The sequence below is a fragment of the Paenibacillus chondroitinus NBRC 15376 genome (genome assembly GCF_004000765.1).
Classification (GTDB): domain Bacteria; phylum Bacillota; class Bacilli; order Paenibacillales; family NBRC-103111; genus Paenibacillus_E; species Paenibacillus_E chondroitinus.
The window spans coordinates 1-57,671 of record NZ_BILW01000012.1 but is presented as its reverse complement, the minus strand read 5'-3'; the positions used below and the strand labels follow the sequence as shown (position 1 = coordinate 57,671).

Here is a 57,671-nt window from a genome sequence, read left to right as displayed (position 1 = left end):
GCGAATTGGCGAATACGAAAAAGAGATGTACACCAAATTTCTGGTTAGTCCCAAACTCGTAACGGATGTATCTGAGCTAGGTTTGCCGATAGTGAAATTCACACTATTTAGTAACCCGGAGATCCTGGATCGTGTTCAACAGGAATGGGACGAACAGCAGCTGTATGGACAATTGCGGATGATTCGAAGTGGCGATTTATTCATCGATGTGATGAGCGCCAAGGCGAACAAAGGAAATGCGTTGAAGGCTTTAGCTGCCTCCTTGGAGATCGATCCGAGCGAAATTATGGCCATTGGCAATTATTATAATGATTTGGAAATGATGGAGTTTGCCGGACTTGGTATCGCAGTAGAAAATTCACCGAACGGGGTGAAGGAAGCCGCGGATGCGGTAACCGCATCGAATAATGATGAAGGTGTGCATAAAGCCCTAGTAAAATATTGTTTATAAGATAAATTTCCTATAAAATCCTCGATTTTTGGGGATTTTTGTCGTTTCAGGGGTTCTTCCGATTACCAGGCTATGGTAGAATGAGGGAAATAAACTAGACGACGGTGGTGTCATTATGGGGAAAGAACAGAGGAGTTTAAGTAGAAGCAAGAAATTGGTAGGGGCTATGGCCAGTACGGCGATGATTGCTGTGCCATTCTTGGCTGTGCCTGCTGCGGCGAATGTGGAAACGGAAATTCCGATTTTAAACCACGATAAGCTGCAGACGATTGTTATTCCTGAGGGCGGGAAAACATATATCAATTTGCACACGCTCTACTATGCGGGCAGGGAGTTCCAAATTAATAATACTTCCACACTCGCGACTGTAAACCAAAGCTTGTTGCGTTACGGCATTTTAGAAATAAACGCGAACCCGCTAGTAGCAAATTCTTCTCCGACAGGACTTGCCACCTTTACGGTAACAGTAACCCCTTATGAGAGTGAAGCGACTTTCGACGACACTTTTAATGTAATTATCGTACCAAGCTCCGGAAGCGGGACGGGGCCCAATTTTAATATTAAACATGTTGTTTCCGTGCTACAGAATTTCCCGTCTCAGTATTCAGAAAAATCAAAGATTGAAGAACTGATGGGACATATCGATCTTGCTTCACCAACAATCAAGAAAGACGATCCATATAGTCAACCTGGGAATCAAATTCCTGTGCCAAAACTGAATGTGACGCCGTTTGAGGCTTTTTCTGGTGTCGATGTGGATGTTAATTCTTATGGTGAAAGTCCGCTATCTTTTGATATTCATCAGTTTTACGAAGATCCCGACGATGAGTCGAATGAGTTCAATGAGAATTCATATTTACATGTTGTTTTCGCAACTTCAGGAAACGAGTACATACGAGTCAATAATACGGAGTATGGACAAACTCTGACTCCACTTCAAGCAACAAGTGAGCCCGTGTATCTGCCTGTAGTTGTTTATGACAACGAGGGTGGTGTTGTTTCAGGGACAGTTCCCATTGTCGTACGGCCTTCGGAACGATTTGATATAGAGGAACGTGCTTCTATCACCTTGGATATGCACAATTATTTCAATAACGTAGACAACAGTTCCTATATTGATATGGAAATTATGAATGTTAGCGAGGGATTTGGTAGTTTACCCAGCATAGACGGAACTCATGTTACGTTATCACCGCTTAACGGCATCTATAAATTTAAACATATGAAGGCAGATAGCGAGCAAGAATCCATCTGTTTTGTAGTGAAAGAGAATTACGATCTGTATGAAAATGAATTATCCAAGAGCTTTTTATATGAAAACAGCACCTTGGAATTTGACTTAAATCAAATGTTTCCGCAAGAAGCGGGAGCTTCTGTTCAATATTCCGTGTATCATGAGAATCCTACCATCACTTCGATTACATATGGAATTGATTTGACTGAAGGAAACAAGTTGTCTTTTACAGCGGACGAACATGCTGCAGATGGTGTTAATTACGAATTTAACAATTTCACGATCATTGCCAAGGATGTAGTCAATCATCATACCTATGTAGACCGAATCAATATTGCTCCGAGGAACCGAGATAACGCATACAATACTATATATCCAGACCAATTATTTGATTGGCAGAGTAAAGGGGAAGATGTGACAGTTTCCTCAACAAATTCGGATTATCATTTTACGATTCAACATGGATGCAGCGTATATGTTTATGGTGAAGATTTGCCTCCAAATACAAGTACGACGGTTATCCTTACCTTAGAGAATGGTAAAGTGGTATATAAAATCCCGTATACCTCCTATGGACCGACCTATTGAAGGTGAAACAAATGGAACCATCCGTCAGCCAACTTTTAAAACAGAAGAATTACAAAGAAGCGGAGCTCGCAGCCAAAGAGCACATTCGGGCTAATTCATTAGCGGCGCAAAACTGGGTATATCTTGGGGAAGCTCTCATGCATCAAGGTTATGGGAGCGCATCGACCAAAGCGTTTTATCGTGCTTGGCTGCTCGATCCTGAAGCAACTTGGGTGGTGCCGGTACTAGATGCACTCAAAGATATCCCTGCTGGAGATGAAAGGGTAGATATTGAGGGACTTCTTCATGTAAGAAAAGTAACGGTGTCTGCTGGAATAATCACGTACAACATGGAAAACACGATTGAGCGTTGTTTGGATTCGCTGCAAGGAGCAGTTGATGAGATTGTTCTGATTGATTGCTCTACGGACAGGACTGCTGAACTTGCTTCGCAATATCCGAATGTCACGATTATTCCTTTTGTTTGGGTGGATGATTTTGCCGCCGCGAGAAATGAAGGCCTTCGACACATGAAGTCGGATTGGGTATTTTGGATGGATGCGGATGAGCATTTGGTAAAAGAAGACGTGAATGCTATACGCGAAGCTGCTGGTCTTTATCACCAAACGGCAATTCCCGCCATATTATGCTTATGGCAAATCAACTCCATCCAAAATCATATCAATCATAATTTTTCACAAGCTCGTTTATTCCCTTTAGGAAAAGGCCTGAAGTACTGGGGAAGGGTTCATGAACAGGTGGGCACACATTCCGGCGTCTATAATCTCGAAGCACAACGGTTTAAGGTAAAAGTAAGAGTGCTGCATGATGGATATGAACCATCGATTATGAAGAACAAGCAGAAAATCGAACGGAACCTGAAGTTACTGTATAGGATGGTTCAGGAGGAGCCTGATGATCCCGCGGCTTGGTTTTATCTAGGACGTGATCTGCTCGGGGCAGGCAAAGAAACGGAAGCCATAGAAGCGCTTCTTGAGGCGGAACGCAGAGCATTAGCTCAACCCCTTTTTGGCAGGCTGCTTGACGTGTATAAATATTTGATGGAAATAAGTTATCATCGGAAAGAATGGGAACATGCGCTGATGTACAGTGCGAAGGCTTTAAGCCATCATCCCGACTTCCCGGATGCCCATTACATGATGGCTCAAATCCGTATAAAGCAAGCGGATCAGCTGTATACAGAAGCGGAAGCAGGGATGAGAAGAGCGAGAGAAGCCTTCCACTCTTTCCGTCATATGGTTTCGCCCGAACATGAAATAGGAGAATGGAAGGTGGATCTAGCCCTTGCAGAAATCGCGCAAAGAGCTGGAAAACCATCAGCTGCCAAGGCGATATATAAGCAAACATTGAAGCATTATCCGCAAACGGCTGGTTTAATAAGCAAGAAACTCGCGGCCATCGATGCCGAACGGAAGCGTTTAAATCAACAAAGCGAATAAAAAAAGGCTGTCCCCCCTCATGAAGATGAAGGGACAGCCTTTTTAGTTATTCAAAAATTAAAGAACAAATGCGCTAGTGATGATAACCAGCAAAATGAAAAGAACCAAGATTGCACCTACGCTATTGTATCCAGCAGACATGTCAGAACCCCTCCCTTTTGACTCTATAGGATAGCATATGAAGCAGAGGGCAGAAGTGTATAGACGTTTATCCTATATACTCATATTTTGGACGATATTGGGACAATCTACAGAAGAAATATTAGATCTGTAGAGGAGGCGAAGAAAGTCGTGGCCGATATGATGCTTAGACCCGACCTGAAAACAGCAGGCGGAGAAGTCTGCGATATGATGTACAATGGGGAGTTTGTCGGTACGTTAACGCTAGTCTACAGGGAATCGGATCGACTTAAAGGCTCGATTCATCTGGAGCGGCAGTCCATTGCACAAGAGGACAAAGAAAATGTATATGAATTTGTCCAGTCGTATATTCAGAATGTCATTGATGCACTGTCTATTACGGAGTGCGAAGTAGTAGTCAGCTATAGTGATTATGATTTTGTGATCGCAACCGACCATGCCATTGGACCAGTGATGGAGGAAGACGATAACCGAACAACTAATTACTATTTGGATGATGATGACGCTGATTATGAATGGGTGAACGATGAGGACACCAGATTTGATGATATCGAGGGAACGAACGGACCCGAAAGTTTGCACATGATTGAGCAGCGCAGGCAGCAATTGGGGTACGAGCTTGTTAATGTTGGAGAGTACAGAAACCGAGTAGAATATCATGTATACGATAAAGAATCGGAATTGGTTGCTGAAGTAATCACGCATGTGTACGGTTCAGATGTGATCGGGGAAGTCACCTGGCAATTTGATCCTTTTGATGAAGAAATGGACACGGTGACGGAATTGGTTGTAGCCGATTACGATGAGGATGAAACGGATACGTTCATTTTCAATATGATTTTTGATGGTGAAATGATTGACACTGTAGAGTTAACTCATATCGATTTATTGGAGCTAGTGGATGACATTAGGGAAGAATCGTTAATTCCGCCGAATCCAGAGGATTATACGATTATTTTGGCCAGGGATGACGGGGATACCTTGACGTATGAAATTTACCAGCAATCGTATGGCGGTCTGCCGATCGGGACGGCAACGGTGGATATTAGTTCCCGGCAGTTGACCGGTTTTATAGACTTCAGGGAGCCGGGGGATTCCGATGATCGAGAGCTGATTGCGGCCTTGTTGTTGGAAGAGTTGGATAAGGAAAAAGAGTACGAAACCTTCAATGTGTCCATGCTGTATCGGAATAAATTGATTGATGAAATTTGGTTTGAGACCGATCAATTGCATTGACCTTGGAGAAAAAAGAAAAGGCATGAACTCCCATTTTGCTAGGAGAGCCATGCCTTTTTTTTATTGGATTAGAATGTGTTGGAAACAGTAATTTGATCTAGGGACAAACGGCCGGATGGACGAGCTGGAGTAGCCGCCAAACCAACACTGATTAGCATAACAGGTACGTAACGAGCAGGAACGTTGAATGCTTCAACGAATTTCGCCGCGTCGTATCCGCCCATAGGACAAGTGTCATAACCCATTGCTTTAGCAGCAATCATAAGCTGCATAGCGGCAAGGGAAGCATTGCGAATCGCTTCGTCACGAGCAACTTGCGGGTATTGATAAACATTTTCGATTTGGGCAACAAGAGTGTCTTTCACTTCTTTCGGCAAATGACCAGCTTCAACGGCTGGACCGAAAACAAGCTCAGCATTTTTGTTCGCTTCAAGATCACCTAGAACGGCGATAACTACGGAGCTTTCTACGATTTGTTTTTGACCGTATGCAATTGGAAGCAATTTTTCTTTTTGAGCTTGATCGTCAATAACAACCAGCTTCCAGTGCTGAAGGTTCCATGCAGATGGAGCCTGGGAAGTGGAAGTAAGAAGCTGCTCAAGATCAGCCTTAGGCATTTGGTGCCCTGCTTGATATTGCTTAACGGAATGACGGTCTTCCAAAACTTTCAAAACAGCGGATTGTACTTGTGTGCTCATTGAAATGCCTCCAAATTAATTATTGTAAAATTATAGAAGTTATATTTAAAATTGTAACTCGAAAACAACAATTTACTGTAATCTTAAATGTTATAGTTAGAGTTGTCAAGGGGTCTTCCGTGATGTCGGAAAATGTTGGATAATGGAAGAAAGAAAGGGGTTGTCCCTCTTGAAAATGACGCAAAAAGAGTTGAGCCACCTTGTATTTCTATCGGAAGTTGTCCTGACAGGCAAGAAAAAAAGCCTCATGGAAGAAACACTGCAATGCCTGCTCTATATTGTAAAATCATTGGAAGAGGTTGATCTGCCGGAGACGGTTATCGATCAAATCGAATGTTTGATGGCAACGATTGAATCGGATTTGCGTGATGAAAACGAGCGGATGCAGGAAATCAGGGGCCACTTGGACTGGAAGCAAAAGCGAAGGCGGAATCCGCCAGATGTTGATAGATTGTGAGAAGTGCTCACTTCGTGATATAATGTAGAGTACTGTTTTTTTTATAATTAAGAGGTGATAGATATGAGCTTTGAAATCCCAAGAGATGTGCAAATGTTGGGACGTGACATCACAGAGAACCAATTAAAATATCATCACAAATCCGTTTTGATTTCTAAGGAATTTACGTTTGACAGTGCGCATCATTTGCATTGTTATGAGGGAAAATGTAAAAATCTGCACGGCCACACCTACAAACTGCAAGTTATTATGCGCGGTAAGGTGGATAGCCGGGGGATCGCAATAGATTTTGGGGATATTAAACGTATTGCAAAAGAACGCGTCATTGATCGCTTGGATCATAAATATTTGAATGAAGTGCTGCCCCCTATGAATACAACGGCTGAAAATATGGTTGTTTGGATGTATGAGGAGATTCACCAGGCGCTTCTGGATGAAAAGCTGTACCCAGCCATTAAGCTGGAAGAAATCCGGCTGTGGGAGACGCCGACCTCCTACGCGGCCATCACTCGCTCGATGATGGAGGAGGAAGAGTAATGCGAGATATCCGCATTCCGATGGTCGAGATCTTCGAGACGGTTGAAGGCGAAGGGACCCGTGCCGGGTTCCCAACGGTCTTCGTCCGTCTTTTTGGTTGCAACCTGCGCTGCACGTGGTGTGACACCAAGTACAGCTACCCGCCCGCGGAAGCGGAGAACGTCATGACCATTGCTGAAATTGTCAGCAAGGTCACTTCGTTCCGCTCCCGGCATATTTGCCTCACCGGCGGCGAGCCGCTCCTGTACGGCGAGAAGTCGCTCGCATTGATCGAAGCGCTCGCCGAGCTGGAGCAGGTCGACGACCTGCACATCGAGACGAACGGCGCGATCGATCTTGCGATGTTTGTAGAGCGTGTCGCCTCTCCGAAGGTGCGATACATTATGGACTTTAAGCTCCCTGACTCCGGTGAGATGGAGCAGATGATTGTCAGCAACTTCGGCTTGCTGCGCGAGCAGGATGAGCTGAAGTTCGTGATCGGCAGCGAGCACGACTTCCGCACCGCGGTGGACGTGCTGGAGAAGTATCCGACGAAGGCGCTGCCGATGTTCAGCCCGGTGTGGGAGACGATGCCGCCGCACAAACTCGTCCAGCATATGCTGGAAGCGGGACTTTCCAAAGTTAAGCTGAATATGCAGCTGCACAAGATTATTTGGGATCCGGCGATGCGCGGCGTTTAGCCGCGTGCCAGCCGTGGTATCCCTTTTTCAGTAGATAAAAGGACGACGAAGTCGTTTATCCTTGCGACAATAAGAAAAAATGAGGTGTCATGATGAGCACGAACAGCGATAAGAACAAAAGAGCCGTTGTTATTCTGAGCGGAGGCCTGGACAGTACCACTTGCATGGGAATTGCCAAAGAGGCGGGATACGACCTGTATCCGATTTCTTTTGACTATGGACAGCGCCACAAAATTGAAATTGAAAATGCGAAGCAAGTCGCGGAGCATTATGGCGTGAGCCAGCGCCACAAAATCATTAAGCTTGATTTCCTGCGTGATTTTGGCGGCAGCGCCTTAACGGACGATACCATTGATGTGCCGAACGTGATGAATGGAGAAGCGGAGGAATCCGAAATCCCGGTGACTTACGTGCCTGGACGTAATTTGCTCTTTCTCTCCATCGCAACGTCTTATGCGGAAGTAACAGGCTCCGTGGCGATCTACATCGGTGTGAATGCCCTCGATTACAGCGGTTACCCGGATTGCCGTCCGGAATTTATTCATAAGGTGGAAGAAGTCATAGCCCTGGCAACGAAAGTTGGTGTGGAAGGGAAAGGCATCACGATTGAAACGCCTCTGATTGATTGGACGAAAGCGAAAATCATCGAGGAAGGATTGAAAATCGGAGTTCCCTACGAGCTGACGACTTCTTGCTATAACGGAAAAGCTGAGGCCTGCGGCGTTTGCGACAGCTGCCGTCTGCGTTTGAAGGGCTTTGAAGAAGCAGGCTCGAAAGATCCGATTCCGTATCTGTAAGTAGTTCAAAAGCTGAATGAAAGGCAGGGCGATTCGTGACCAGAATCATGGTGGTGGATGATGATGCGGACATCAGGGAACTGATACGTGTCTATTTGGTTGGAGAAGGTTTGACGGTGACGCAGGCGAGCAATGGCGTTGAAGCACTCAGCTTGCTCGAAACGACCCCGGCGGATTTGGTCGTCCTGGATATTATGATGCCCCTGATGGACGGTTGGGAATTATGCCGCGAGCTCAGGGCGCGATACGAAGACTTGCCTCTGCTCATGGTAACGGCCAAAAGCGAGTCCGTACATAAGGTGAAAGGGTTCCAGCTTGGCACGGACGATTACCTCGTGAAACCTTTTGACCCTTTGGAACTGGTGATGCGGGTCAAAGCGTTGCTGAAACGCTATCGCATTAACGCTTCGCAGACCATCTCGGTCGGCAATGTCGTCATTGACCGAACGGCCTTTGAAGTTCGTTTGCCAGATCAACGACTGTCCCTCCCTTTGAAAGAATTTGAATTGCTTTATAAGCTGGCCAGCTATCCGGCGCAAATTTTCACGCGAACCCAATTGATTGAACAGATCTGGGGGATCGATTACGAAGGCGATGATCGAACGATTGATGTGCATGTCAAAAGGCTGCGGGAGCGGTTCGAGCCGCTGACCGAAGAGTTTCGGATTTCCACGATCCGAGGATTGGGGTATAGACTTGAGGTGAAAGCATGATCAAGTCGCTCTACCTCCGTGTGGTGCTGACTTTCTTGGCCGTTGTAGTCGTGAGTGTGTCTGTGGCTTTTCCGCTCGCAACGTTATTTTTCAGAAGTTTGATAACGAGCGAATTTCAGGATGAAATGCTCACCATAGGCAGTCAGATCGTTAAGCTTAGCGAAGATATGCAAGTGAGGCAGTTGGATACGTTCGTGACGGAGAGCAATCGGTTTAATGAAAATTATATTTTCACGCTTTTCAATGAACAGGGCCATCCGATGACAGCAGTTTCTTTAAATAAAAAAGGAGTTCCCCGTATCAGCGCCTCGGAAGTCGCTTATGTTTTGAACGGCAGCGTATTCAAAAGCTTGGATTACGGTTTGATCAAAGATCCGATTGGGGAGATGAAAGTTGGCATTCCTCTTGTGCTCGGTGGCAAGACATATGCTCTCTTCATTCATCCGAATTTATCTGAAACGACCCGTCGTCAAGTACAGACAGCGATCATTACGGTTCTTGTTATTGTGCTTGTCGTAGGCAGCCTGCTCATTCTCGTTGCTTCGCGATACCTGGTTAATCCGCTGAAGAAATTGACAGTTGCTACGCAGAGGCTTGCTCGTGGGAATTTCAACGTGCACGTTGCTGTAAAACAGAAGGACGAGCTGGGACAGCTGGCTGACAGCTTCAATCATATGGCTGGCGAGCTGAAGCAGCTTGAGCAGATGCGGCAGGATTTTGTTTCGAATGTATCGCATGAGTTTCAAACTCCGCTTACGTCGATCCGCGGCTTCTCTAAAGCATTGCGTGGGTCCGAAATCGATGAGTCAGAGCGTCTGCGTTATCTGGAAATCATTGAACGGGAAAGCGATCGGTTATCTCGGCTCAGTGATAATTTGCTGAAATTGGCTTCGCTCGAATCCGAGCATCACCCGTTTAACCCGACGACGTTTGACTTGGATGAACAGCTGCGAAGAATTGTTGTTTTCTATGAGCCATTATGGTCAGAGAAACAGCTTGATATGGACTTGTCATTGCCGCGCGTGAAAATTTCGGCGGATGCCGATCAATTGAACCAGGTTTGGATGAACTTGATCGGGAATGCGGTCAAATTTACACCTGTGGGCGGGCATATTTTTGTCAAACTTGTCCCTTTAAGAGATCGTGTTCAGATCTGGGTTCAGGACAATGGAATCGGGATTTCGGAGGAAGATCAAGGACGGATTTTCGAGAGGTTCTATAAAGTAGATCAAGCTAGGCAGCGCGATACGGGAAGCGGGCTCGGGCTTGCCATTGTAAGAAAAATTATCGACCTCCACCAAGGCACGATTGAAGTTCGGAGCGAAGAAGGAAAAGGGACTCAATTTTTAGTCACTTTGCCAATTTTAACCTATACCTTGAAGAAATCATGAACACTGAAGCTTGGAAAGTTTATTTCCAGGCTTTTTTGGCGTTTGTTCATATTGGGTTCATATTTGAAATGTATCTTATAGAAACAATCATTAGATGAGGGGAGTAAAGGAATGAATCGACTCACGTACTTTTCCATGAAAAATGTTTCGGCATTATTCATTATCATGATCATGCTTTTTGTAGGCGGCTTGTATTCTTCATCGCAGCTTAAAGTAGAGAACATGCCGAACGTTTCTTTTCCGGTAGTTGCTGTAACGACTACGTATACAGGTGCACCAAAGGATGTCATGGATGAAATTACATCACCCATTGAGAAGAAGTTGGCCAATATCGAAGATTTGGATTCGATGACGTCGACATCAAGTGATAACTTTTCCATGATTATTTTGATGTTCAAACAGAATGTAGACACAGATAAGAAGAAGCAAGCTGTACAGGATATGCTTGCTGAAGTTTCTCTTCCGGCTACGGCTGGAACACCGAAAGCTTCAACTTTTGGCGCGGCTTCCTTCCCTTCCAACTACTTAGTTGCTTATGCGGATAATGGAATCAGCCAAACGGAGCTTGATAAATCTTTTAAAGATAAAATCAAGCCAGCTCTTGAAGGAATTAAAGGGATTGACCATATGGACGTAATCGGCGCCAGAGACACCTCGCTGGATATTGAGCTTGATGCCGCCGCGCTTGATGTCTATGGTCTATCGCCAGGCATGGTGTCGAATGCGATTAATGCTGCTGCGACGAAAAGTCCGATTGGCAGTGTAGAAATCAGCGGCAATGACAAGATGACGCGTGTAACGGGCAACTTGACCAGCTTGTACGATTTGGAGCAGCTCGAAATTACAACGCCAAAAGGTGATATCGTAACGCTGGATCAGGTTGCAAATGTCAAAGCGATTACGGAATCTGATTTCATTGGTCGACTGGATAGCAAGCCGGCAATTGGGATGATTTTGTACAAAGCAGGCAGTGCGAACGCGGTTGATTTCTCCGATGAAATTCAGAAACAAATTAATGAATGGAAAACAACTTTGCCTAACGTTACTTTCAAGAATACGTACGATAGCGCAGACCAAATTAACGAATCCATTGCAGGACTAATTCGTGAAGGTATCGTAGGGGCTATTCTGGCATCCTTAATGATTCTGATTTTCCTTCGTAATGTTCGGATGACGCTTATTGTTCTGGTTTCGATTCCACTTTCCATTTTGATTACTTTACTATTAATGTCTACCCTAGGTTTAACGCTCAATACGATGACGCTCGGCGGTATTTTTATTGCCGTAGGCCGGGTCGTGGATGACTCGATTGTCGTTATTGAAAATATATATGCCTCCTTGCAGAAAGCACAGGAGCGTAATGAGTCCGTTATTGCTCTAGCAACGAAACAAGTTTCAATGGCCATTACGTCCTCGACACTTGCAACGGTTGGGGTATTCGCACCACTCGCTTTGGTTACGGGCGTTGTCGGCGGATTCTTTAGACCATTTGCCTTAACAATTGCTTGTGCGTTGCTTTCTTCCTTGATAGTTGCTTTAACGGTTATTCCGATGCTGGCTAAACTGCTTGTGCTTCGCAGTAAACCAAGCAAAGTGCATCATGATGAGTCGGCACCAACGAAGTTAACAACGTTCTATGAGAAAGTATTGACTTGGAGTTTGAAAAACAGAATCAAAACGCTGCTTATCTCAGCGCTGATGCTCGTTGTGACAATGGCTAGTACGATTCCATTCTTGTCCGTGGCCTTCTTGCCTGAATCAAGCGCCGCGACGACGATGTATTTCCAACTGAAATTGCCATATTCAACTTCTTTTGAAGCAACTGATGCAAAAACAAAGGAAATCGAAAAAGTCTTATTAGATACGAAAGACTCAAATGGTGAGCCAGTTTTCAAATTTGTAGAATCCTTAGTCGGTTATGCCGGCAATGACGATGAGCGTACACCGTATGCGTCACAAATTTTCGTACAAGTAAATGACAAAGTAGATGGCAATCAAGTAAAAGATGAAATGAAGGCTTATATTCTCTCTGAATTGCCAGCCGGCTCTGAAGTTGAGCCAAAATCGATGGAAGGTGACTTCGGCGTTTCATCGACGGACTTTGCCTATACGCTGCAAGGCGATGACCAACTTCAATTGGAGAAAGCAGCTAAAATGGTTAAAGACAAACTGCAAACTTTCCCTGAGCTTTCTGAGATTGAAGATAATTTAAGTGATGCCAAAACAGAAATAGAGATTGCTGTGGATCAGAATAAAGTAAGAGCTTATGGCTTAAGCGCCTCATCTGTTCGAGATACAGCACGCGCCTGGATTCAAAAGCAAAGTCTGGGAGATATGAAATTCGATAATATCACATATACCACAACGGTATCGTTAGACAAATCGGATAAAAACACGCTTGAAAAGCTGGGCAACATTCCATTAGCCGGATCAAATGGTTCAACGATTCTATTGAAGGAAGTAGCCAAAATTAACGAAACGAAGGGTGCTGCGTCCCTTGCACGTGAAGATCAGCAGCAGCTTGTCAAAGTATCCGCGAAAATTAATGATGCAAATAAAACCGGCGTAAGTGCTAAGCTTACCGCGGCATTAAAAGATGTTGAATTACCGGAAGGCGTAACACCGAAAGTGACGGGTGTTTCCGACGATGTTAATGAGAGCTTCGGTCAATTGTTTGTCGCGATGGGAGCAGCAGTTTTCGTAGTTTACCTGATCATGGTTCTAGCTTTTGGAAACGCAAGTGCACCATTTGCTATCTTGTTCTCTCTACCGCTTGCGGTTATCGGAGGGTTGCTCGGACTCGTTATTGCGCACGAGCCACTAACGGTTACTTCTATGATTGGTTTCCTCATGCTCATCGGTATCGTCGTCACGAATGCCATCGTCTTAATCGACCGTGCGCAGCAGCTGCGCCATGAAGGCTACACGGTTCGCCATGCTTTAATTGAAGCAGGGAAAGTGAGACTTCGTCCGATTATTATGACAGCTGGAGCTACGATTATGGCTTTGGTGCCGCTGGCCTTAGGTATTTCTGCAGAGGGCGGGCTGATCGGTAAAGGACTTGGTGTTGTCGTTATCGGTGGTCTGATTACCTCTACGGTTCTAACGCTAGTTGTCGTACCTATTGTGTACGAGTTGATTGAAAGCATTAAGAACCGAATGGGTCGTATGTTCAATCGTAAAAAAAATGACCAAAACACAACCACAAGTACGATAGAGGTATAAGGAGGCACATAGATGATTAACGATAGTTCGAGAAAACGTAAACTTAAATATCGCTCGATGGGCGTAATTGCGCTATTGACCGCAGCTGCGGTCTTAGCGTCCGCCTGTTCCGCGCCAGGAGCTAAAGGGGCTGCAACGGTTTCGTTAGCGCCAAAAGCGGTTAAAACCGAGGCTGTTAAGAAGCAAAAAATTAGCAATCCTATAGAGCAAGTTGCCGATGTAGCGGCAGGAACGACGCTGGATGTTGTTTCAAAAGCAAACGGTGAAGTGCTGAACGTGGTGAAAAAACGAGGAGAGTACGTGGAAAAAGGTGAAGTTCTCTTTGTTATCGATAATAAAGACGCCTTGTCCGCACAACGGAAAAGCGAGCTAGCTTTGAAAAGTGCGCAAGAATCTTTACAGCAAGCACGAGACAACAAAGTGAACAACCGCAAGGATTTGGCGGACAATGTGACAAGATCACAAACCGCTTTGACTAACGCACAGCAAGATTACAACAAAATGCGTAATGATTTTGATGCAGGAACGGCGGTTCAGCATCAAGTGGACCAAATGAAGCAAGCTTTGGACAGTGCGCAAATGAACTTGGAAGCAGCGCAAAGCAAGCTGTCGGCCTTTGACAATTCCGATTCGATCTCTTCCGCTCAAACGCAGGCAGAATCTGCCAGCTTAGCTTTAGAGGATGCGACTCGTTCCCTGGAGAATTATGAAGTTAAAGCACCGGGCAGTGGCGTACTAACGGACTTCAATGTGGTCGTTGGACAAACGATCTCCGCGGCTGCCGGTAAGGTCGGTCAAGTACAGCAAATTGATCCGATTAAAATCAAAACGGAGCTTACGGAAACCAATTACCAGCTTGTAAAAGGGAAACAAGAGCTGGTTTACTATAATCCAGATACACCGGACAAAAAAGGAACAGCAAAAATCAGCTATTTAGCTCCGATTATGAGCGCGGCAACCAAAACATACACGCTTGAGTTGGAAGTTCCAAACAGTGATCACCAGCTTCAGCCAGGTAGCAGATTCATGGTGCAGCTAACGACAGAAACCGAAGAACAAGTTGTTGCGATTCCAACGTTAAGCGTAATTCGTGAAGAATCAGATACGTTTGTCTTTGTTGAACAAGGCGATCAATATGTGAAACGTAAAGTGAAACTTGGACGTATCAGTGGAGAGTTCCAAGAAGTAATCGATGGCGTCAAAGATGGCGAGAAATTAGTCACTTCCGGACAGAACACTTTGAAGGACGGACAAAAGGTAGAGAGCGCTAGTGCTTCCCCAGCTGCGAGTGCGACACCGGCAGCGAAATAAACCAGCAGCGAAACTACACAAAGAGGAGTGTATACACATGAAAAAAAGACCATGGAAAAACAGTCTGACCGCGATTATGCTTGGCGCTATGATCGTGCAAGGCGGCACCGCCGTATGGGCAGCCGATGCTGCGCCAACAGCGCCAGTCAGCAGCCCTTCAGTCAATTATGGACTGACAAGTGACATCCGCGCAGCCGTGAAAAGTGTAGCCGTGACGCCAACGGCTACCGGTTCACAGCTTGCTGTCACTGTTCGCCTATACAATGGAGGCGTGACACAGAACCGGGTGCCAGAGCATGAGCTTCGCGTGCAGACTTCTAGCGGCGTGTCCTATACGCTGAAACCAAGCGGAACCAATAAAGAGTCCTTACAGCCGAAAGAAATCGGCGAGCTTGTTTATATGACAGCCGTTGATACGAAGGAGATCGGCACAATTGATCAGTTATCCTTCGTCAACGTTGACGTTTACTCATACCCGAAAGTGGAAACAACGCTGCTTGCTATGCCAACCACTTCCGTATGGTATGGTGCAACGGGAAGTGCGGCGTTGCAAAGTCTCTCCAACGTTGCTTGGGGCCAATCGTTCTCGATCCCAGGCGTTAATTCCGGATTAACCTATACAGCAATCGAAGCTTCCATGCAAAATACAACCGCAGGCCGTGTAGCTGTCGTTACTGTTCTTGCTAGCAACCCTGGCACAGGCCGCGAAACAGTGCCAGCATTCCGTATGGATGCGCAGTCTGAAACGAAGAACTACGAAGGAAAACGCGCGGAAGTAGAGCCAGTCACTTTGGAAGCCGGCGAGCAAAAATATATTCATTTTGCCATCCCGGTTGAAAATGGCGTGACCTTGTCTGACTTGGTTGTCTTGTCAACAGATAACTATGTTCCGAAAGGTGGAACTGATGCGGCGACATTAGCGACAGGTAAATTGGCTATTGTATGGCCGAAAGAGCAAGGGACTTCAACAGCAGTTCCTTATACGATCGGTCAACCGATCGCGTTCGATGCCTTGACGAAAGTGGTCGATAAATCGACACAAGTGTCTTTGATGGAGCTTCACCTGCATGAAAACCCAGGCGAGGGTTATAAAACTGCCGTAGCCAAGTTCAAACTAACGAACACGAGCACAACGCCAATCGCGTTGCCAGCATTCGCATCGGAATTGGTGAGCACACAAGGTTTAACGTACCAAGGAGCTCGCCAAGCCAATGTGACGCAAATGATGAACCCGGGTCTCAGCTACGTCGTAAGCTACTCTTACATCGTTCCGCAATCGGAAACAGGAACAAGCTTCTCCTTGAAGTTGCTTGATTCTGTTGCAGCTTCACCATACACAACAACAATTGCAGCACTGCAAACGGATTTGCAGCAGGAAGATACAGACTCAACGATTTCCTTGTATCCATTTGATCTTAAATTCAATGATGTGACAGTTAACTCGGTAACGACACCTCAATTGACTTACACGTACAAAGTACGTCTTGATCTGGGTATCGAGCAAAAAGAGAATGTCGTCGTAGACAATAACTTCTCCAAATTGAGATTCGAAATCGTCGATAACGCAGGTCGCGTCATTGGCTCCAAAGATGCGGCTTTCAATGGCGACAATAAATTGATTAGCGGCGTACAGACGTTGGATGCTTCGAATATTACAACGGATCAATTCAGCTATCCATTCACTGTGAATGTGTATGAAACCATTGAAACGGCTAATGGTACAGCAAAACGTTTGTTGAAAGTTATTAAATAAAATGGATTGTAAAAAAGCACCCAGGTTAATGGGTGCTTTTTTTTGATAAGCGCAGGTGGCCATGTTGGATGATATCCAATGAAAACACCAATAACGCATCTAAATTGTTCAGTTCATTGGACGAAATCCAATAGAGCCGCCATATTCAGCTCATTAGCGCCGCGATTTATCAATCTCATTGGATTTCATCCACTAAAATTGTAAATTGAGCCTTCAAATCACAGTGTTCATTGGAATTCGTCCAATGCAATGAGCCCTGTGATTTCTTTTTATAATGAGAGCAAATTAAACACGCGCCTTCACCGATTTCGCATAATCCGAGGGTGACATCCCCACTGTTTTCTTAAAGTCTCTGGAAAAATAATGAATGCTGGCATACCCGAGCATCGCGGCAATTTCCGTGAAATTGTACCGGCCTTCTCTGATATAGGTTTTGGCTTGTTCGATTTTCAGCGATTTGAACGCTTCTAAGACGCCGGTCTGCATTTGTGACTGGAAAAGCTCCTTCAATCGGCTTTTGCCCAAATGAAACGTCTGGCATAACTGATCTTGGGTGAAAGATTGCGACAGATTTTCTTTTAAATAGGCGAGAATTTGTTGAACGATCCGTTGTTCGGCTTTTTCTTTTTGCAGCGAGGACTGCTTAATCCTGGTGGCTGGATCTATCGTTGAAGCAGCCGATTTTTGATTGCGAATCAGCGTGATAAGCAGCGCTTCCAAATACGTTTTGATCAACTGCTCGCTGGCAAAAGGGGCTCCCGGATTCCGTTCCAGATGATGTACGGAAGGCTGATCAAAGGGAGGCAGAAAAGCTTGGAACCCCTCTTGGATGATGAGGGATAACATATTTCTTTCGCGGTCGCCCAGCGGTAAAATTTTATTTTCAAAATCAGACATCGCTTCCGACGCGCATTCGAAGGAAATGACGATAAGATTAGGCGGTTTATGCTCATGTTTTACGCTAACGGTATGGAATTCTTCCGGTTTATGAAAAATCATATGCCCTTGCTGAAGCGTGTGGATGTGATCATCGGCCCGAACCTCGACCTCACCTTTGTCGACATATAGAATTTCCCAAAAGTCGTGTTGTTCGCCGTCAAACACATATCCCTTTGCATACTCAAAATAGTGAAAGGAAATGAGATTTTGAATGGTTAGTGATTCTTGAAGCTGTATGCGTGGGAATTCCATGCTGTCCGTCCTTTCTTAGCGTCGTTGTGGTGATAGGACCCAGCCTTATTTTATCATATTCGTTTTGGCAAAAGTGCAAATAAATCGGCTTTTTGGATAAATCTTATCCGGCCCGCGTCTTTTATAATAAAGGTAAGAGACGGAGGCGATAACGATGAAAAAAGGGATAAATATTTGGTCTTTTCCAGGCTCCATGAAGGTGGAGGAATGTATAGCAGTCGCGAAGGATGCCGGGTTTGACGGTATCGAATTGGCTTTGAACGAAACAGGCGAGCTCAGTCTTGAAAGCAATGAAAGCGAAATCAAAGAATACCGCAAGATGGCTGACGATAAAGGCATTGAATTAACGAGCTTAGCCAGCGGTTTATATTGGACGTACCCTATAACGAGTGGACATGCCGGGACGCGTCAAAAAGCGAAGGATATTATCAAAAAGCAGCTGGAAAGCGCAGCGATTTTAGGCGTAGACACGATATTGGTTGTGCCTGGTGCGGTTGGCGTAGATTTCATTCCGGACTCTGAAGTGGTGCCATATGATCAAGCCTACGATCATGCACTGGAAGGGTTCAGTGAGTTGTCTGCGGTTGCGGAATCTCTGAATGTATCCATCGGCATTGAAAATGTTTGGAATAAATTCTTGTTGTCACCTTTGGAAATGAGAGATTTCATTGATAAAATCAATTCGCCATATGTTGGTTCCTATTTCGATGTAGGGAATGTTCTATATGCCGGTTACCCGGAGCACTGGGTTACAATTTTAAACAAGCGTATCAAAAAAGTTCATTTCAAAGATTATCGCCGCGCCGCGGGAGGCTTGCATGGATTTGTTGATTTACTTGCAGGCGATGTGAACTATCCGGAAGTCGTGAAGGCGCTGCAATCAATTGGCTACGAAGATTATGTGATCGCTGAGATGATTCCTGGCTATACGCATCACGGCCAGCAAATCATTTATAATACATCAGGTGCTATGGACGCAATTCTGGGGAGGAAATAAGCCATGTTGAAAATCGGATTAATCGGGTTAGGTTTTATGGGGAGAACACATTTGGAAAATTACATTCGCCTCGAAGCCGAAGGGGTTCCAATTAAAGTCGTGGCTTTATGCGATATTGATATCGAAAAGCTGGAAGGGAATGCGTCCGGTGGGAACATCGATACAGGTTCTTCCGGCATTGACTTCAGTGTTTACAATAAGTATACAAGCGTTGCTGATATGCTTGAAAAAGAGCAGCTGGACTGTGTAGATATGACACTGCCAACGTTTTTGCATCGAGAGATTTCCATTCAATGTTTGAATAAAGGCCTACACGTTCTATGTGAAAAGCCGATGGCGCTGAATGCCGAAGAGTGCAAAGACATGATTGAAGCTGCCGAGCAAAACGGGAAACAGCTGATGATCGGTCAATGCCTGCGCTTCTGGCCGGCCTACGAGTATTTGAAGCAAGCCGTTGCGAACGAAACGTATGGCAAGGTTCTCGCTGGGTACTTCTACCGCGGCGGCGGAACGCCGACTTGGGGACCATGGCTGCTGCAGAATGCGAAAAGCGGCGGGGCTCTTCTCGACATGCACGTGCATGACATCGATATGATTAATTGGTTGTTCGGTAAGCCGGAATCCGTCTCCACCTTGGCTCGTAACGTCGTGCCGGGCAGCGGGTATGATGTTGTTTCAACCAATTATTTGTACGAAGACGGCAAGGTCATCAATGCGCAAGCGGACTGGACGCTGCAAGGGGATTATGGCTTTGATATGCAGTTCCGCGTTAATTTCGAAAAAGGTAACATCATTTTCAACGCAGAGGGACTTAAAGTGAACGTGAACGACGGTCCTGGCTTCAAACCTGAAATTTCTGCGGAAATGGGCTACTACCAGGAACTCAAATATTTCGTTGAGACTTTGATTTCCGGACAAAACGTAGCAACAGCTACACCTTTCAGCACGATGGACAGCATTGTCATTGCAGAAGCTGAAATTGAATCGGCGGATAATCGCGGTGCATGGGTTCGTGTAAAATAGCTTCGAAACATAGAACAGCCTTGGACTTCCTCGAAAGAGAAAATCCAAGGTTGTTTTGTTGGATAAGAGTAGCATTTGACTGAAATCGCTTACGTATCCTAAACTAAAGGCATTTGAATATTGAGGAGCACAGAAGAAAATGATAGACACTCAGTCAACAGCAACATGGAAAAAGCTAAGTCTATTCGCCATCACGTGGCCGATCTTCATTGACTCCGTTCTACGGATGATGCTCGGTACCGCGGATGTGTTCATGCTCAGTCGGATCTCGGATGAAGTAACCGGAGCAGTCGGTTTAGCAAATGAAATCATCGTATTCTGCATCCTGATGTTTGGTTTCGTCGGAATCGGAACGAGTGTTGCAGTAGCCCAGAATTTAGGTGCAGGCAGGGCAAAGGAAGCGAGCCGTATTTCGGCATTGGCGATAACGATCAATTTATTATTCGGGATCGCAGTCAGTATCGTCTTGGTCGTATTTGGCGAATCGATCATGCAGCTAATGAACCTGGCTCCTGATCAGATTGCCATAGCTAAGAAATATTTGAACCTGATCAGTGCTTTTATATGGGTTGAAGCTCTGTCGTATGCAGTTTCCTCCGTACTTCGTTCCAATGGCCAGACAAGAGATGTGATGTACGTGACGCTAGGCGTGAACGTGGTCCATGTCGTTGGGAACATCCTGCTTATCTTCGGGAACCTCGGATTCCCAGAGTGGGGAGTAACGGGGGCAGCGGTCTCCACGGTCGTAAGCCGTTTACTTGGAGTTATCGTCCTTTTTGTGATTTTATATCGTCGAATTCCGTTCCCGATTCGTTTCAAGGATTATCTCTCGTTTGATAAACGTATTGTAAAGCAAATCTTGAGCATTGGACTCCCTGCTGCAGGGGAACACCTGTCATGGCAATCTCAATATTTGATGATTGTGAGTTTTGTAAATATTATCGGTCAAGTCGCGTTAAGCACTCATGTATATGTGATGAATATTACGAATTATTTTATGGCACTTGGTATGGCGATCGGTATGGGCACGGAGATTATCGTAGGTCATATGGTTGGAGCCGGAGAGTTTAAGGCAGCCTACCATAAACTCATTCGCAGTCTGAGAATGACCTTCTTACTGACCTTTGTGGTTGTTGGTATCGCATCTATCTTCCGCAAAGAGCTGCTTGGATTGTTTACGGATAATCCGGAGATTATTGCGATAGGATCGGGGATTTTACTGCTAAGCGTCATTCTGGAGCCTGGACGGACCTTTAATCTCGTTGTTATTAATTCACTCCGTGCGGCGGGTGATGCTAGATTTCCAGTTGCCATGGGTGTTCTCTCCATGTGGGGCGTTGCGGTGCCGCTTGCATACTGGCTCGGCATTCACATGCACATGGGACTTCTAGGCGTATGGATTGCCTTTGCTTGCGACGAATGGTTGCGAGGTTTGATTATGTATTTGCGGTGGAGAAGCCGCGTATGGGAAAGCAAGGCGCTGGTGAAACCTGCCGGCGGCGTAGCAGCCAACTCATAACCAAAAAGCACAGTCCCCTAAGGGATCCTGTGCTTTTTTGGCTTGGAAGGTTGACATACACATGGCTGCTGGTGGCTGGCTGGTGTAATACTATTCTATTCAAGTTTCTTCTAAATAACTGGATGTTTGAAGGATATGATAGAAAAAATGCTAGTGTCCCGTACACTGGGCGATTACTCTCTATAACCGGTATAAATGCGGATAGCATCTCTCAGAAATTGTGCGGTTCCTGGTTGTTTATCATCATAGTAAGCTTTAAATCTCTCATCATCCACATACATTTGGGCTAGACCGGCATGTGCCTCTTTGCTGTATTCGCTCCAGTAATAGGATAGCCATTGCTTGTGCAATTCCGCGGCTTTTTGGGCGGCCTCGCCGGCCGGATCTCCCGTTTTGAACGCTTCTGCAAGTGCGAAGGTGACTTCATGGCCCAGTCTCGTAACCTCATCATGCTCAGCTTGCGTCATGTTTTTTAGTTTGTGATTCGATTTATTTACTTGCTCATTGCCATATTTCTCACGAATCTCTTTCCCGTACTTTTGCTCGTTCTCATCGATCAGTTGTTGTTTAAAGCCTTCGAATTTCTCTGTATTTGACATATTGGATATTCTCCCTTCATTTAGTGCTATCGTTTTCTCCACATTGGCAATCAAGGCATCCAACTGCGCTCTTTTGTTCAGGAGTTGTACATGATGTTCTTTAAGAGCATCGGCTCCATGGAATGTGGGTGCTGTGATGATGTCTTTAATGCGCTCCAGATTCACACCTAATTCTCTATAAAATAAAATTTGCTGCAGCCTATCAACCTCCGCTTGCCCATAGATGCGATACCCGGACGAATTGATTCTTGCCGGCTTAAGAAGTTCAATCTCATCATAATATCGAAGCGTTCTGGTGCTCACACCCGCTAACTTCCCGAGACTCTGTACGGTGTATTCCATCTGTTCACCTCCTGACATCTTCACTCTACAGCTTTACGTTGCGTGAAGGTCAATGACTTTTTTTTGCCAAAACCTGGTTCAAGTTATACAAGCCCTATTCCAAGAATAGGATAATACGAGCCGTAAGGCTTGTATGTATAAAGTGCGAGTGGGTGATTGAAATGTATGTGATGCTAAGTTTTTTACTTTTGGGGTTATCGCTTTCCGCACCAATCGGCCCTATTAATGCCGCAATGCTGGATAAAGGCATCAAACGTGGCTTTGTGCATGCATGGATGATCGGCGTAGGCGGCATGCTCGCTGACGTCATCATGATCGTCCTCATTTATTTCGGTCTTGTCCACTTCCTGACAACGCCATTTATGAAGACATTTCTATGGATTTTTGGATGTTTTGTTTTACTCTATACAGGAATCGAAAGCGTCATTGGTGCTGGCAAGTTGAAAACGGAAGGTTATAAATCGGAAGAAACGTTGTCCAAATCCTTGTTTACCGGATTCCTCATGGCTATCAGTTCTCCCTTGTCCATTCTATTTTGGCTGGGCATCTATGGATCGGTATTAGCTGAAACCATTGCCAAGTATGATAGAAACCATGTGCTGCTGTACACGGGGATCATGTTCGTGGGGATTATCCTGTGGGATCTTATCATGGCTTCGTTAGCCAGCGTATTTCGCAAATTCCTGTCGCCGCGCGGACTTTCGGTCATTTCCGTCGTTTCAGGTTTATCCTTGATTGGTTTTGGAGTGCATTTTGGATTAAAAGCCTTTCATGCCCTCTTTGCTTCCTAGGAAGCTGCTCCTTCCATTTGAAGCTGAGCCCCCAAGTGACAACGCCAATAACGCCAATGAACAAGCAGCTGATCCAGAAGCCAGGTCTGCTCGTCGGATGAAAGGCGGTTCCTGTGGTAGCGGCTAATATAAGAAACATGCCTATGTATCTTTTGATTTTCCCCCATAAGGATAACTGAAGCAATCGTCCTGAAGAGAGCAGGATGAAAAGCCAATTCATCAGGAGCATGATGCCTGCCGCGGTGGTGATATAGGCGTACAATTTTTCAGGTAGAAATAAGGCCATTAGCACGGCTGCCGTTATTCCGCCGGTTGTAAAGCCGATGGCGGGTAACGGCATTTTGCGTTTGCCCTTTGTTCGTTTAGCAAATATAGCGGGAGCATTGTGATCTTGAGCTAGTGAGACAAGAATCGTGGTAACCGCAAACAGGGATGCGACCATGGTCGAAAACCCCGCGATGATTAATATCGCATTGAAGGCATGTGGAACAAACGGAAGTTGGTAGGAACCTAAGGCTGCCTGAAAAGGGCTTTCCTTTCCTTGCAGATCGCTCAGAGGGATCAATGTCAAGGCAAGCGCTAGCGAGGCGATATAGATGATGGTTAAAAGAACAATCATCAAGTTCCCGGCCTTTGGGGCTTCTTCAGGCCGCTTCAGCCTGGCGGCCATGATGCCCATGATTTCAATGCCGCCAAACGCATAAAAAGCATAGATGAAGGATGACCAAATACCGACTCCCCCTTTTGGTAAAAAGGCTTGCTTGGTAGTCGGAAACTTTGGCGGGTAGGTACCTTTAAGGAATCCACAGACCGCCGCGCAAGCGATAATCACAAACATCACAATGGCGGATACTTTGATAATGGCAAAAACATGCTCAGCACGTTCAAAAACTTTCGTCCCCAAGAGAATAACGCCAAGTCCCAGGAGCGCATAGGCCGTGGCAAAGACCCACATCGGGAACCCGGGGAACCAGAAGCGGGTAAAAAAGGATAGCGCTGTTAACTGGCTTCCCATGATTAATAGCTCTGAGCACCAATAGACCCAGCCGCTGCTGAAGCCTGCCCAGCGTCCAAAAGCCTTGGCGGCGTAGGTTTGAAACGAGCCTTGCTCGGGTTCCATGCCCGTCATTTTGGCCAGAACGTCGTAGACAAGATAAGTGCCGAAAGCTGCGAGTATAAACATGAAAAGGACGGAGACCCCGCCCATTTGAATGGCGATGCCGGAGCCCAGGAAATAACCGGTACCGATCGTGCAGGCGACTCCGAGTAAAGTCAACTGCCACCACTTCATTCCCTGGGACTTGCTCGTACTCATCTTGTCGGACATGCAGCCTCCTAAAGCCGATCATTTAATAACAACAGCTGTTATTATAGCTTGACCACTGGTAAAATATACGTAAGATCATGCCATCTGAGCGAACAGCTGGTTGTCACGAAGAATGACGTTATAAGAGGCGAGTCTGGCGCTAGGCACATTATGGCAACGTCCTGTGTGCACTTCAAACGTCCAACCGTGCAGAGGGCATTCCAGCTCTCCGTCAATCAGATCCACGGTGTAGCCGCCATGAGGGCAAACACTTGAGTAAAGAGTGTACTGGTCATCGTCTACCTGCATCAAAAAATATAGATCACGGTCAAGCTCAACCTCCGCAGGAAAAGCAGTAAATTGATCAATGGACCCGATGAGGATTTCCTTCATGATTGAATCTCCTTTTTCGAAATAGCGTTAGATTGATTATAATCCACTGCCCTTCAGAGACCAAGAGTGAGCCATGACAAACAAAGGAGTACGATACAAATGAACAAAATCAATCCATTATTAGCAGCGTTCCAACAAACTAGCTACCCATTGGGTGGACATGGCAAACGAAATATTCAAGTTTTGATAGACGCCTTGCAAGACGTTGATGGCCTTACGGATGGAGATACTTACGGGAATGGTAAGTTAATTGAGGATTTTCAAGCGGAAATGGCAACGTTTCTGGGGAAAGAATCGGCCGTTTTTTTCCCAAGTGGGACTATGGCGCAGCAAATTGCTCTACGCATCTGGTGCGACCGGAAAGGGAACAAGAAAGTCGCCTATCACCCGCTCAGCCATCTGGAAATTCACGAGGAAGACGGGTTAAAGGAACTTCATCACATCCAGCCTATTTTACTTGGTGAAAAAGATCGGTTAATTCGTCTGGAAGATGTGCAACAACTAGATGAAGATGTTGCTTGTATCTTGCTGGAACTGCCACAGCGGGAAATCGGCGGGCAGCTTCCGGAATATGAAGAACTTACACAGATCTCTGCCTATTGCCGCAGCCGTGGCATCCACTTACATTTGGACGGGGCTAGACTGTACGAGATTCTTCCTTATTATCAAAAGTCTGCACACGAAATCTGCGAGCTGTTTGATAGCGTGTATATTTCGTTCTACAAAGGGATTGGCGGCATTGCCGGCGCTATCCTAGCGGGAGACGAGACGTTTACGAAAGAGTCTAAAGTGTGGAAACGGCGCCATGGCGGCGATCTAATCAGTCTGTACCCGTATATCGTTAGTGCAAGTCACTATTTCAAGCAGCGTGTGGATAAAATGGGGCAGTATTACGAGGGAGCAGTCGAACTTGCCGCAAGGTATAATCAGGTTCCAGGCATTGTTACCAACCCTGTTCAGCCAGTCACGAATATGTTCCACGTACATATCCAGATGCCAAAAGAGAAGATGGAATCCCTGTTAATCAGCCTTTATGAAGCAACTGGGGTTGGACTCACACATTATGTAAAAGAAATAAACGAGTCCTCCTGCTGTTATGAGGTTTCTATCGGTGATCGGTATGCTAGTGTACCGAAGGATGAGCTTGAGAAAGCTTTTGCGTTGTTGGAGAGTCAGATGAGAGAAAACCGCGTTTAGATCGTTACTGAGAGAGTTGTTTATGGAGGGGAGAAGAAGCAACTCAAGATAAGGCACTTAGCTTAATGATAAGTATCTGAGTTAAATAGTGTCTTGAATTGGTTTTCTTACCCCTCTACTGTGCAGAGCAAAATTATATCATCTACTTAATTTGGTGAATCTTTCGTATCGTATAATTTTACGAAACATCCGCTTATCGGAAAGGGCATTAAAAATGTATTTATCTGGACGTGTATTGACCTCTATGATCCAAGGCTTCATTTCTTTATCAATGCCAATATCTACCCCATATGAACGAAATTTCGGGAAAATGCCACTCATATGTTTACTAATCCTAATGCCTAGCCCCTTAAGCGACTCTACATAGGAAACTTGCTCTTTTTTAGACATGAAAGGGGAAAGCAGCTTTTCCACTGGCATCGGCTTACCCCCGCTATGATAATTGGTTACGACCTTATTAGGCTTCGCTAATCGTCCCACGATTCCGGTTACCTCCCACTTACGCTGTCGGTTTCGCTGTACCATAATGCGCAGATCAAACGGAAGTCCGTGATAGTGGAGTAAGGGGATGCCCTTCTGCACCAAGTAGACTTTCTTCCTTTTGGCATGCTTAAATGCGCTATACGTTCCCTTAAAGGTTGCGAATGAACGGTGCCGTGTGCCATTCGCCAACCGATATCGGGTATCCGTACGAGACAACTTAAAAATACCATAGCCTCCGGTGCCATTACTCGGCTTTAGATAAACGGTTCGATATTTTCCCAACATCCCCTCCACGTTTGCTTCGGTTGCAAGAATTGTGGGTGGCAGACTAAGAGCTAGTTCCTCATTTTTTAATAAGGCTTTGTATTTGCCTAACTTGTTATTCCAGTAAACCATGACTTCACCCCAATTATCAGTATTCATACTCTTTCTATCGATCCGGTACAACCCGATAAACGTTTTTCTTCCCTACATTTTGTAGAATACGGGTTGGCACACGTGATATTTTCAACACATCCGTGATCCCTTTGGCATTTTTCGTCAAGGTTAACATCAAGATTGTTCCTCGCAGTCTAGCTGTATGCCGAGGAAGTTCGGTGGATACGAAATTTCCTAGAGAAGACGCCGCTACCCGATTTCTAGTAAGTCCGTCGATGTCCTTCACCTTAAACAATCTTATCGGATGCAGCACATGGGGATGCGCTCCAAGTACTACATTCACACCATGATGAAACAACACCTGCATGAGCTGGATTTGATTGCGGTCGGGATAAGTTCGAAATTCTTTCCCGAAATGTAGGCAGGCGATTATAAAATCTGTTCGACTCTTCAAGCTGCGCACGTCCGCTATTATTTTTTTATGGTTTAGCCGGTTGACTAACCAAGGCTCCGGGACTCGAATCCCGTTCGTTCCTTTCGTATAAGCCAATATTCCGATTTTAATTCCCTTCACGTTAACAATCAGTTTCCGGCCGGCTTCCCCGGCGGAGCGATACGTGCCCGTATGTCGCAGACCGTGTCGATCGAGGACGTTTAATGTTCGCCTCAAACCAGATCGTTTCCCGTCCATACAATGGTTATTGGCTGTGCCTACTACATCAAAACCCACGTCCCGGAGTGTAGCAGCGAATTTATCCGGAGAGTTGAACAACAGTTTTCCGGACTTTTCGCGGAAATGTTTGCCGGAGAAGGTCGTCTCAAGATTGCCTATCGTTAGATCAGATTTCCGCAGATAGGGTTTCACTTTTGAAAAAATAGGGGCGAATCCTCCTTCCCGGGCAGCTGAGGCGATCATCTGTTTTTTCATCAATAAATCCCCAACTGCAGCGATTGTGATTTTTATCAATCCAACCACTCCTTTCATGATTACACTTTATGCGATAAACAGCCAAATGCTTGTAAGTTAGGCACCTTCGGTTATTTACGGTTTTGTGCTTTTCATTTCATTTTCAGAAAGATGGGGTATATTACAACGGAGTAGCCACAATCTATGTGATATGGCAGATTTGCACGATTAAACTGAGGAAGTTGGTGGTATGGCTATGCATATCTTACTGGTTGAGGATGATGTGAAACTTGGCGAGCTGATTCAATATAAGCTTAAAAAGCAACTGTACCAGGTGGAATGGGTATTAGATGCGGAGTATGCATTGGAATTAATGGAAAGAGTCACCTTCGATATTTATATATTCGACTGGATGATTCCATACAAAACCGGCATTGAACTGTGCAAAGAAATCCGAATGAAGAAGAATAGGACGCCAATCCTTATGCTAACGGCACGAGATTCCGTTACTGACCGCGTTCAGGGATTAAATGCCGGTGCAGATGATTACTTGGTGAAGCCATTTGATTTTGAGGAATTGATTGCTCGCCTTCATGCCTTATATCGTAGAAAGGAAACGAACTGGGAAGCGGATACTAAAATATTTGGCGATACACTTGTCATTGACCATAGTACATTTGAAGTGAGTAGAAACGGGGTATCGATTCCACTTTCACGCCGCGAATTTCAATTATTGTCTTTTATGTCACAGCATCCAAAACAAATATTAAGTAGAGAGCAGTTAAGTGACCGCGTATGGGGCATAGATGCGGAAATTACACTGAATACAGTTGATGCCACCATTAAATTACTGCGTAAGAAGCTGGACGACCCATTTGAAGATAAAATCATACAAAATGTACGTGGACTTGGTTACCGCTTGGCTGTAGAGGGAGGAGAATGATGTTCGAGCGAACAAGAAAGCAACTGACGATATTTTTCGGCAGTATCCTTGGCGTTGTCATCATCCTAATCACTGCTTTTTTTTATCTGCTTCTACTGAAAACACTCCAACACAATGAAATTCAGAAATTAGATGATCTCAAAAATAAAATGGCCCAGCAATGGGAGCATCGCGTAGAGGAACAAGCAAAAGGAATTCGACCAGGGGAGCGTAAAAATGTTGAGTGGATATTCCTACTTTCAGATGAATTAATTGTTTGGGTGAGTCCGGACCAGAAAACCCAAATTTCACCTAGTCGTTACACAGCAATGTCCAATCAACTCTTAAAATGGTCACAACGATATGAAATGAAACGTGAGAATGGTGAACGGTTTTATATAGATGAAAGTGGGAAAAGACAGACCTTTCTAGTCAGTTCTCAACTTTTAAATGACGCTGGCGGCGTATATTGGATGGCCATAGACATATCCTCAAATGAAGCGCTTCTGCGTACAATCAGGCTAATCCTCATGCTTTCTACCGTCGTTTTATTATCCATTGCAATCTGGTTAGCTTATTTCTTTGCTGGCAAAGCAATGGTCCCTATTAAAAAATCCTATGCTCGCCAGGTTGAGTTCACAACGAACGCATCACATGAGCTAAGGACACCACTGAGTGTTATTCATTCATCGGTAGAATTATTGGCGGAATGCAAGGACACCTTACCAGAGTTCGAACAGCATATCCTGGATAGTTTGCAGGATGAGGTGAAAAGGATGATTCGACTTGTAGAGTCATTACTAACTTTAGCCCGCAGTGATTCGAAATCACTTCCGATAAAGATGGATAAGATTAATATAGTTCAAGTTTCTCATCAAATGTATCAGGCGATACAGCCGCTGGCACTTGCGAAAGGAATTATTTTAAAGTTGGATGCCCCAGTAATTGAACATGAACTTACATTCATTCACGGGAACCTCGATCAAATCAAGCAGTTAGTTTATATCTTACTTGATAATGCGATTAAGTATACACCACCTGGTGGACAAGTAACGATCACATATCTCACTTCACAAGACGGTAGACCAACTCTACAAATAGCTGATACGGGAATTGGTATACCCAAGGAAGAACTAGCGCGCATATTTGAACGTTTCTACCGAGTAGACAAAGCACGTTCACGAGAATTGGGTGGCGCTGGATTAGGTTTATCTATTGCCGCGGATATCCTGACCAGTCACAGTGCCTACATTCATGTAACGAGTGAAGAAGGGAAAGGTAGTCTATTCGAAATTGAATTCCAGCCAGAGTGAATTTCAGTTTAATTTCATTTACATCATGTATCATGATTGAAGTAGATGAAAAGTAAAGCAGGATATCACAAGTACTTCTTGTGTAAGTTGGAGGAATGAATATGGCCAAAATGGATAAAAAATGGGTTGTGCTTTGTACGACAGCCATTGGCGTCATATATAGCGCTGGATATATAACGACAGAAACGCAAGCTGCTCTATCTCAACCACAGAAACAAATTCAAACCCATACTCATACAGTTAACAGCCAGATCAAAAGCCAATATAAGAGTGGCACCTTCGAGGGAAGTGGCAGCAATCGGCGTGGTTCCATTGGAGTAAAAGTGACCATTACAAATGATAAAATAACCGACGTCGAAATCAGTCACTTTGCCATGCATTATTCCGAAAAAGACGTTGTTGGATTACCAGAAGAAGTCATACAAAAACAAAGCGCTCAAGTACAGAATGTTTCAGGCGCAACGTATAGTACACAAGCTTTTCAAGATGCTATAGAAAATGCTCTTACACAAGCGCGGAATGTCTAATGGTTCGTATTTTTAAAAAAACTAAGTTATTTATGGATACGGTCGTTGAAATAAAGGTCGTTAGCTCCCTTTCGTTGACTGAGGTCGAACCGGTGATCGAGCAAGCATTTGAAGCATTTCGGAATGTGGAACTTGCATGCAGCCGTTTCTCTCCGGATAGTGAATTAATGAAGGCTTCTCAACAGATTAGAACTCATGTTCAGATCAGCTCGTGGTTATTTCAACCATTGAAGTTTGCTTTGGAAGTAGCGGAATGGACCCAGGGGATATTTGACCCAACAATCGGTAAAACAATGGAAAATTACGGATTTAATCAGCATTATTTAACAGGGGAAATTAGCTCGAATCTAGCTTCAGATAAGGCTACTTATCGAGATATCGACTTACGAGAGCAGGATTGCTCGATGTATTTGCATAAACCAATGGTAATTGATTTAGGAGCGGTTGCGAAAGGATTTGCTATCGACATCGCCTCCCAGACGCTGGCTTGTTTTCAGGGCTTCGTTATTAATGCTGGTGGAGATCTTTTTGCTGGTGGGGTAGATGAGATGGGCCAAGCTTGGCGAGTTGGCATTCAGCATCCAGTACACAAGGATCATATCATAGAAACCATTGAAGTATCGAACGAATCGGTATGTACATCTGGCGGCTACGAACGTAAAAGCAAAGTCAGTGCAGAGATCCATCATATTATTAACCCGAACAGCAAGCAATCGCCCCATGAGTTGATTAGCTGCAGTATTGTGGCTCCATACGCCATGTTGGCAGATGTCTTCTCAACGGTTATTTGTTTATATGGGTTGGAACAAGGCAAAAAATTGATGATTGAAATGGAATTGAAGGGGATTTTGATTACACCCAAGTTACATGTGGAAAGAGTTGGAGGGATATAAATGTCTACTCATCCATGGCATAAAAAACCAAAGAGCTATGTTATTATTTGCTTGGTAGCCTTTCTAATCATAGCTGAGGTATTATCTTCAGATTTAAGAGGAAGTTATAATGTCTTGATTGCTCTGATTACAGCAGTAGGGATGGATTGGATCTGTTTTCTGTTGGGTAAAAGAAAAAAATGGTTAGCAGATGGTTCTGTAATAACAGGGATAATTATAGGCTTAATTTTAAGTACAACAACCTCTTGGTATTTGATAGTTATTACTGTAATCATGGCTATTCTATCTAAACACCTTATTGTTTTTAAGAAAAAACCGGTATTTAATCCAGCCGCCTTCGGCCTACTTTTGTCTATTCTCTTGTTTCAAACTGGGCAGAGTTGGTGGGGAGCATTTGGGGATCTACCGGTGTGGACAATTGGATTCCTTTTGGTAGGCGGTTACTTGGTTACCAATCGCGTGAACAAATTCCCACAAGTGTTTGCATTTCTTAGCGCATATTTTTTGTTATTGCTTCTTATGGGGTTCATGCATGTCGGAGAAGTTGCCGATGCCTTTCGACCGCCTTTTATAAACGCTTCATTGTTCTTTGCTCTCTTTATGCTGACAGACCCACCAACCTCGCCAGCCTCCAATAAGGATCAAGTAATTTTTGGTGTGCTAAGCGCAATAGTAGGTGTTGGTGTTTATGTTTTTTTTGGTGGCCTAATGTACTTATTTATCGGACTGCTTATTAGTAATGCCTATCAGGTGGCTAGATCGAGGAAATAAAAACCGCCTTTTTAGAAGGCGGTTTTCTTATGGTTGAACCCAAAAGAGCAACTTCGGATAAAATCAATTATTTTGGATTCAATGTGAGCAAATAGTTGTATTTACTTGCATGTTTTTGCTCATCTAATATAATGCCATACAAAGTATCACGATAAATACCAGGAGGGAGACCAAACCATATTAGCCGATATTTCTCAACTGCAGACCACTCACCTTGGATAGCTTGTTTTAATCCTTCAGTATAAGAATGCACTTTTGGGTATAGTTCATTGCTGACACCATAGATCTCCTGTCCAGTAAGATCTTTATAAATACCACGAAACATCTGATTATGTCCTCGTTCATCATCACGTATGGTGGCAATAAGGGCTGACTGTTCAGAAGTTGGTGCAAGCTTAATAAGTTCATCGTAGAACAACTCATCGTTTCGTTCACCCTGTACAGATGATTTCACTAATTCTAATGCTTGTTGTAAGTTTACATTCCATATTGGCTGAAATGTGGCACGATATTCAATTGGATATATCCAATACATTTTGATCCTCCAATGATTCTATAATGAGATCATTTTATGTACGAATATTTCTTATTGTTCTAAGTAAATGCAAATAAAATATTCAGAAATTACAGTCACTAGGCTGTTGAAAATCATGTTTAGATCATTAATGAAATCCCCAAACTGGTAACAGGAGGGGATTGTTATGTTGTTTTCAGCCATCAAGCCAATGGCCGTCAGTGCTGGTGGGGAGCCGTTTGACGATCAACACTTTATTTTTGAGCCGAAATGGGATGGTGTTCGAATCCTTATCCATAAGCAGGGAAGCCGCATTGAAGCCTTCACGCGGAGCGGGAGATCGGTCACACACAAATTTCCGGAGTTACAGGATGCGTTAGGTGCGATTAGAACGTCTTCTGCCATTTTGGATTGTGAGGGGATTGTACTGCGTGATGGTATACCTGCATTTGATGACTTTATGTATCGGGACCGGATTAGTCAATCAGGTAAAATAGCCCGTGCTGTGCATACGCATCCAGTGACTTTTGTTGCGTTTGACCTTTTGTATACGGATAGAGAGCATTTAAATGAGCCTTTAGTGGAGCGGAAAAAGCGTTTATCGGATTCCATTGCATCTACACCGATACTGATGCCGACATTGTTTGTGGAGTCGCAGGGGAAGGCGCTTTTCGAAATGATGAAAGAACGGCAAATGGAAGGGATCGTGGCCAAGCGGAAAAGCTCGACTTATGTGCCTGCTAACCGAAGTAGCGAATGGCTTAAGATCAAGGTTGTGAAATCAATCCATGTGGAAATTTTGGGGTATAAAATAGACCCTTTCGAGCTGGTCATCGGACTAAATTTCAGGACGGTAAAGCATAAACCGGTTGGCGTAGTGGCAACGGGTATTACGACGGCGGACAAGGAATTATTTCTTACGCTGGCTGCACCGCTCTGCACGGTAAGGGAGGGAAACACGCAGTGGATGGAGCCGCGCTTATGCTGCCGCATTGATTATCTGGATCGATCGGATATGCATCAGTTGGAAAAAACGACGTTTCGGGGATTTCTTTTAGATATGAGAGCTGAGGATTGTGTTTGGCCGTACTGAGATTTGTTAACAATAACAAGGTTCTTCTTGTAACATTGCAACTTGGTAAAATAAGTATGATAGAATGAAATCTGTGGTAGGAATAACTACAATCAGGAGGTTGGATCTACGTGATGTTTGAACACATGGTTTGTTTTAAATTTAAGGAGTCTTTAGCTCCGTCGAAGGAACAGGAATTGATAGCGAAATTGCTGTCGTTCAAAGGCCAGATTCCGGGCATTGTTGAAATAACCGCAGGGGTGAATGAGACGGAAGAAACGGGGAATAGGCAGGGATACACGCTGGGATTGCGGGTGACTTTCCAAGATCGCGAGTCTTTACAGCAATATGGTCCCCATCCTCTTCATCAGGAATTTGTGCAGTCCCTCAAAGGTATTATTGATAATGTGATTGTGATTGATTACCCTATTAAATAGTATTGGCGGATTGTAGGAAGGGACTGGCAGCTTTTGCCGGTCCTTTTTGCTTTTGGGGGAACTCAATTGCAGGAAAAGACCAGTCACCTTAAGGGATTGGAAGACCGCGAGTTTACCCTTATTTCCCATAATAGAAATGAAGTAGCGCGCTAGAGAGTTGGGAAAAGTATTACCGCGGTAAATTAATTTTCAACTTAAGGAAGGTGTCTGCTAGTGCAACAATGGAAGGAAAATGACAAGCAAAGAACGAAAATCACTAGGTTTGCGGGGAAATATCTTGGTGTTGTGATACTGTCAGTCATGCTTCTCTTGTATGTGCCAAACCTGGCAGGGGCAGTAGGAAAACCTGCACATGGTCCTGACATATATGTTATTCAGGGAATGCTGAAGACACTGGGCAGCTATTCAGGTGAAATTAACGGATATTATGATGATGTGACCGTAAGGGGAGTTAAGTATTTTCAGAAAAAACACGGACTTCCCGTAACTGGCGCGGTCGATAATCGTACCCTCGAATCAATCACATATGCTTATATAAGGGCTAAAGGAGCGGGTCAAGGCGGAACTGGAGGCGGCCAGGGCGGAGGTCATGGTCATGGAGAAGGTAGAGGCTTTGGCGGAGACGGCAAAGGTCAAGGTGGAGCCGGAGGCGGACAAGGTGGCCAAGGCGGAGGTCAAGGCCAGGGTGAAGGTAAGGGCTTTGGTGGAGGCGGCAAAGGTCAAGGTGGTGGCCAAGTAGCACCGACGCCAGCACCGAACGGCAATGGCTTTAAAGTGCCGAATGGCAACGGAGGACAGACACCAATGCCAAATGGCAATGCAGCACCTACGCCAGCACCGAACGGCAATGGTTATAAAGCGCCAAATGGTAACGGAGGACAGGCACCAATGCCAAATGGCAATGGAGCGCCGGCACCGAACGGGAATGGCTTTAAAGCGCCGAATGGTAACGGCGGGCAGGCACCAGCACCAAATGGTAACGGTAGTGGGAACGGAAACGGCAATGGAAATGGAAATGGCACGAATGGCAATGGAAACGACAACGGGAACAATGGTAACGACAACGGGAACAATGGTAACGACAACGGTAGTCTGTCAGATGACGAAGACTAATAGGGGCAAAGTAGAGTAACTATCTGGAAAAGCCTGTTTCATTCTTATAGGATGAAATGGGCTTTTTTAGTTGTTTATCCCTGAGTCGTTTGACCATCCTCAAGTTTTGATTCCTGACGCTGCTTCCAGAATAAAACGGTCAGCATCCGCTCGACCCATTCTTTGTCTTCATCGGTTAAAAGAAAACCATCGAACATCAGCTCATTCTCGCGCAAAAATCTCCGTAAATTGACGGGGTTGCTCTGGAATTTCTCTGTGGAAGGTGATGATTCCAAGTATCCTGCCAGGTCCATAAGCTCAGAATACGACGTGTTGAGTCCTTCGGAAAGTTTCATCAATACTTCCGGTGACGGGATGCCGCGATTTCCGTTTTCCAACTGGGAGATGTATGCCGCAGAAACGCCAGAACGGTCAGCTAGTTCCCGCAGAGTAAAACCTTTTAACTTACGCAAATCTCGTAATTTATCATAGAAATACATATATTTTCACCCTCGCGATTTGAAAAGTAAACAGTAGTAAACATTTTAATAATATCATGTATACAAAAGTAAGTACACTGAGCGGCGGGTGGTAAATAGCCGAGAAGATTGTTGTTTAAAGTAAACATTTTTGGTTGCAATAGTTAAATTTTGTGATATAATAGGTACTAGGGGAACAAGATGAGAACAGAAGGAGAGCAGGGATATCTGGCAAAATAAAGATAGTTACCGGAAAATAAAGTGCGTTACTTGAAAATAAAGTTTGTTAGCAATCGTTAACTTTTGTAAACGAGTGTAGTTTTCGAGGCTAAAGTAGGTGTGAATAATGAGATTAGATACTAATCTACGTCTTAGCACATTTAGACTTTTTAATAGGTTTGAGCAACAACATGAATAATCAAATTTTCAAATGAGATTTTATTGTTTTTTTAGATATATGTAAAAGGGGAGGAGAGCAGAGATATGAGGATCATGGCTAAGACCGATTCGTTTGTGAAGGCTCGAATAATCAAAGGGTACTCCCAAAGGGAGCTGGCAAAACACTCGGGTTTAAGTCATTCCTATATCAGCTTGCTGGAGAGATCGTTGAAGTCGGTGGGACCTGCAACTGCTAAGAAATTAAGTGACTTATTGGAGAAGGATTTGGAAGATGTATTTCGGATTTATTAAAACTAGAAATAGTTCAAGACAACAGATTACAACCTCTCATTAGAAAAACCTAGATTTAATAGGACTAATGGGAGGTTTTTATTGTTTGAAACCGATAAGAGATCCAGGGATATTTTGAGCTAACGGGGAAACTGTAAGATAATAACCAGGTAGCATCTCGACACGCGGCTAAAATCTCTATAAAGGAAGATAAAACATGAAATTTCAGAACTCCGCGTAGAGTCAACAAATTCTATAACTTTATTTTCTTCAGACAGGTACTATATTATGTTAATACTATATTTAGCGAACTCTTCCCTTTATGATATCACTATCTGATTTTTGGCAAAATTCTCGGATAGGGTGATTAATATGAACCGTTTTGTGATAGGACTAGCCCCATCTTTATTAGTGGCACTTGGACTTCATGTTGGACACAGTGTAATACTTACGTTTGCGCTCTTTTACAGTTGGATAGGTATTATACCGTTTATGGACTACCTTGTATGTCGAAAAAATAGGCTGACCCGTGCGATTGGCGATTGGGGACTTACTGCATCCCTCCGTCAAATGATACTTGGACTTAGCTTGGGGCTCTTTTTTCTGATTACTCTCCTAATTGGTGCTTATTATTTGCAAGACATGTTGTTCGATATCGAGCGATTGAGATATTTGTTAGGAGAGTGGAATTTTTCCGGTGACCACTCCGTATTATTGCTACTCATATTGGTACTGCTCAATCCGATTTTAGAAGAAATCTATTGGCGCGGATACTTATATCACAGGATCGGACAAAACCTTGGTTCTGCGAAAAATTTGCTTCATGCTTCTTTTTGGTTTACCTCTTATCATCTGGTCGTCATAATCCCTGTATTCAGTTGGCCACTTAACGCTGTCGCTGTGGTTCCTATTTTTGCAGCAGGTGTACTATGGGGATGGATTCGTCATCGTACGGGATCGATACACATTCCGATTATAAGCCATATGTTTGCCGATCTTGGAATTGTGATCATATATATGCAATATGTACAGTAATATCTCTCGAGAAGCTCGACTGTCATACGCAAAAATCTTTCCATGAGGTACTCCACGTTCTAAAAAAGCCTGTGCATGCTCTCTACCTTGGACACATCCATACCAATGACTGGATTCATTTGATCACTCCCATAACATTTTCACTGGAAATCCCTAACCTTCTTGTCTTCCACACTATCGCATGTGATACGGGATCAACGTCCCAAACAGCCTAACCATGGTTGAACAAGTAGGGGGATGAACTGAATAGCTCTCGGGATCAAGTCCCACGGGCAGAAACGTTCGATCCTCGGCTACCGCTATCTTACGACCTTACAAAAAAGAGGTTGACCAGAAAGACCTGGTGACCTCATAATACGAACAGGCAGGATAGTTTAAGATCATTCAAAGTGAACCTTATCATAAATAACGGCAAGTAATCGCTCTAGCCGAATCACGACCTATGTGATTTGGTTTTTTTGCATAATAAAGTTGACTTAGTGTAAAGTTTTGTATACATTATGTTTAGTAGGATTGACATTTTTGAAGGCGGTGTCGTATATGACATATCAAGAAAAGAAGAGCATCGTATCGTTAATCAGTTCCATACTCATTTTTACAGCTTATTGCTTGTATAGGTACACGCAGTATCCTGAAGGGGTAATGGATTCAAAGGAAATCTTCCATTACTGGGGGTCCTTCGTCCTCGTTTTGACATTGGTCTCCATTGCAGCGCATATCGTGATTAGCATTATATTTAATATCTTCTTTCGAATGACGACAGGTGAAAAGGAACCTTCATTTTCGGATGAACTTGATAAGCTTATTGACTTGAAATCTTTCCGCAATTCTTTTTTCGTGTTTATTCTTGGTTTTCTTCTTGCCATGGGGTCCTTGAACTTCAATCAGCCCTCGAAGGTGATGTTCATCATCCTAATCTTCTCCGGATTCCTATCTGACGTAATCGGATCCCTAACGAGACTGTATCACTACAAAAAAGGAGTCTAAGATGGGTAAAATTCTTGTAAGCAATTATATCCGCAAATTACGCTTTGATCATAATGAAATGACCCAGCAGCAGCTGGCTGACAAGGTAGGTGTAACCAGACAGACAATCGTGGCCCTTGAAAAGGGGAATTACTCCCCGTCCCTGGAACTGGCTTTTCGTATTTCTCATGCCTTTAAATTACCGTTGGAAGAGGTATTCTTTTACGGAGAAAACTCAGAGGAGAGATGATCAAATGGATTTCTCAACGAAGACAGCATCAAAAGTTGTAGGTGTTCTGTTTATCCTTGCAGCCGTTACATCAATCATAGGAGGGCTTATCTTATATAGACCAATCCTAAATGATCCCGATTACCTGATTCAAGGTTCCGCGCACGCTAACGAGGTAGTGCTTGGTGCGGTTATGGAATTGATACTTGTCATTTCAGCGGTAGGCACTGCAACCACCATGTTTCCATTATTACGGAAATTTAATAAAACGATTGCTCTTTGGCATGTTTGTTTCCGGTTTTTGGAGGCCATTGTTATTACGGTAGGGGTCATAAGCGTACTGTCCCTGTTGGCCTTAAGCAGGGACTTTGTAGCAGCGGGGACCCCGGATATACCGTCCTATCAGGTTTCGGGTACGTTGCTAAAAGCCGTGCATGACTATACATTTTTACTTGGACCTAATTTTTTTCTAGGGATTAATACAGTGTTTTATAGTTATATCTTTTATAAATCAAAGCTTGTACCCAGGTTTATCCCCATATTAGGTTTAACAGGGTCAGCATTGATCTTTCTTGCAGCCTTATTAGAAATGTTCGGGGTCATTGAGCAAGTCTCTGCTTGGGGGGCGATCTTGGCGCTTCCGATATTCGCTAATGAAATGACCCTTGCGGTATGGCTCATCGCGAAAGGGTTTAATGAATCTGCAGTCCATTCAAGCAATCACTAGAATGGAATCAAGTAGGGGCAAGGATGAGAGCAATTGTATATGCCTAATACGGATCGCCCGATGTTCTTCAACTTGAGGAGGTAGAAAAACCTACGCTCTGACTACTATATAAAAAATTAAAAAACAAACTCGTAGAAAGGGCCGGTGTGCTTTTTAATTTCGAAAATTTTGCGGCCTGCGGAAATGGGATAAAGTTCTTGTCGTCCGACAGATAAAAATTTTTACGACGACGTTTGTGTATATTTGGGTGCGCGGGATGCGATATTTTAATTCTGAAAAAGGTTATCCTGCCAATTATAAAGAAGAACAACGCTATATTAATAAATATGTTAGAAATATAAATGCACCAATAAAATATTCGGAGTTGTAAAAAGCCTCACTTAAAAACGTGAGGCTTTTTTGCGCGCTTGATCCCATTCCCGACTGAATCATTCAAACGTTTTTTTTATGCTCTTATAAGAAACTTTAATTCAAACAAACATTAGCTCCCATTGGCTGTCATCGCTAAACTAACGGGCAGTAGAGCGTGGTATAGTATATGTTTGTTCAATACACAGCAATGGGAGGCTGCCGGCATGATCGGCAGCCTTTTGCTCATCTAACGGGTTTAATGGAGCAATAGTGGCTCAACTGTGATCGACCTTACTGCACAATTTATTATCTTATTGTCATTGACATGTTAGTTTACGACTATTGAAATATATTCATGTATATCAGAATATGGATAAAGGAAAATAAATACAGTGTCTATAGCTTAAGAAGGAGGCATACAGATGGGTTCAAGAATCATGCATTATTGTATTTCATCTTTATTAGCTGATAGGTTAGGTATTGAGAACAGGAATGAGTTTATGCTCGGAGGGATAGCACCTGATATACATGGGCTCATGGGTGTGGCAAAAGGAGTAACACATGTTAAAGATATTGATGCAAATGGAAAAAGTCGTATCAACTACTGTCGCTTTTATGATACGTACAAGGATACGATGAATAAACCCTTTTACCTTGGCTATTTATGTCACTTAATTTCGGATGTAGTTTGGCTGGAACTATATTTAAAAATCGTGGGATTCGCATCTCCTCAGCAATTAAAGGAGAAAGCACTAGTCGCTTATCGTGACTTTGAAAGACTAAACGGAAGAATAATAAAACAATATTCTCTGAAACTTCATCAGCATGTACTGCCTACCGTGAACATTGACGGGTATAACAGCGAATACTTACCTGCCATACTAGATTTGCTGAGAAAGGACTTTACAATTGATGAAGCCCTTATGAATGAAGCGCTGGAGCTGTTTAACAACAATAACTTTGAAATCATTGACTATATTAACAAGTCGGTGGAAGAGAGTATGGTGTTTTTGTCCAATATGCGATTAAACTCCCATGAAAATTAAATCAGGAGTATCAGAAAAAGGCCGCACTAAATAAGACGCAGTTCATTCATTTTCTGAAAGCGTCTGAAGGTGGGGGAGATAGAACTAGGTATTAGCTGCAATTGTTACGGTGTAACCTAAGTTCTCTAGTCTTCGAACGGCATACTTTACAATAGATTGTTGCTTCTGTTTGTCAAAGTAGTCTTCACCTAGATCTACATACATTTCTTTACGTGTTAAGAGATAAAATGCAATCCGTAACATCGCATGTGCCACATTTACAGCTGCTCGCTTTTTACCTTTTCGTGCAGCCGTACGTCTATACATCGCTCCAAGGAAGTTCTTGGATGCAGCAACGGAATGGGCCGCTTCTATTAAAGCAGATTTAAGATACTTGTTTCCGTTTGTGGTTTTGGCAGATTTCTTTTTTCCTGCACTTTCATTATGTCCAGGTACTAATCCAGCCCAAGAGCATAAATGCGCCGCACTAGGAAACTGTTTGTTAATATCCGTTCCGATTTCCGCCAGAATTTGTTCTGCCATTCGAGTAGCTATACCAGGGATTGAATCTAAACGTTCAACATCTTCTTGAAAAGATGCTATCCGGGCAGCAACTTCCTGATCGAGCACTTCAACTTGTTCATTTAAAAAATCAATGTGAGTTAAAATGGTTTTGATCATCAAACGTTGGTGAGGGTTTACATAGCCTTGAAGAGCTAGTTCGAGTTCGTTCTTTTTTTTGTTTCAAGGTTCGTCTAGCAAAGTTCGCTAGTTTTTCGGGATCATCTTAGCCCTCTGCAATTGCACGCAACATATCGCGAGAGGAGACACCCATAATATCAGAAACGACAGAGCCAAGTTTAATGTTTGCTCCTTCTAGTACCTTCTGAATGCGGTTGTGTTGTCTGGATCTCTCTTCAATGATGCTACGGCGGTACCGAACTAGCTCTCGGAGCTCGCGTTGATTTCGGTTTGGAATGAAGCTTGCTTTAAGTAGTCCATGGCGGAGAAGCTTGGCAATCCATTCCGAATCCTTGACATCTGTTTTACGTCCAGGTAATGCTTTCATATGCTGTGCATTCACCACTAAAAATTCAATTCCTTCAGCTTCAAGCAGGTTGACGATGGGCTTCCAAAATACGCCTGTGCTTTCCATAGCGACGTGAGAACATTCATGCTGTTTAATCCAGTCGATAAGTTGTAATAGATGCACCGTTTTCGTAGAAAACGTTTGAATCTCCTTTCCTTTAGACGTTAGAATACATGCTGTAATGTTATCCTTGTGAATATCCATACCGCATGCACGTTCAATGACGACTTCCACTTAAAAAACATCCTCTCTACGGCTAATTCGGATAAGAGGCTGGTGCAACAACCAGAGTAGGATTAATCTCCCATGAGTGCTTCCCGAAAGGGAGCGACAATCTGTGATGCACCGTGATCGCCCAAGTCAGACTAACGGTTGGGCTCTAAGGCACCATAGCTTATCGACCTTCCTCTCCCAGCCTTGGTAGCAGTATTGACAGATTCCTTAACCCATTTTAATCATCTGTGGTGCAGCGCTTGCGCTGCATGTGTGGCTAACTGGGAACGTTAGTTGAATACAGTCATAGCAGCACCCGGTCATGTCGATCGGCTACCGTTTCCACGGGTGCGTTAGTTTTTCACCGAAATGAAAATGGAGGATCACTTGATGAAACCAACCAGTCATGAAACTGCCATTCAATATTTGAAGACATCTTCTTTTTCCGAAAGAGATTTACGATTTAGAGAAGCAATCAATGATTTGAATTATCATTTTATAAAAACCAATGATGTTCAAGTTTTAAAAGATATTTATTTTAAACTAAAAGACATTACTTTAAGAAATATAATACTCGGGATTTTAATGCATAATGAAATTGGCCTAAAGCAATTTTTTTTAGATGTATATAAAAAAGAACGATACTTAGATATGAAGTTGAAAGCAATTCGTGGTCTAGCAAATTATACAACAGAAACTGAAATTGAGCAGATCATGGAAAACTTCTTAAAGCTGTTAATGAAAAGACCTGAGAATACACCTTACAACTATCAAGAATATGAATTTATACGTTCAGCCTGTGGACTTCCGTATTTAATAAAAAAATACGGATATTCCTGTTTTGAAAAGGCTCTTAGACAAGAGGAGAAACAGTATAATGAAATGCCCGAAGCATTCAAGGGGCATTATTCATTTGATGAAGATGGTAATCTCATAGTGCTAAGAAATCCAAATGAAGCAAAAGAAATGATGAATAACTTCTTTGCTTCAAAGAATAGTCGAAACTAAGACGCTGCTGCCGGCATCCAATGGCAGCAGCGTTACGCTATCTTTCAGATTAACTCAATAATCGCAATTGAATATATATGCATATTATCGTATATTAATACATATATAATTGGTAAGAGGTGGAATGATGACATATAAAATATTTGTCGATGGTCAAGAAGGAACAACTGGTTTAAAAATACATGATTATTTATCCGAGATTTCCAACATTGAAGTAATCACAATTGAGTCGGAAAAACGAAAAGATTACGAAACCCGTAGGGCTTTAATTAACGAAGCAGATGTCGTCTTCCTGTGCCTACCAGATGCTGCTTCAAGAGATTCTGTAGCTATGGTAAATAATAATAAAACCAAAATCATTGATGCAAGTACCGCTTTCAGGACCAATCCGGATTGGACTTATGGATTACCTGAATTACATAGAAGCCAAAGAACCAAAATCCAAAATTCATTTAGAGTAACTGTCCCAGGTTGTCATGCAACGGGGTTTATTTTAGCAATACACCCTTTGGTAGCGGAAGAAATAATTCCAAGGGATTACCCTATGTCTTTTTTTGCGCTTACGGGATATAGTGGTGGAGGTAAGAAACTAATATCAGAGTATCAGGATTCAAATAGTGAACAGCTCTTTGCGCCAAGACATTATGCACTTAACCTTAATCATAAGCATCTTCCAGAAATGCAACTATATTCTGGACTAAACACAGCACCACTTTTTACTCCAATTGTCGGAAATTATTATCAAGGTGATGCAATAAGTATTCCTCTAATTCCTAGAATTTTTAATAAAAAAGTTAATGCAAGTAATATTCAAGAAATGCTTGCTTCTTATTATAGAGATGATCGTTTTGTTCGAGTGGCTCCATTCGACTCTGAGGCTTATTTAGAAGATGGTTTCTTCAATCTCATGAAATGCAATAATACAAATTATTTAGATATATTTGTTTTTGGTCATAAAGACCAGATATTACTCGTATCGAGATTTGATAATTTAGGTAAAGGCGCTTCAGGTGCAGCCATTCAAAATATGAATATTATGCTTGGATTTGACGAAGAAACAGGACTAGTTTAAAAGAAGAGATAGAGCGAAGGGCTGTCGCATGGTAGCTTCACCAAAGTACGGAAAGCTTGGCTGCCAGGCAATAATGGGATTTCCGTAGAAAAGTAAAAGTAGCACTCTCGCCTTGAGAGCCCTAAAGAAAAAATGGAGTAGTCTGCATCCAGCAGTTACTCCATTTTTTATGATTAAATTCACCTTCCATTTAACAATGAATTGTTGCAATCCATTTTTTTCGAGATGAGGGGAGCATATGGTCGATATTTCTGAGCAATTTAATGTTTTTGATCGTGTCACAGATGCATTTTTTGCAGTACTTACATACATACACAACGAAGCCACTAAGCTTCTGTTCCGCGCGCAAACGGACCTAATCGGTAAAATCTATGGAATGAATTTCGAGAAGACTCGAACTTAACATTCTATGAACATTATTACAAAGGAATGAATGAACAAGTGTCGGTGGAATTTTCAATCGCACGGCGGGAATGTAGACATATCGAGTGTCGAAGGAGTGGGGACTATGGTTGATGTATACTTGCCGGTAGTTCCATCGGTTACAGCTTGAGGTTGGATTAAGGTCGCCAATTGGCTGTTTTTTGCAATATGCTAGAAAGAATAAACAAAATGGGCTGCTTGCCTTCACAAAGTGATTCGTCCATTTTTTTCCTAATCAAAGCACCTTTAGGAAAACATATCGCTAACAAATCTATCGGCTAGTTAGGTGTAGCGTATGTTTTCTCTCTTACTGGAGCGGACAGATTGAGGAGATTAGCCCCGGTGAAGTTTATGATAATTTGTTTTCTTTGTTTGATTTGAAAATTAGGCGGTTATAAAAAAGAAGGCGCGAACCATCCGCGCCTTCTTTAACATGTTTGATTAAGAAATCGGTTGAATCGGATTGCTTTTCAAGATGTCCTCTACCTCTTGGTAGCCTTCAGGGTAGGCGAAATTATAACGCGCCGGAAGCGCAAACACGTACTTGTCATTACGGGTTAGCTCGCTAGGTCCGATTGGAGCGGCGCCGATATGGAATTTGTCCTGCTGAAGCTCATTCCATTGATCAACGGTGAAGACGAGAATAGGGATATCCTGTCTCGGCTGTTCGGATGTCCACTCGGGATGGCGGATGTTAATCTTTGCGCCGCTTTCCAGCACTTTCTCAGCTTGTGAATCCGCTACGGAAAGACCTTCCCACTTGTCCGTTACAATGGTGTAGCCCTTCCAGCTGTCAGGCAGCGTGAAACGAAAACCGTATTGGGTATTCTCATACACGTTGGAATCGGCTTTCACTTGACCCGTTTGGCCATCTGCAGGAATCATCGGTTGGCTTTGTCCATTCCTTGGAACATCGCCGGTTGCATCCGGTGTCGTAGTCTGACCCGTAGCAGGGTGGATGTACTTAAGCGAGTTATAGATCATTTCTGCAGCTTGCGCGCGTGTAATATCCGCTTGCGGATGGAAATTGCCATCAGCGTCAAGCGATGTAATCCCTTTGTAAATAGCGGCTTGGATCGCTCCAAGAGCGTCAAGGGTAATGTCGTCCTTATCTTTGATCGCGATCGGCGGGAGCTTCATCATGTGCATAATATTATGGCCGTCCAAGGCAATAAGCAATTCTTTTGTAAACATTTCCTTCGTCCATTTTTGGTTCGGATCCAATTCAGCATCAAGCTTCAGGTCGTTATTCGCTGCAATAATTAAGCTTTGTGCATACCAGGCATCATTTTTGGCTTTCGCAAAATAGTCGGTTGCCTGAGGAGCTTTGAAAAAATTAATCGCGTTGAGGTTCAACCCAACCGCTTTGACGATCATTTGAATGCCTTGGGAGGCCGTTAGCGCTGCATCGGGTTGAAACAAATCGCTGCTGACTCCCGATACGAGACCTTGCGATTGTAGAGAAATAATTTTATCTTTGGCCGCAACCTGCTCCAAATCGGTGAACGTTGAGGTTGCTGCAAAGCTTTGACCTGCTAAGGATAAGGACAAAACGGCAGTTGCGGATAAGCTTAGAAGTTTTTTGCGGGATTTCAAGATCTATCACCTCGTTGAGTTTTTGCATTCAGTATCTCAAACGACGGGCCGAATGGAAATGTTGCAGGGTGCAGAGGGAGTTTGATCAATTTTTATCATCTGACGGACAGGCCCCTCTTTTATGGTAAAATAGGGATAGCTGTCAAAAGGAGGAATGCGTGGATGCAGAATATGAAGTTTTTTGACCCCGAAGCTATATTTGGACACATATATACCAATGCGCCGATTGGAATCGCTTTAATCTCTCTGGAACGAAAATGGCTGAATGTTAATAAGGCGGTTTGCCGGATTTTCGGCTATTCGGAAGAGGAATTCAGGAACTTTACATTAGATGATATCCGGCATCCCGATGATCGTAATAACGGCAGAGGCTTGCTTACTGAGCTATTGGATGGAGGCATTCCTTCATTTGAATTGGAGAATCGATACTTTAATAAAAACGGCCAGATCGTTTGGGCCTCTGTCCATGTTTCATTAGTTCGTAATGATCAGGATGGGAATCCCTTATATTTTATAGCTCATTTTATTGATGTGACCAAAAATAAGCTAGCTGAACTAAAGCTGCAGGAAAGTATTGAACGATATACGTCGTTAAAGAAATACAACCACGATGCGATCATTTCTTTTGGTTTGGACGGCATTATTATGAATGGCAATACGATGGTACAGCAAATGACCGGATATCTGATCGAAGAGCTAATCGGCAGTGGAATGTCTAAATTAATCGGCGAAAAAAATTCAATCAATTTGCTTTCGGCTTTAAACAATCATATAAACAATCATCAAGCAATCGAAAACGTTGAAAAAGATATCGCTTTTATTCAACATAAAAATGGTCATTCGGTTGAAGTGTTGGTAACGCTGGCTCCAATCATTATACAAACGCAAATTATGGGCTTTTACATCATAGCGAAAGACATGACGGAACAAAAAAAATTGATCATTGAGAAGGAAGCCGCTGAAAAAACGAATAAAGCGAAAAGTGATTTTTTAGCGATGATGAGTCATGAAATCCGTACACCGATGAACGGGGTTATTGGGATGACGGAAGTACTCTTAGAGACGAATTTGGATGAAGAGCAGATTGAATATGTGGAAATTATTAAAAAAAGTGGCGCCACTTTGCTCGCGATTATCAATGATATTCTGGATTTCTCTAAAATTGAATCCGGCAGGACGGAATTAGTGGAAGAACCGTTGAGTGTGAGCACTGTTTTATCAGAAACACTTTATATGGTCATGTCTAAAGCTCTTGAGAAAAATCTGGAGATCACAACATCGGTCTGTCCTGAAGTTCCTAACTTGGTTTATGGGGATACGACGAAGTTAAGACAAGTTCTGATGAATTTACTCAGCAATGCTATAAAGTTCACTCCTAAAGGGTCGGTTTCCATCAGCGTTGAAACGGTGTCGCAAACATCGAATCAGGTGCGCCTTCAATTTGCCGTTAAGGATACAGGGATCGGTGTACCGAAAGATCAGGTAGGCCATTTATTTGAACCTTTTTATCAAGTTGATCATTTTATGACTCGGAAAACAGAGGGGACAGGATTAGGATTAGCTATCTGTAAAAAGCTAGTTGGGCTCATGGACGGTGAAATCTGGCATGAGGATGCCATAGATCAACCCGGATCAACGTTCCTGTTCACAGCGAACTTCCGGGTCCAATTGAATCATTCCGACTCATCGCAATATGATATTTGGCGCGAGCAGGAAAACATCAGCGAAAATTCAGAAGAACAGTCTTTGAAAATCTTAATTGCCGAAGACAACGAAGTAAATCAACTGGTGTTAAAGAAAATGATAGAGAAACTCGGACACAAAACGACCCAGGTTCAAAACGGAAAAGAAGCTGTAGAAGCTGTCAAGCGATACCCGTATGATATCATTTTTATGGATATTCAAATGCCCTGGATGGATGGCTTGGCGGCCACGAAATTTATCAATGCACAGTTAAACGGTAAGAAAAAACCGTACATTGTCGCAGTGACAGCTCACGCAATTAAAGGCGATTGCGAGAAGTATGTATCCGAAGGTATGGATGCTTACATCAGCAAGCCCATCAGCATGGATGCGATATCAGCAATCATTGCAAGAGTTGAAAGGATGAACGCTCAGGTCACTTGATTTTACGAAGGGGAAGATGAAAGTGAATGCCAATCTATATGTAAGCATCGGTGTCAAACTTACAGTCGCTTTGATCGGTCTTTTAATCATGACCAGATTGCTGGGAAAAAAAGAGATCTCTCAATTGACCGCTTTTGATTTCGTTTCCTCTTTAATGCTCAGCGAATTGGTCGGCAATACGATTTATGATGCTGAAGTTCATCTTAGCCATCTGGTTTTCGCTCTGATGATCTGGACGCTTCTTGCGTTGGGGCTCGAAAAGTTTATCGCCCGATTCCCGAGACTGTCCCGTTATGCCGCGGGAACGCCCGATCTGATTATCCGGAGCGGTGTGGTCGATTTCAAGGCGATGAGACGTAACAATCTTGATTTCGCCCAGTTGGGCATGCTGCTTCGGGAAAATAATATTTTCTCGCTGCGCGAAGTCGCTTATGCCTTGTTCGAGACGAATGGCAGCATCAGTGTGCTGCGCCAGAAAGACCCGGAAGGGATCAGCGGCAATGCAAAAGACCAGCAGGGCAGCGTCAGCCTTCCCGCTTACATTATTGAAAACGGCAGCATCAATGAAGATACATTGCAGCGCTTAGGTCGAGACCGGGCCTGGGTGGACCAGCTTCTGCAGCTTAGCGGAATTTCGCGTCATGAGCATGTGCTTTTCGCGGAATGGTCGGATTCGAGCGGTCTGTATTTTCAGCTTAAGGAAGCAAAAAAAACCTAGTGATTTATTACTTGTCCCATCATCGGAGGCAAACCGTTGGAACGCTAACGGGTACACAAAATAGGTAAAATGTTACTGGGTGATCCGTCCACGCAACTTTTCAAATAGATTCGTACTTTATAAAGTCGGTACACTTTTCTTTATAAGAGGAGGATCTGTTAATGGGTTATACAGCTGGATGCAATGGTGGAGGGTATACTTCGGCAGCGATTATCCTTGTTCTATTCATCTTACTTGTTATTATTCTAACTTCAGTCAGTGTGTAAGGTCGTACACCTCCTCATCAACGAATGATTGTTATATAAGAAAGGAGGATGGGATCTATGGGTTATACAGCAGGCAGTACAAGTGCAGCCGCAGTTTTGGTTCTGTTCATTCTATTGGTTATTGTTACAATGACGTTTGTATGGTAATTAGATATGGAACGAAGTGAAGGAAACAGGGAGTGGACTGTTGCAGACAGTTGCTCCTTTTTTTGTTGATTTTTCATACACGATCGGCTGGGATGTGACACGGAGTATGCGTTGTTCTTCTTCATGAATTCGATATAAGGCTCCTGTAGAAAATGGACTTGTTAACCGTAAATACTTATAATAAGAAGCTATACAAATAATCCTATCATACTTGATGAAAGAGGGAGCTTTATGATACAAAAAGCGACTTTTGCCGGTGGCTGCTTCTGGTGCATGGTTAGTCCATTTGAAGAACAACCAGGGATTCACGGTATTATATCTGGTTACATGGGCGGTACAGTAGAGAATCCTACTTATGAACAAGTGAAGACTGGGCAAACCGGGCATTTGGAAGTTGTCGAAATTACGTTCGACCCGGCTATTTTTCCATATGAAAAATTGCTCGAGTTATACTGGCCCCAAATAGATCCTACCGATGATGAAGGACAGTACATTGACCGTGGGAGCCAGTATCGTACGGCTATTTTTTATCATAACGAAGAGCAGCGGAAGCTTGCCGTCAAATCGAAAGAGGAGCTTGCGCAAAGCGGACGTTTTGATAAGCCGATTGTAACGGAGATCAGGCCGGCTGTTGCCTTTTTCCCTGCTGAAGAATACCACCAGAATTATCACACTAAGAACCCTAAGGAATATAAAGAAGAACGAATTTCCTCGGGGCGCGACGCTTTTATGGACAAGCATTGGAAATAAGCGGATTGATAAGACCTCGTAATTCCGCTCAGGGAAGGAGAAGCTCGCCTTATCTGCAATTAGAGGACGGCAGTTCCCTTAAACAAAGATGTGGCGGAAAACGCTTGCACAAATCGGTCAACTAAAAGTAAAATATGGGAATAACTTTATGAAGTACTTATTGGGGGAAACCAAATGCGTATTCGTAATGACCGATTTCCTGGCGGGGTTCACAAAGCCCTGACCCTTAGTTATGATGATGGAAGAGTGCATGACCGTAGACTGGTGGGGAAGTTAAATGAATACGGGATCAAAGGAACCTTCCACTTGAACAGTGGTTTTTTGGGTAAAGAAGACTATATAACAGCGGGAGAAGTTGCCTCTCTTTTCACAGGACACGAGGTATCGGCGCATACAGTCGATCATCCATTTCTGGAGCAATCTCCGAATGAACAAATCGTCATGGAAATGATGGACGACCGCAGAGCTTTAGAGTCTCTGGTCGGCTATCCCGTTAAGGGAATGAGCTATCCGTTTGGAACACACAGTGAGCGTGTTGTTTCGATGCTGCCGAACCTCGGTGTTGAGTATGCGAGAACCGTAGCAAGTCATGGGAAATTTCATATTCCCGATGATTTTCTAAGGTGGCATCCTACTTGCCATCATAAGCAAATGTTGGAGTACGGCGAGCAGTTCGCCAAGCTTGAGCAAAGGCACACACGGATGGCGCTTCTCTATGTATGGGGCCATAGCTATGAATTTGAAAACGATAACAATTGGGATCTTGTCGACCGATTTGGCGAGATCGTAGGCGGGCACAACAATATTTGGTACGCGACGAACTCGGAGATTTATACCTATCTACATGCGGTGGAACAATTACGTTATTCGGTTGATCGCCATCTTGTACATAATCCCACAGCCACTTCCGTCTGGATCAGTGTGGAGGGGGACTCCGTCGAAATTCCAGCGGGACAAATTGTGAAGCTGATCTGAAGCCTATGTGCGATTCTTCCCATAATCAGGTATACTAAAGCCTGCAGATGAAAAAGGGGGGATACGATGTTCACGATCACGAGTTATACGGTTGAAGTAATCAAAGATCCGTTTGGTATTTTGAGCGGACAACGATACGAATTTCTTATAGATATCGAAGTTGAGGAAGATGATGAGTTATACTCCGAAAGCGGATTGTACATTCGTGCGATCTACAACGTTGACGAAGACAAATCAGGTCTATTGAAGTACGAGCTTTATGAGAAAACGACGCAAATCTATCTCGATTTTGATCTTGAGGATGATGAAGTCGCGGCGGTAGAAGCATTTTGCAAAGCGCATGTGCTTGAAGCGGACGACGAATAAAAAGAATGGAGGGCTGTCTTGGGGGTCATATGATGACCTCAGAGACAGCCTTTTGTTTTATTTCGGCTTAGACTGAGACTCTTTCAGAGCATCGTCCGCTTGTTTAGCTTGCAATAATTGTTCTTGTCCTTTATCTTGGATCGTCTTAAGCGCCTCGTCGGCTGATTTCTTCCCATCGATGACAGCTTGGATTTCTTGATTGGCAAGCAAAGTGAACGGTTGGTAGAAGCTGCTTGGGATTTTTTCGTAACCTGAAAAGTTCTTGTCAGGGTTTGGTTTGAGGAGATAAAATGCCTCAAGATTATGGCCATCCTTGTCCTTTGCGTAAGTAGTGCGCGTCATTAGGCTGCTCGACGATTTGGACATGACTCTAGCGAACTCATCGCTGTTGATATACTTAATGAATTCCCAGGCTGCCCGCGTATTGGGGGATTGGGCATTGATCCCGAAGACATTGGAAACGGAAACAGTGTTGGAAAAGTCCGGATTTTGCGGATCAACGGGAACGGTGACGATATCCCAATTGACAGGCTTTACGTCTTTCAGGACGTCTTTGGCCTGTTGCAGAGTTTGTATCATATAATTGCCGTCAATTGTCATTGCAACCTTGCCCATGGCGAACAAATTTTGTTTGAGATAATCCTCATACATGCGTGGTGCGTTAGAATCAGTCTGACTTTTGGGTGCGTACAATGCTCCGGATTTCAGAGAGTCGACGGTAAGTTGGAGAGCCTTCTTCCAAGCATCTGTCTGGATGGTCAGCTTCATCTGCTCAGGATCGATGAAAGACAGACCCAGCGTTGTGCCGATACTGTTCATATATTGATAGGCGACTCCTTCTCCCATATAAGAATAGGCGGAAAACCCGTAAATTCGCTGATCGCCCTGACCGCCGGTCGGGAATCGTTTGGCGAGATTCATCGCATCTTCCCAGCTCATCTTGTTCTTTGGAAACTCTATGCCATACTGCTCGAACAGATCCTTGTTATAGTAAAGAGCTTGACTGTAAAAGTCCGGTGAAAGTCCGTATAACTTGCCCTCGCCTTTGAGCCTGATCGCATCCAGTGTAGCTGGAAGGATATGCTCCACATCAAATTTATCCTGCTTGATGACATCGTCCAAAGCATACAGACGTCCTTGTTGTGCAAATTTTTCTAGTTGGTCACTGCCGTTCAGAAGAAGAACATCCGGTTTTTCTTCATCGATGAGGTGAATAAGCGCTTCCTGCGGATCTTTGCCTGCTCCATAAATGCCTTGATTCGAGATGACCTCTACGTCAATATTCGGATATTTGGCCATGAAAAGATTACCGTACTGTTGGTAAAAAGAAGTCTTATCATAATACAGTACTTTGATCGTAGCTTTCTCGTCTTTCCCCAACTTCTTGAGCGAGCCGGCTTCTCTTGAAGAGCCGCTAGCCTTCTCCGAAAAATTACACCCTGTCAGCGAGGCAGTTACTGCAATGGCAGCTAGTGTACACATCCAACGTTTCATAGATTCCCTCCACAATGTTTTTAATTCCATATATTGTAATAATCTATTAGATATCATACACATAACGGAATAAAATTACAAATTATGATAGAACTAGTAGAGTTGAAGAGTACAGAAACCCCCGCTGCGAACGTAAAAATTTTAATTTGAAAAATAAAAAAAGCTACCCTTTATCTACATAAAGAATAGCTTTTTTGCTTGTTCCAAGCCCGCTTGCTAAGCGTATTTGACAACCTTGTTTTTACCTGTTGTTTTGGCCCTATACATGGCTTCATCCGCTTGCTTGATAAGCTCTTCGGCGCTTACGCCGTTTTTGTATTTACTATACCCGATGCTGGCGGTAACAATGGTCTCTTTCTCAATCCGGCTGCGCACGCGTTCGGCGAAAGCATCCATTTTCACACTTGGATCCGTTACCATCACAACCATCTCTTCCCCGCCGTAACGGCCTGCAATGCCGCATTCCTCGGCTTCTTCCTTCATAATTTGAGCCACTTGCTTCAACACATCATCGCCCATCTGGTGCCCCTTGGTATCATTCAGTTTCTTGAAATTGTCAATATCACTGAACAAAATAGAGATAGGAAGATGCCTCCCGACATACTGCGAAACACGATTATAGAAAAATTTGCGGTTATACAGGCGAGTAAGCCCGTCCGTGATGGATGAATTATAGATGGCCTGCATCAACTCAACGACACGATCAAACAGCAGAATAAATAATAAGAAGTAAAAGACGATGGGCAAAAGATTACCCGCAAGGGTGAGCCAAATCTGTTCATTGCCATACATATAGACATTGATTAAATGACAGGTCTGGATCAGGAAAAAGACGGTAAGCGCCCATTGATACTTGGCTTGTTGACCAATATAAGGAGGTATCATGTAAAAGCATAGGAAGATTAGCACAAAAACATAAAGCTCCAGGGCAATGTCTTGCAGCAGCCGAACCTGCTGAGGCGTGCCGCTGTACATTTGAGGCACACTAAAATGAAGAATAGAGACAACGAATCCCATAATAATCAAACCATAAAAAAATATGTACTGTTTACGGTGCGTTCGGTTGTATAATTGATAAACTCCAAAATTCAAAAGGACGAAGGATACGATTTTCAGCATTAACAGAACGTACGCGGTCAAACTTGTATCCAGTGCCGTGAGCAAGACGTATATCTTAAGCAGGTAATGAATGCCTACGAAGATAACGGAGAAGGTCATCGACATGTAGCCTTTTTTACGGCGATCGAGAAACAAGCGTAGTGAAATGACAAACATTAGTGTCACAATGACCAATATAATAACATGCGATAATAAAGAAGCTAAATCACCGAACAAGAGATCAACAGCTTTCATGCGTTCCCCCAAAATCCCTATTTTTCGACAAGATGTGATTCTATTATAAAGGAAAATGGGAGAGAGGGATAGAATCGTTTCAAGCGGCTTAAAGTTGTTCTCTTTTCTATTCGGCGCGCACAAGTTACAATAAGAAGGTAAAGCTCAAGGCTTTGGGAGAGGGGCTCATGCAATGAACATCTTGCAAGCATTATTTTTCCCCCCGGAACAACCGGGTGGGGTGTCATCCATGGTTCCCTATATTTTGGACCGATTTAATAAAAAGGGATGGGAAATGGAACTATTTTCGCTGCCTAAACGCATTCGCAATAAAGGCACAGAGGAAGTGGAATTCGTCACTTTCGATTGGCGGAAGTATGCCGGTAACCCGATCGTTGATAAATACATTCAGACTTACAAGGATTATGTTTGGTGGACGAAGCTGCGAGTGACCAAGAAGTATGACATTATTCATGCGCATCACCCGATTGCAGCAATGGCGATGAAGCAGATTTACCCGGAAACGCCGGTGATTCTGACCATTCACTCCAGCTTCGAGAGAGAGCTTGTATTGAACGGACGCATTAAAGAGAATGGCGTGGAACATCAGTTTCTCACTCAAATTTATGAGGAGCTTGAAACAAAGGTCGATCAGATTATTACGGTGTCCAATTCGTTCAAACAATATATCTCAGAGTATGTGCAGGATAGCGAACGGATTGGCGTGATCCCGAACGGTTTTGATGAGAAACGTTTCCGCCCGATTTCCCATGAAAATGCAGTGACACAATTCATTACGGTGTGCCGTCTTGTACCTGCCAAGGGGCTGGATACCTTGCTGATTGCATGCGGAGAACTGAAAAAGCGTGGCCATCCTTTTGTTTTGCATATTATCGGGGATGGACCTAGCCGGGAAGAGCTGGAGAAGCTGGCGATTCAGCATAATATTTATGAGGATACGATTTTTTATGGCTATATGCTGCATCCGGAAGAATTCATGCCGTTTTTTGACGTCTTCGTCTTGCCGTCTCGCGCGGAAGCATTCGGTTCTGTATTTGCGGAAGCGGCGTTATGCTGGCTCGCTCTGATTGGGACCGATGTCGGGGGGATTGCAGAGCAAATTGAACATGGACACAACGGTTTGCTGGTGCCTGTCGGAGATGCAATGGCATTAAGCCACGCTTTGGAGAAGGTGGTCATTGATCCAACGTTCCGATACAATCTGGCGCGTACCGCGTGGGAAAAAGCGAAGAAAACTTATTCATTGAACCGTGTTCTTCGCCAACTGAAAAGTGTTTATGAGAGCTATCACATAGTGGAACAGCATCCTACAGCAGAAAAGAAAGAGGATCAGAACGAAAATAGCTAAAGCAGGAAGGCGTTAGAGACATGAAACGACTGCGGTTTATGCATGCCGCCGACTTGCATCTGGATTCCCCGTTCAAAGGCATGTCGGCGCTGCCTGAACGCGTTCGTGAGCGCATGCGAGAATCGACGTTCGGTGCGCTCAAGGAACTCGTGGCGGCAGCTGTTCAAGAGCAGGTAGATTTTGTACTTATCAGCGGGGATGTCTACGATTTATCGGATCGTTCCCTTCGCGCACAAATTCGCTTTCAGAAAGCGTTGGAGCAGTTGGCTGCGCAAGGAATCCCTACTTATATTATTCATGGAAATCATGATCCGGAGGATGGACGCGCCGCAAAGCTGGTTTGGCCGGCAGACGTCCATTTTTTTGCGTGCGATCAAGTCGAAACGCTGACGGTAACGAAACCGGATCGCGGCGTCATCGCCCAGATCCATGGGATTTCTTATCGCAGTGCGGCGGTTATGGAGAACTTGGCGCTGCAGTTTAAGCCAGGCCTCGAAGATGCGGCTCAAATTGCGCTTTTACATACGAATGTCGACGGTGACCCGGCTCATGATAACTACGCGCCATGCAGCAAACAAGATTTGCTGAAAGCGGGTATGCACTATTGGGCTTTGGGCCACGTACATACAAGAAATGTGCTTCATGAGCAGCCGGCAATTGTGTATCCGGGGAACCTGCAGGGGCGAAATATCCGGGAAACAGGACCGCGCGGCTGTTATATCGTTGACATGTCGGACAATGGACGAGCGGATCTTTCTTTTCGTGCACTGGATCAGGTGCGCTGGTTCCAGATGCGGCTGTCTGTTGCCGGCGTTCAGACGGAACAGGAATTGAAGGACAAGATTGGGGACCAACTTGAACGGGCCAGGTTTGAAGCAGACGGACGCGATGCTGTCGTCCGTATCGTTTTGGAAGGGCGAAGCGCAGTCTCCAGTATGCTCCGCAAAGGGCGGATGCTCCAGGAACTGATCGCTGAGCTGCGCTCGGACGAAGCGGAGCGCAGCCGCTTCGTCTGGATCGAATCGATCGAGGACCGAACGGCTAGTAGGCTCGATCTGGAGGCTCTGCAGCAGGAGAAGAGCTTTCTTGGCGACCTCCTGCGGATTTCGGCAGCGCTGCGCGCGGACGACGCTGCGCTGCAAGCGTTCGCGGGCGAAGCCCTCGCCGCGCTGCAAAATCTGCCGCAGGCAGCCGGCGATCCGGCTGCGGCGGATCCCGAGCGGCTGCGCGAATGGCTGCGCGCCGCAGAAGAATTGGCCGCGGATCTACTGTCCGCGGAAGGGGGGTGGCCTGGATGAAGATCGTATCCATCCAGGTAGATGGCTTCGGCAGCCTGCGGCAGCGGCAGCTCGACACAGACAGCCCGCTGGCGCTGTTCTACGGCGCCAACGAAGCGGGCAAGAGCACGCTCATGGGCTTCGTCCGCGCGGTGCTGTTCGGCTTTCCGACCCGGCAGAACCGGTCGGAACGCTACGAGCCGCTGGGCGGCGGCGCCCATGGCGGCGCTTTGACCCTGCAGGATGAGCAGGGGCAGCTCATTCGCGTCGAGCGCTACGACGCGCCCGCTGCAGGCGGCAAACGTGCCTCTGCGGGGCACGTCAAGGTTACCCTCGGTGATGGCACCACCGGGGGCGAAGATCTGCTGAACACGCTGCTGGGCGGCCTATCGGCCGACCTCTTCCGCAGCTTGTTCGCTTTTGGTTTAACCGAGCTGCAGGAGCTTCGCACCTTGCAGACGGACGAGCTCAGCGGCTATTTGTATAGCGCTGGGCTTGGTGTAAGCGGCTCGGCGATTATGGAAGCCGAGCGCAAGCTGACGGCGCAGGCCGACGGCCTGTACAGACCCCGCGGGCGCAATCAGGAGATGAACCGTCTCCTGAAGGAGCTGGAGAGTCTGGAGCAGTCGCTGCGCCGCAGCCGTGACTT

The 57,671-nt window shown here is 44.3% G+C and carries 57 protein-coding genes and 1 pseudogene (1 of these 58 running past the window's edge); 44 read left to right on the top strand and 14 right to left on the bottom strand.

Annotation, left to right across the window (positions count from 1 at the left end; translation table 11 throughout):
• The 3 genes from PCH02S_RS15475 to PCH02S_RS15465 form a co-directional block, all read left to right on the top strand.
• Nucleotides 1-451 carry the 3' portion of a Cof-type HAD-IIB family hydrolase gene (locus PCH02S_RS15475; protein WP_127454504.1) on the top strand. It extends 350 nt beyond the left edge of the window, so 451 of the gene's 801 nt are visible here — the last part of the coding sequence; the start codon falls outside the window, past its left edge; the stop codon is at nt 449-451.
• Between the two features lie 115 nt (nt 452-566).
• Entirely contained in the window at nt 567-2,273 is a 1,707-nt protein-coding gene (locus PCH02S_RS15470) for a hypothetical protein (protein ID WP_127454502.1), read from the top strand.
• An 11-nt stretch (nt 2,274-2,284) separates the two neighbouring features.
• On the top strand, nt 2,285-3,712 hold the full coding sequence (locus PCH02S_RS15465; protein ID WP_127454500.1) for a tetratricopeptide repeat-containing glycosyltransferase family 2 protein: 1,428 nt from the start codon (nt 2,285-2,287) through the stop codon (nt 3,710-3,712).
• Nucleotides 3,713-3,769: 57 nt separating this feature from the next.
• On the opposite strand, the gene PCH02S_RS15460 is transcribed toward PCH02S_RS15465, so the two are convergent.
• Complete coding sequence (locus PCH02S_RS15460; RefSeq protein ID WP_127454711.1) at nt 3,770-3,853, bottom strand: hypothetical protein; 84 nt, start codon at nt 3,851-3,853, stop codon at nt 3,770-3,772.
• Between the two features lie 159 nt (nt 3,854-4,012).
• On the opposite strand from PCH02S_RS15460, the gene PCH02S_RS15455 reads away from it, so the two are divergent.
• The gene (locus PCH02S_RS15455) at nt 4,013-5,089 is read left to right on the top strand and encodes a hypothetical protein (RefSeq protein WP_246069107.1); all 1,077 of its coding nucleotides are present in this window, start codon (nt 4,013-4,015) and stop codon (nt 5,087-5,089) included.
• Nucleotides 5,090-5,157: 68 nt separating this feature from the next.
• On the opposite strand, the gene PCH02S_RS15450 is transcribed toward PCH02S_RS15455, so the two are convergent.
• Nucleotides 5,158-5,787 carry a nitroreductase family protein gene (locus PCH02S_RS15450; RefSeq protein WP_127454496.1) on the bottom strand — a complete coding sequence of 210 codons (630 nt, stop codon included), beginning with the start codon at nt 5,785-5,787 and terminating at the stop codon, nt 5,158-5,160.
• A gap of 175 nt (nt 5,788-5,962) precedes the next feature.
• On the opposite strand from PCH02S_RS15450, the gene PCH02S_RS15445 reads away from it, so the two are divergent.
• The 9 genes from PCH02S_RS15445 (at nt 5,963) to PCH02S_RS15405 (ending at nt 16,651) form a co-directional block, all read left to right on the top strand.
• Entirely contained in the window at nt 5,963-6,244 is a 282-nt protein-coding gene (locus tag PCH02S_RS15445; RefSeq protein ID WP_246069106.1) for a hypothetical protein, read from the top strand.
• A gap of 63 nt (nt 6,245-6,307) precedes the next feature.
• On the top strand, nt 6,308-6,781 hold the full coding sequence (gene queD, locus PCH02S_RS15440; RefSeq protein WP_127454492.1) for a 6-carboxytetrahydropterin synthase QueD: 474 nt from the start codon (nt 6,308-6,310) through the stop codon (nt 6,779-6,781).
• The gene (locus PCH02S_RS15435) at nt 6,781-7,461 is read left to right on the top strand and encodes a 7-carboxy-7-deazaguanine synthase QueE (protein WP_127454490.1); all 681 of its coding nucleotides are present in this window, start codon (nt 6,781-6,783) and stop codon (nt 7,459-7,461) included. The genes queD and PCH02S_RS15435 overlap by 1 nt, the downstream gene beginning before the upstream one ends.
• Nucleotides 7,462-7,550: 89 nt before the next feature.
• On the top strand, nt 7,551-8,258 hold the full coding sequence (gene queC / locus PCH02S_RS15430; protein ID WP_407670081.1) for a 7-cyano-7-deazaguanine synthase QueC: 708 nt from the start codon (nt 7,551-7,553) through the stop codon (nt 8,256-8,258).
• Nucleotides 8,259-8,293: 35 nt separating this feature from the next.
• Nucleotides 8,294-8,971 carry a response regulator gene (locus tag PCH02S_RS15425; protein ID WP_127454487.1) on the top strand — a complete coding sequence of 226 codons (678 nt, stop codon included), beginning with the start codon at nt 8,294-8,296 and terminating at the stop codon, nt 8,969-8,971.
• Entirely contained in the window at nt 8,968-10,362 is a 1,395-nt protein-coding gene (locus tag PCH02S_RS15420; protein ID WP_127454485.1) for a HAMP domain-containing sensor histidine kinase, read from the top strand. Before PCH02S_RS15425 ends, PCH02S_RS15420 begins: the two co-directional genes overlap by 4 nt.
• Nucleotides 10,363-10,473: 111 nt before the next feature.
• The gene (locus PCH02S_RS15415; protein ID WP_127454483.1) at nt 10,474-13,587 is read left to right on the top strand and encodes an efflux RND transporter permease subunit; all 3,114 of its coding nucleotides are present in this window, start codon (nt 10,474-10,476) and stop codon (nt 13,585-13,587) included.
• A 12-nt stretch (nt 13,588-13,599) separates the two neighbouring features.
• Complete coding sequence (locus tag PCH02S_RS15410; RefSeq protein ID WP_127454481.1) at nt 13,600-14,898, top strand: efflux RND transporter periplasmic adaptor subunit; 1,299 nt, start codon at nt 13,600-13,602, stop codon at nt 14,896-14,898.
• A gap of 37 nt (nt 14,899-14,935) precedes the next feature.
• A complete protein-coding gene (locus PCH02S_RS15405) occupies nt 14,936-16,651 on the top strand; it encodes a hypothetical protein (protein WP_127454479.1) in 1,716 nt (571 codons plus the stop codon).
• 285 nt (nt 16,652-16,936) lie between these two features.
• Here the strand turns inward: PCH02S_RS15405 and PCH02S_RS15400 are convergent, their stop codons facing one another.
• Nucleotides 16,937-17,842: an AraC family transcriptional regulator gene (locus PCH02S_RS15400; RefSeq protein WP_127454478.1), complete on the bottom strand. Its 906-nt coding sequence runs from the start codon at nt 17,840-17,842 to the stop codon at nt 16,937-16,939.
• Between the two features lie 154 nt (nt 17,843-17,996).
• On the opposite strand from PCH02S_RS15400, the gene PCH02S_RS15395 reads away from it, so the two are divergent.
• From PCH02S_RS15395 to PCH02S_RS15385, 3 genes are all read left to right on the top strand, one after another.
• Entirely contained in the window at nt 17,997-18,839 is an 843-nt protein-coding gene (locus PCH02S_RS15395; RefSeq protein WP_127454476.1) for a sugar phosphate isomerase/epimerase family protein, read from the top strand.
• Between the two features lie 3 nt (nt 18,840-18,842).
• A complete protein-coding gene (locus PCH02S_RS15390) occupies nt 18,843-19,862 on the top strand; it encodes a Gfo/Idh/MocA family protein (protein WP_127454474.1) in 1,020 nt (339 codons plus the stop codon).
• A 139-nt stretch (nt 19,863-20,001) separates the two neighbouring features.
• Complete coding sequence (locus PCH02S_RS15385; protein ID WP_127454473.1) at nt 20,002-21,381, top strand: MATE family efflux transporter; 1,380 nt, start codon at nt 20,002-20,004, stop codon at nt 21,379-21,381.
• A gap of 173 nt (nt 21,382-21,554) precedes the next feature.
• On the opposite strand, the gene PCH02S_RS15380 is transcribed toward PCH02S_RS15385, so the two are convergent.
• Nucleotides 21,555-22,322 (bottom strand): MerR family transcriptional regulator, encoded by a 768-nt coding sequence (locus tag PCH02S_RS15380; protein ID WP_174806784.1) that lies wholly within the window; start codon nt 22,320-22,322, stop codon nt 21,555-21,557.
• Between the two features lie 161 nt (nt 22,323-22,483).
• Here PCH02S_RS15380 and PCH02S_RS15375 point away from each other — a divergent pair, with 161 nt between their 5' ends.
• Nucleotides 22,484-23,113 carry a LysE family transporter gene (locus PCH02S_RS15375; protein ID WP_127454469.1) on the top strand — a complete coding sequence of 210 codons (630 nt, stop codon included), beginning with the start codon at nt 22,484-22,486 and terminating at the stop codon, nt 23,111-23,113.
• On the opposite strand, the gene PCH02S_RS15370 is transcribed toward PCH02S_RS15375, so the two are convergent.
• Together PCH02S_RS15370 and PCH02S_RS15365 are read right to left on the bottom strand one after the other, a co-directional pair.
• Nucleotides 23,028-24,440 (bottom strand): amino acid permease, encoded by a 1,413-nt coding sequence (locus PCH02S_RS15370; RefSeq protein WP_127454467.1) that lies wholly within the window; start codon nt 24,438-24,440, stop codon nt 23,028-23,030. The two genes, PCH02S_RS15375 and PCH02S_RS15370, sit on opposite strands and share 86 nt — an antisense overlap.
• Before the next feature lie 75 nt (nt 24,441-24,515).
• Nucleotides 24,516-24,812: a Rieske (2Fe-2S) protein gene (locus tag PCH02S_RS15365; RefSeq protein ID WP_127454465.1), complete on the bottom strand. Its 297-nt coding sequence runs from the start codon at nt 24,810-24,812 to the stop codon at nt 24,516-24,518.
• A 99-nt stretch (nt 24,813-24,911) separates the two neighbouring features.
• Between PCH02S_RS15365 and PCH02S_RS15360 the strand changes: the two genes are divergently transcribed.
• Nucleotides 24,912-26,009 carry a threonine aldolase family protein gene (locus PCH02S_RS15360; RefSeq protein ID WP_127454463.1) on the top strand — a complete coding sequence of 366 codons (1,098 nt, stop codon included), beginning with the start codon at nt 24,912-24,914 and terminating at the stop codon, nt 26,007-26,009.
• Between the two features lie 138 nt (nt 26,010-26,147).
• On the opposite strand, the gene PCH02S_RS15355 is transcribed toward PCH02S_RS15360, so the two are convergent.
• Together PCH02S_RS15355 and PCH02S_RS15350 are read right to left on the bottom strand one after the other, a co-directional pair.
• Nucleotides 26,148-26,915, bottom strand: a complete 768-nt coding sequence (locus PCH02S_RS15355) for a YheC/YheD family protein (RefSeq protein WP_127454461.1) — start codon at nt 26,913-26,915, stop codon at nt 26,148-26,150.
• A gap of 7 nt (nt 26,916-26,922) precedes the next feature.
• Complete coding sequence (locus PCH02S_RS15350; protein WP_246069105.1) at nt 26,923-27,846, bottom strand: CapA family protein; 924 nt, start codon at nt 27,844-27,846, stop codon at nt 26,923-26,925.
• A gap of 181 nt (nt 27,847-28,027) precedes the next feature.
• On the opposite strand from PCH02S_RS15350, the gene PCH02S_RS15345 reads away from it, so the two are divergent.
• The 5 genes from PCH02S_RS15345 (at nt 28,028) to PCH02S_RS15325 (ending at nt 32,203) form a co-directional block, all read left to right on the top strand.
• A complete protein-coding gene (locus tag PCH02S_RS15345) occupies nt 28,028-28,720 on the top strand; it encodes a response regulator transcription factor (protein WP_246069097.1) in 693 nt (230 codons plus the stop codon).
• Nucleotides 28,717-30,012, top strand: a complete 1,296-nt coding sequence (locus tag PCH02S_RS15340; RefSeq protein ID WP_127454457.1) for a sensor histidine kinase — start codon at nt 28,717-28,719, stop codon at nt 30,010-30,012. The genes PCH02S_RS15345 and PCH02S_RS15340 overlap by 4 nt, the downstream gene beginning before the upstream one ends.
• 101 nt (nt 30,013-30,113) lie before the next feature.
• Nucleotides 30,114-30,539 carry an FMN-binding protein gene (locus PCH02S_RS15335; protein ID WP_127454455.1) on the top strand — a complete coding sequence of 142 codons (426 nt, stop codon included), beginning with the start codon at nt 30,114-30,116 and terminating at the stop codon, nt 30,537-30,539.
• A complete protein-coding gene (locus PCH02S_RS15330) occupies nt 30,539-31,432 on the top strand; it encodes an FAD:protein FMN transferase (RefSeq protein ID WP_127454453.1) in 894 nt (297 codons plus the stop codon). The genes PCH02S_RS15335 and PCH02S_RS15330 overlap by 1 nt, the downstream gene beginning before the upstream one ends.
• The gene (locus PCH02S_RS15325; protein ID WP_127454451.1) at nt 31,433-32,203 is read left to right on the top strand and encodes an RnfABCDGE type electron transport complex subunit D; all 771 of its coding nucleotides are present in this window, start codon (nt 31,433-31,435) and stop codon (nt 32,201-32,203) included. It begins immediately after the preceding gene.
• Between the two features lie 67 nt (nt 32,204-32,270).
• On the opposite strand, the gene PCH02S_RS15320 is transcribed toward PCH02S_RS15325, so the two are convergent.
• Entirely contained in the window at nt 32,271-32,738 is a 468-nt protein-coding gene (locus PCH02S_RS15320) for a ferritin-like domain-containing protein (protein ID WP_127454449.1), read from the bottom strand.
• Nucleotides 32,739-32,904: 166 nt separating this feature from the next.
• On the opposite strand from PCH02S_RS15320, the gene PCH02S_RS15315 reads away from it, so the two are divergent.
• The 3 genes from PCH02S_RS15315 to PCH02S_RS15305 all read left to right on the top strand — a co-directional run bounded on the left by PCH02S_RS15315 (nt 32,905) and on the right by PCH02S_RS15305 (nt 35,339).
• Nucleotides 32,905-33,810 carry an ATP-dependent DNA ligase gene (locus PCH02S_RS15315; RefSeq protein WP_127454447.1) on the top strand — a complete coding sequence of 302 codons (906 nt, stop codon included), beginning with the start codon at nt 32,905-32,907 and terminating at the stop codon, nt 33,808-33,810.
• Nucleotides 33,811-33,923: 113 nt separating this feature from the next.
• Nucleotides 33,924-34,226 (top strand): Dabb family protein, encoded by a 303-nt coding sequence (locus PCH02S_RS15310; RefSeq protein WP_127454707.1) that lies wholly within the window; start codon nt 33,924-33,926, stop codon nt 34,224-34,226.
• Nucleotides 34,227-34,439: 213 nt separating this feature from the next.
• On the top strand, nt 34,440-35,339 hold the full coding sequence (locus PCH02S_RS15305) for a peptidoglycan-binding domain-containing protein (protein ID WP_246069096.1): 900 nt from the start codon (nt 34,440-34,442) through the stop codon (nt 35,337-35,339).
• A 74-nt stretch (nt 35,340-35,413) separates the two neighbouring features.
• Here the strand turns inward: PCH02S_RS15305 and PCH02S_RS15300 are convergent, their stop codons facing one another.
• Complete coding sequence (locus PCH02S_RS15300; RefSeq protein WP_127454445.1) at nt 35,414-35,818, bottom strand: helix-turn-helix transcriptional regulator; 405 nt, start codon at nt 35,816-35,818, stop codon at nt 35,414-35,416.
• A gap of 462 nt (nt 35,819-36,280) precedes the next feature.
• Between PCH02S_RS15300 and PCH02S_RS15295 the strand changes: the two genes are divergently transcribed.
• From PCH02S_RS15295 to PCH02S_RS15270, 6 genes are all read left to right on the top strand, one after another.
• Entirely contained in the window at nt 36,281-36,487 is a 207-nt protein-coding gene (locus tag PCH02S_RS15295; RefSeq protein WP_127454443.1) for a helix-turn-helix domain-containing protein, read from the top strand.
• Between the two features lie 351 nt (nt 36,488-36,838).
• Nucleotides 36,839-37,501, top strand: a complete 663-nt coding sequence (locus PCH02S_RS15290) for a CPBP family intramembrane glutamic endopeptidase (RefSeq protein WP_127454441.1) — start codon at nt 36,839-36,841, stop codon at nt 37,499-37,501.
• A 540-nt stretch (nt 37,502-38,041) separates the two neighbouring features.
• Nucleotides 38,042-38,488, top strand: coding sequence for a hypothetical protein (locus PCH02S_RS15285; RefSeq protein ID WP_127454439.1), 447 nt, complete (start codon nt 38,042-38,044; stop codon nt 38,486-38,488).
• Between the two features lies 1 nt (nt 38,489).
• The gene (locus PCH02S_RS15280; protein ID WP_127454437.1) at nt 38,490-38,717 is read left to right on the top strand and encodes a helix-turn-helix transcriptional regulator; all 228 of its coding nucleotides are present in this window, start codon (nt 38,490-38,492) and stop codon (nt 38,715-38,717) included.
• Between the two features lie 4 nt (nt 38,718-38,721).
• Nucleotides 38,722-39,423, top strand: coding sequence for a DUF4386 domain-containing protein (locus tag PCH02S_RS15275; protein ID WP_127454435.1), 702 nt, complete (start codon nt 38,722-38,724; stop codon nt 39,421-39,423).
• 773 nt (nt 39,424-40,196) lie between these two features.
• The gene (locus PCH02S_RS15270) at nt 40,197-40,820 is read left to right on the top strand and encodes a zinc dependent phospholipase C family protein (RefSeq protein WP_127454433.1); all 624 of its coding nucleotides are present in this window, start codon (nt 40,197-40,199) and stop codon (nt 40,818-40,820) included.
• An 84-nt stretch (nt 40,821-40,904) separates the two neighbouring features.
• Here the strand turns inward: PCH02S_RS15270 and PCH02S_RS15265 are convergent.
• A pseudogene (locus PCH02S_RS15265) lies at nt 40,905-42,123 on the bottom strand (IS110 family RNA-guided transposase).
• Nucleotides 42,124-42,492: 369 nt separating this feature from the next.
• Here PCH02S_RS15265 and PCH02S_RS36410 point away from each other — a divergent pair.
• Together PCH02S_RS36410 and argC are read left to right on the top strand one after the other, a co-directional pair.
• A complete protein-coding gene (locus PCH02S_RS36410) occupies nt 42,493-43,110 on the top strand; it encodes a hypothetical protein (RefSeq protein WP_246069095.1) in 618 nt (205 codons plus the stop codon).
• Between the two features lie 124 nt (nt 43,111-43,234).
• On the top strand, nt 43,235-44,182 hold the full coding sequence (gene argC, locus PCH02S_RS15255) for an N-acetyl-gamma-glutamyl-phosphate reductase (RefSeq protein WP_246069094.1): 948 nt from the start codon (nt 43,235-43,237) through the stop codon (nt 44,180-44,182).
• Nucleotides 44,183-45,046: 864 nt separating this feature from the next.
• Here the strand turns inward: argC and PCH02S_RS36200 are convergent.
• Nucleotides 45,047-46,201: an S-layer homology domain-containing protein gene (locus PCH02S_RS36200; protein ID WP_218033155.1), complete on the bottom strand. Its 1,155-nt coding sequence runs from the start codon at nt 46,199-46,201 to the stop codon at nt 45,047-45,049.
• Between the two features lie 162 nt (nt 46,202-46,363).
• On the opposite strand from PCH02S_RS36200, the gene PCH02S_RS15245 reads away from it, so the two are divergent.
• The 7 genes from PCH02S_RS15245 to PCH02S_RS15215 all read left to right on the top strand — a co-directional run bounded on the left by PCH02S_RS15245 (nt 46,364) and on the right by PCH02S_RS15215 (nt 51,550).
• Nucleotides 46,364-48,328: a PAS domain S-box protein gene (locus tag PCH02S_RS15245; protein ID WP_127454431.1), complete on the top strand. Its 1,965-nt coding sequence runs from the start codon at nt 46,364-46,366 to the stop codon at nt 48,326-48,328.
• 22 nt (nt 48,329-48,350) lie between these two features.
• Nucleotides 48,351-49,046, top strand: a complete 696-nt coding sequence (locus PCH02S_RS15240) for a DUF421 domain-containing protein (protein WP_246069093.1) — start codon at nt 48,351-48,353, stop codon at nt 49,044-49,046.
• Between the two features lie 161 nt (nt 49,047-49,207).
• Nucleotides 49,208-49,312: a YjcZ family sporulation protein gene (locus PCH02S_RS15235; protein WP_127454428.1), complete on the top strand. Its 105-nt coding sequence runs from the start codon at nt 49,208-49,210 to the stop codon at nt 49,310-49,312.
• A 57-nt stretch (nt 49,313-49,369) separates the two neighbouring features.
• Nucleotides 49,370-49,459 (top strand): YjcZ family sporulation protein, encoded by a 90-nt coding sequence (locus PCH02S_RS15230; RefSeq protein WP_307719936.1) that lies wholly within the window; start codon nt 49,370-49,372, stop codon nt 49,457-49,459.
• Between the two features lie 231 nt (nt 49,460-49,690).
• On the top strand, nt 49,691-50,209 hold the full coding sequence (gene msrA / locus PCH02S_RS15225) for a peptide-methionine (S)-S-oxide reductase MsrA (RefSeq protein WP_174806783.1): 519 nt from the start codon (nt 49,691-49,693) through the stop codon (nt 50,207-50,209).
• A gap of 174 nt (nt 50,210-50,383) precedes the next feature.
• Nucleotides 50,384-51,184, top strand: coding sequence for a polysaccharide deacetylase family protein (locus tag PCH02S_RS15220; RefSeq protein WP_127454424.1), 801 nt, complete (start codon nt 50,384-50,386; stop codon nt 51,182-51,184).
• A 66-nt stretch (nt 51,185-51,250) separates the two neighbouring features.
• Entirely contained in the window at nt 51,251-51,550 is a 300-nt protein-coding gene (locus PCH02S_RS15215) for a DUF6509 family protein (RefSeq protein ID WP_127454422.1), read from the top strand.
• Nucleotides 51,551-51,607: 57 nt separating this feature from the next.
• On the opposite strand, the gene PCH02S_RS15210 is transcribed toward PCH02S_RS15215, so the two are convergent.
• Together PCH02S_RS15210 and PCH02S_RS15205 are read right to left on the bottom strand one after the other, a co-directional pair.
• A complete protein-coding gene (locus PCH02S_RS15210) occupies nt 51,608-53,044 on the bottom strand; it encodes an ABC transporter substrate-binding protein (protein WP_127454421.1) in 1,437 nt (478 codons plus the stop codon).
• Between the two features lie 216 nt (nt 53,045-53,260).
• Nucleotides 53,261-54,397, bottom strand: a complete 1,137-nt coding sequence (locus PCH02S_RS15205) for a GGDEF domain-containing protein (RefSeq protein ID WP_127454419.1) — start codon at nt 54,395-54,397, stop codon at nt 53,261-53,263.
• 172 nt (nt 54,398-54,569) lie between these two features.
• Between PCH02S_RS15205 and PCH02S_RS15200 the strand changes: the two genes are divergently transcribed.
• The 3 genes from PCH02S_RS15200 to PCH02S_RS15190 form a co-directional block, all read left to right on the top strand.
• The gene (locus PCH02S_RS15200) at nt 54,570-55,745 is read left to right on the top strand and encodes a glycosyltransferase family 4 protein (RefSeq protein WP_127454417.1); all 1,176 of its coding nucleotides are present in this window, start codon (nt 54,570-54,572) and stop codon (nt 55,743-55,745) included.
• 20 nt (nt 55,746-55,765) lie between these two features.
• Entirely contained in the window at nt 55,766-57,043 is a 1,278-nt protein-coding gene (locus PCH02S_RS15195; protein WP_127454415.1) for a metallophosphoesterase family protein, read from the top strand.
• A partial coding sequence (locus tag PCH02S_RS15190; protein ID WP_164819579.1) for an AAA family ATPase occupies nt 57,040-57,671 on the top strand: 632 nt, incomplete at its 3' end. The genes PCH02S_RS15195 and PCH02S_RS15190, both read left to right, overlap by 4 nt.

Bases quoted from the DNA above. Each gene is read 5' to 3' on its own strand.
- PCH02S_RS15470 (WP_127454502.1), top strand. From the start codon at position 567: ATGGGGAAAGAACAGAGGAGTTTAAGTAGAAGCAAGAAATTGGTAGGG.
- PCH02S_RS15465 (WP_127454500.1), top strand. From the start codon at position 2,285: ATGGAACCATCCGTCAGCCAACTTTTAAAACAGAAGAATTACAAAGAA.
- PCH02S_RS15460 (WP_127454711.1), bottom strand. From the start codon at position 3,853: ATGTCTGCTGGATACAATAGCGTAGGTGCAATCTTGGTTCTTTTCATT.
- PCH02S_RS15455 (WP_246069107.1), top strand. From the start codon at position 4,013: ATGATGCTTAGACCCGACCTGAAAACAGCAGGCGGAGAAGTCTGCGAT.
- PCH02S_RS15450 (WP_127454496.1), bottom strand. From the start codon at position 5,787: ATGAGCACACAAGTACAATCCGCTGTTTTGAAAGTTTTGGAAGACCGT.
- PCH02S_RS15445 (WP_246069106.1), top strand. From the start codon at position 5,963: ATGACGCAAAAAGAGTTGAGCCACCTTGTATTTCTATCGGAAGTTGTC.
- queD (WP_127454492.1), top strand. From the start codon at position 6,308: ATGAGCTTTGAAATCCCAAGAGATGTGCAAATGTTGGGACGTGACATC.
- PCH02S_RS15435 (WP_127454490.1), top strand. From the start codon at position 6,781: ATGCGAGATATCCGCATTCCGATGGTCGAGATCTTCGAGACGGTTGAA.
- queC (WP_407670081.1), top strand. From the start codon at position 7,551: ATGATGAGCACGAACAGCGATAAGAACAAAAGAGCCGTTGTTATTCTG.
- PCH02S_RS15420 (WP_127454485.1), top strand. From the start codon at position 8,968: ATGATCAAGTCGCTCTACCTCCGTGTGGTGCTGACTTTCTTGGCCGTT.
- PCH02S_RS15415 (WP_127454483.1), top strand. From the start codon at position 10,474: ATGAATCGACTCACGTACTTTTCCATGAAAAATGTTTCGGCATTATTC.
- PCH02S_RS15410 (WP_127454481.1), top strand. From the start codon at position 13,600: ATGATTAACGATAGTTCGAGAAAACGTAAACTTAAATATCGCTCGATG.
- PCH02S_RS15405 (WP_127454479.1), top strand. From the start codon at position 14,936: ATGAAAAAAAGACCATGGAAAAACAGTCTGACCGCGATTATGCTTGGC.
- PCH02S_RS15400 (WP_127454478.1), bottom strand. From the start codon at position 17,842: ATGGAATTCCCACGCATACAGCTTCAAGAATCACTAACCATTCAAAAT.
- PCH02S_RS15395 (WP_127454476.1), top strand. From the start codon at position 17,997: ATGAAAAAAGGGATAAATATTTGGTCTTTTCCAGGCTCCATGAAGGTG.
- PCH02S_RS15390 (WP_127454474.1), top strand. From the start codon at position 18,843: ATGTTGAAAATCGGATTAATCGGGTTAGGTTTTATGGGGAGAACACAT.
- PCH02S_RS15385 (WP_127454473.1), top strand. From the start codon at position 20,002: ATGATAGACACTCAGTCAACAGCAACATGGAAAAAGCTAAGTCTATTC.
- PCH02S_RS15380 (WP_174806784.1), bottom strand. From the start codon at position 22,322: ATGGAATACACCGTACAGAGTCTCGGGAAGTTAGCGGGTGTGAGCACC.
- PCH02S_RS15375 (WP_127454469.1), top strand. From the start codon at position 22,484: ATGTATGTGATGCTAAGTTTTTTACTTTTGGGGTTATCGCTTTCCGCA.
- PCH02S_RS15370 (WP_127454467.1), bottom strand. From the start codon at position 24,440: ATGTCCGACAAGATGAGTACGAGCAAGTCCCAGGGAATGAAGTGGTGG.
- PCH02S_RS15365 (WP_127454465.1), bottom strand. From the start codon at position 24,812: ATGAAGGAAATCCTCATCGGGTCCATTGATCAATTTACTGCTTTTCCT.
- PCH02S_RS15360 (WP_127454463.1), top strand. From the start codon at position 24,912: ATGAACAAAATCAATCCATTATTAGCAGCGTTCCAACAAACTAGCTAC.
- PCH02S_RS15355 (WP_127454461.1), bottom strand. From the start codon at position 26,915: ATGAATACTGATAATTGGGGTGAAGTCATGGTTTACTGGAATAACAAG.
- PCH02S_RS15345 (WP_246069097.1), top strand. From the start codon at position 28,028: ATGGCTATGCATATCTTACTGGTTGAGGATGATGTGAAACTTGGCGAG.
- PCH02S_RS15340 (WP_127454457.1), top strand. From the start codon at position 28,717: ATGATGTTCGAGCGAACAAGAAAGCAACTGACGATATTTTTCGGCAGT.
- PCH02S_RS15335 (WP_127454455.1), top strand. From the start codon at position 30,114: ATGGCCAAAATGGATAAAAAATGGGTTGTGCTTTGTACGACAGCCATT.
- PCH02S_RS15330 (WP_127454453.1), top strand. From the start codon at position 30,539: ATGGTTCGTATTTTTAAAAAAACTAAGTTATTTATGGATACGGTCGTT.
- PCH02S_RS15325 (WP_127454451.1), top strand. From the start codon at position 31,433: ATGTCTACTCATCCATGGCATAAAAAACCAAAGAGCTATGTTATTATT.
- PCH02S_RS15320 (WP_127454449.1), bottom strand. From the start codon at position 32,738: ATGTATTGGATATATCCAATTGAATATCGTGCCACATTTCAGCCAATA.
- PCH02S_RS15315 (WP_127454447.1), top strand. From the start codon at position 32,905: ATGTTGTTTTCAGCCATCAAGCCAATGGCCGTCAGTGCTGGTGGGGAG.
- PCH02S_RS15310 (WP_127454707.1), top strand. From the start codon at position 33,924: ATGTTTGAACACATGGTTTGTTTTAAATTTAAGGAGTCTTTAGCTCCG.
- PCH02S_RS15300 (WP_127454445.1), bottom strand. From the start codon at position 35,818: ATGTATTTCTATGATAAATTACGAGATTTGCGTAAGTTAAAAGGTTTT.
- PCH02S_RS15295 (WP_127454443.1), top strand. From the start codon at position 36,281: ATGAGGATCATGGCTAAGACCGATTCGTTTGTGAAGGCTCGAATAATC.
- PCH02S_RS15290 (WP_127454441.1), top strand. From the start codon at position 36,839: ATGAACCGTTTTGTGATAGGACTAGCCCCATCTTTATTAGTGGCACTT.
- PCH02S_RS15285 (WP_127454439.1), top strand. From the start codon at position 38,042: ATGACATATCAAGAAAAGAAGAGCATCGTATCGTTAATCAGTTCCATA.
- PCH02S_RS15280 (WP_127454437.1), top strand. From the start codon at position 38,490: ATGGGTAAAATTCTTGTAAGCAATTATATCCGCAAATTACGCTTTGAT.
- PCH02S_RS15275 (WP_127454435.1), top strand. From the start codon at position 38,722: ATGGATTTCTCAACGAAGACAGCATCAAAAGTTGTAGGTGTTCTGTTT.
- PCH02S_RS15270 (WP_127454433.1), top strand. From the start codon at position 40,197: ATGGGTTCAAGAATCATGCATTATTGTATTTCATCTTTATTAGCTGAT.
- PCH02S_RS36410 (WP_246069095.1), top strand. From the start codon at position 42,493: ATGAAACCAACCAGTCATGAAACTGCCATTCAATATTTGAAGACATCT.
- argC (WP_246069094.1), top strand. From the start codon at position 43,235: ATGATGACATATAAAATATTTGTCGATGGTCAAGAAGGAACAACTGGT.
- PCH02S_RS15245 (WP_127454431.1), top strand. From the start codon at position 46,364: ATGCAGAATATGAAGTTTTTTGACCCCGAAGCTATATTTGGACACATA.
- PCH02S_RS15235 (WP_127454428.1), top strand. From the start codon at position 49,208: ATGGGTTATACAGCTGGATGCAATGGTGGAGGGTATACTTCGGCAGCG.
- PCH02S_RS15230 (WP_307719936.1), top strand. From the start codon at position 49,370: ATGGGTTATACAGCAGGCAGTACAAGTGCAGCCGCAGTTTTGGTTCTG.
- msrA (WP_174806783.1), top strand. From the start codon at position 49,691: ATGATACAAAAAGCGACTTTTGCCGGTGGCTGCTTCTGGTGCATGGTT.
- PCH02S_RS15220 (WP_127454424.1), top strand. From the start codon at position 50,384: ATGCGTATTCGTAATGACCGATTTCCTGGCGGGGTTCACAAAGCCCTG.
- PCH02S_RS15215 (WP_127454422.1), top strand. From the start codon at position 51,251: ATGTTCACGATCACGAGTTATACGGTTGAAGTAATCAAAGATCCGTTT.
- PCH02S_RS15210 (WP_127454421.1), bottom strand. From the start codon at position 53,044: ATGAAACGTTGGATGTGTACACTAGCTGCCATTGCAGTAACTGCCTCG.
- PCH02S_RS15205 (WP_127454419.1), bottom strand. From the start codon at position 54,397: ATGAAAGCTGTTGATCTCTTGTTCGGTGATTTAGCTTCTTTATTATCG.
- PCH02S_RS15200 (WP_127454417.1), top strand. From the start codon at position 54,570: ATGAACATCTTGCAAGCATTATTTTTCCCCCCGGAACAACCGGGTGGG.
- PCH02S_RS15195 (WP_127454415.1), top strand. From the start codon at position 55,766: ATGAAACGACTGCGGTTTATGCATGCCGCCGACTTGCATCTGGATTCC.